Source organism: Streptomyces lanatus, from assembly GCF_014655715.1.
Taxonomy (GTDB): Bacteria; Actinomycetota; Actinomycetes; order Streptomycetales; family Streptomycetaceae; genus Streptomyces; species Streptomyces lanatus.
This window is the reverse complement of sequence record NZ_BNBM01000029.1, coordinates 24,103-81,773: the sequence shown is the minus strand read 5'-3', so window position 1 is coordinate 81,773 and position 57,671 is coordinate 24,103. Positions and strand designations below refer to the sequence as shown.

Sequence of the window (57,671 nt, the reverse complement as noted above, 5' to 3'; positions counted from 1 at the left end):
AGAGCTGCACACCGTGCGGCGGGCCGAGGAACGTGCCGAGGAGACCGCTCAGGACGCTTTGCTGTTGGAGGAGGCCGCCGCTGATTCCGCCATCCGGCGCGACGACTGCGCTATCGCCCTAGCCGTCGACTGGCGCGCCTGGATCACTTCTTCGTCCAGCCGATCCCTCCTGCCGGCCGTCGACTGGTCCCAGACCTGCGCGGCCTTCCTGCTGCTGGATGCCCAGGCCCTCGCCGGAGAGTACGCGCAACCCGGCGCCGACGACTCCGGTCTGGCCGCGCTCGACCTGCTGCCCCAACAAGCCGCCGCCGGGATGCGCGCCGAGCTCGCCAGAAGGCTCGCAGAACTCGAGACAGCCGACCGGCAGGACGCTGCTCTGCGCGCGCAACTGCAGGCAGAAGCCGCCGAGCTGCGGCAGGCACGCGATGTGCCGCCCCCCACCGCCTTGTGGGCCGACAATCCGCCCGACAACGGCGTACCGCTGTGGCAGCTGCTTGAGTTCCGTCCCGGGCTGAGTGAACAGCACCAAGCGGGGCTGGAAGCCGCGCTTCTGGCCTCCGGCCTGCTCACTGCCCATGTCACCAGCGACGGCGTGGTCAGCGAGTCCGGGCAGCTGCTGTTGTCCGCCGATGCGCCCCCCGCCGTGCCTTCGGCCCGCACCGCCTTGACTGTGGTGACCGACGGCCCGGTGGCGGCCTCCCTCGTCACCGCGGTCCTGGACCGGATCGCGCTGGACGTGCCCGGGCATACCACCTGGGTCCACCGTGACGGATCGTTCGGCATCGGTGTGCTGCGCGGGCGTCACAGTCTGCCGGCCGCCCGCTACATCGGTGCTGCGGCACGGGCGGCCGCACGCGCCGAACGCCTGGAGCAGATCTCCCAGGAACTGGCTGGTCTGGAAGCTGCTGCCGAAGGCCGCGAGCAGCAACGTGCTGCCGTGCATGCCCAGCAGGCGGAGCTGGAAGCCCATCTGGCCGCCGCCCCGCGCTCGCACGAGTTGTCCGCCCTTCGGGCGCAAGCCGTGGCCTCCCGGCAGATGGCCGCGGCGAAACACCGCCAGGCCACCGAGCTGACACGCGCCGCCGAGCTGGCGCGCCGGCAGTGGTCGGCCGCCGAACGCAGCCATCAGGAACGGTGCGCAGCATTCAACCTTCCCACCGCGGCGGCGGACCTGGCTGCGGTCAGTGAGGCGGCGGATCAGGCAGTGGCCGCCTGCCAGGAGCTGATCACGGCGAGCAAGGCAGTCCCGCCCCGGCTCGCCGCAATGGCCCGGGCAGGTGTGGCCGTGGAGGAGGCCCGCGGCCGGCGCCAGGCCGCGGAAGACAAGGCCGCCACGCAGTGGGCCGTGTGGTCCGCGCAGGCGGCGGAACTGGCCGCACTGCAGGAAAGCGTGGGCGCCTCCGCCGAAGAGATCCACGCCAAGTTGGCCGAGGTGGAAGCAGCCGCGGTGCAGGCCGAGGAGGAACGCGCCCGCCACAGCCGCACCGTCACGGACCTGGCCGGCCGCGTCGGGACCGCCGAGGCCAACCTGGAGACGGCCCGGCGCACGTCCCACGAGGCGCTCGCTCAGCTCCGCGTCAATGCGGGGCTCCTCGCCGCACGAGCCTCGCACCCTGCCCTGGCCCCGGCCGCCACCGGCCGGCGCGCCCAGCCGATGCAGCCGGCCGCCTCCCCGGCTGAACTTGCCGCAGCCGCCCAGAGCGTCCTGGAAGAGCTGCCCCACTCTGCGTCACGCGCGGACGCCACCGCGTTGCTACGGGCCCTGTCCGTGCTGGAGCGCGAGATGACGGGCAGCTACGACGTGATCATCACGGTCGACGAGGGCCTGCACATCGTGGAACTCGCCGACTCGGACGGACGCCGCTACGTCACCGACGCCGCCCTCGACCTCAAGGAACGCCGGGACCGCGGCCAAGAGGCTCTCACCAGCCGCGAACGCACGGCATTTCAGCACTTCGTCCTGGGCGGCGTCGCCGAAGAACTACGCACCCGCATCGGCCAGGCCCACAGGCTGCTCACCGACATGAACGCTTCACTGCGTTCCATCACCACCAGCCACGGCATCGGTGTGCGGCTGCGGTGGAACCTGGCCGAGGACGCCGGCCACCCCATCGCCCGCATCAAGGAACTCATCGCGCGCGATGCCCGGGTGCTGCGCACACAGGAGCAGGAAGAACTCATCGAATTGCTCAAAGCCCGGGTCGACGAGCGTTTCCGCGCCGACCCACAGGCCGGATACACCGCGCACCTGCGCGACGCCCTGGACTACCGCTCCTGGCACACCCTGGAAGTCTTCATCACCGGACCCGAACCCGGGCGCGATCGGCGCCTGAGCCGACGCGCGCGCCTGTCCCAGGGCGAGACCCGCTTCGTCTCCTACGTCACTCTGTTCGCCGCGGCCGACGCCTACCTTTCAGGCCTCCCCGACCCCGCACGCGCCCTGCGGCTCATCCTCCTCGACGACGCCTTCGCCAAGGTCGACAACCGCACCATCGCCGAACTCATGTCCCTGCTGGTACGCATGGACCTCGACTTCGTCATGACCGGACACGCATTGTGGGGGTTCTTCCCCGAAGTGCCCGCCGTGGACGCATACGAAGTCCGCCGTGCCGAGGGCACCGCCGCCATCACCACCCACGTCCACTGGGACGGTCACACCCGCCATCTGCGTCTGGCAAACCATGACCACACCGCGTGAAACGCTGCCCGAGCCCCTGCGCTCCTACCTCGCCCATCCCAGCCTCCGCCCCGTCTGGGCGGCAGCACGAGCCCGTCTGGAACGCAACCGGCTCACCCCCCAGGGCAGCATGCAGATCAGCCTCGACGAGGAAGCCGCCCACCGCCTTGCCGGCCTGCTGGGCACTCCGCTGGACACCGGCACCCAACGCCTGCCGCTGAAGCGGCTCGACACCGCGCTGCGCACCTCGGCCGCCGAATGCGGGCTGCTCACCGCCGTCGCCGACCTCACCGGAGGCCCCCTGCACGACCGGGCCGCCACGCGGGAACAGCACCAGGAAGCCTGGGCAGGAGTCTGGCAGCGCCTGGATACCGTCCTGGCCCAGGCCGGCCTCGCCCACGCGCCCTGGATCTCCAGCTGGATCGACGGTTTGCGCGCCTCCCGCCTCCTCAGCCGCTCCACTCCCCCAGCTGCTGCCAGCGCTCTGTCCTTGGCTGTCGCCACCCTCCAGCTCCTGCCCCGCCTGACCTCGCCCCAGCACGCCCCTAGCGACGCCCCAGGCAGGGAACTGGCTGAGCTGGCCGCTCTCGCCACCCACGACGCCCACGGCCTCGACGACGGGACACTGCCCGGCACCCTCGTCCTGCGCGCGATCGCCGCCGCCCACGACCTGCCGGCGCCGGTAACCTCCCTGCAGCGACGCCAGTTGTGGGAGCAGGTCGACATCACCACCGATCTGCTGTCCAGCACCGTGCTCACCTGGCATCTGCAGCCCCAGGGCGATAGCTCATGGCCCGACCTGATGCGCCAGCGCACCTCGCTGGGCCTGGCCAGCCACCTGACCCTGCAGGAACTGCGCTCCCCCGCCGTCACGCACTGCCGCCTCGCCCGCCCCGGCCAGATCGTCTACGCCTGCGAGAACCCGCAAGTCCTGCAGGCCGCCGTGCGGCACGGCACCACGTCACCACTGATCTGCACCTCCGGCAACCCGTCCCATGCCGCCTGGGCGCTGTTTGAGCGGTTGCACGCCGACGGCGCCGACATCAGGTACCACGGTGACTTCGACTGGCCCGGTATCGCCATCGCCACTCGCATCTTCGATGCGGGGGCCCGGCCCTGGCGGATGAAGGCCACCGACTACCGCACCGCACTCACCCGCGCTGACAGTGCAGCTTGCCTTCCACTCCAGGGGTCCGCCCTACCCACCCCGTGGGATCCACCGCTCTCATCCACGATGGACGACGCAGGTATCGCACTCCACGAGGAGGGTCAACTCCGCGAACTGCTTGCCGACTTGGCCACTTCTTCCGAACCAGCAGTTAGCAGAGCGGTGTCCCGTCAGGGTGGTCTCGGATCCAGGAGAGGCCTCCCAGATCGAGGCGCTGACGGGTGCGAGTGACAGCCACATAGGCCAGGCGGGCTTCGGCGTCGTCGACGGGGTCGGGAGGTGCTTGGGGGATTGTGCGGGCGTCTGCGTCGCCGTTGTCGTGCCGGGCGAAGTCGTCGGCGATGAGGACGCGGGGCCATTCGCGCCCTTTCGCCTTGTGGGCGGTGGAGACGGTGACCTGGGCGTGCGGCTCGGGGGCGAATTGGGCAACGGCGGCGAGGATGGCATCGGTGCCGTGAGTGTCGACGAGGTTGACCAGGGGCTGCAGGTCGCGGCCGGCCGGATCGTGGGCGGCGTAGTCCTGCAGATCACCCCAGCAGGGGAAGAGAACCAGTTCGGGGTGGTGGGTGCGACGGCCTTCCTTCAGGTCCCGAGCCGCAAGAGCCAGGCCCTGCAGGCTGTCCCCGCCCCCCACAAGGGCCACACGGTATCCGGCGGCCATAAGGGTCATGACCTGCGCCATGGCACCGACGTTGGTACGGCACAGCACGGCGTCCGGCTGGGTGACGGGGCCGAGCTCCGTGGACACGGCAGGAGTGCCGGTCAGACGGATAGGGGCGTCGGCGAGGCGGAGCCAGCGGTTGGCTTCTGCGGCGAGGTCGGGGCCGAAGCGGAAGGACTGCGACAGAGCCAGCTGGGTGCCGTCGAAGCCGGTCATGACGTCTTTGGCGCCGCGCCACTGGTAGATGGCCTGGGCGGAGTCGCCGACCATGACCAGCTGGGTGTGGTCGCGCTGGGCGAGGAAGATCTGTTCGACGACGGGGTTGGTGTCCTGTGCTTCGTCCAGGAGGGAAGTGGGCGTCGATGCGGGGCCGGGTGAGTGCCCAGATTTTCAGGTAGTGGTCGTGGTCGAAGTGGACGGAGCCGTCGTCGGGGTGCTGCAGGTCGGTCCAGGCTTTGCGGGCGAACGGCACGATGTGGGTGGCGAGTTCGGCGTGGAGGTTTGTGTCTTCCAGGCCGCGTAGGTGGGGCACGTGGTGGCGGGGGATGGCGTCGTCGGCGGTGTGGCAGAAGCGGGTGACGGTGCGCAGGGTGGCGTTGGCGAGGGTCTTCTGTGTCACTTCGCGTTCGCCGATGCGGATGTTCTTGGTGAGGCCGAGTGCTTGGCCGGTCTGCCACGCCGGGCGGCGGGGAGCGTTCAGACGGCAGGTGTAGCGGTGGCCGAAGGCGGCGAAGGCCAGGGAGTGAGCGGTCTTGCACAGGACGTTCTTCGGGAAGCGGGCGGTGGCGTCCTGCGCGATGGCCCGGTTGTAGGCGAGGTAGCGGCCGCGCCGTGAGGTGGTGCGGGCGAGCAGAGCAAGGGGTGGTCTTGCCGGTACCGGCGCCGGCCTGCAGGGCGAGGTGGTCGCCGGCGTGGAAGGCGTCGGCGGCTGCGGCCTGTTCGTCTGTGGGGTTCACGGGTTGGGGCTTTCAGGGAGTCGGGTGAGGGCGTGTCCGACGGCGGAGAGCAGGTGGCCGGGAGTGGTGTGGGCGAGGAGCTGGCGTACGGCGTCATCGAGGCGGTCTGCCTCTTGGTCGGCGTGCTCGGCCAGGGCTCGGTGGAGGACTTGGCGTACGTAGCGTTCGGGAGTCAGGCCCGCGCGGCGGGCGTTCTGTTTCAGAGCGGTGTGGATGGCGGGTGGGAAGGCCACGTTGAGTAGGACCTTGCCGTGTGCATCCGGGTAGTGGGTGGTGATCACGTCGATGGGCAGCTGGGCGGTGAGGCGCCGGCGCAGACGGTGGGCGGCCCGTTCGGGGGTTTTGCCGCCCGTGAGGGCCATGAGCCGGGTGGCATCGTGGTTGGCGGCGAGCGGCCAGGCGCGGGCGGCGTGGTGCAGTTCTGCCGGTGTCAGGGGTCGGGTCAGCGTGATTTCCAGAGCGTGGTGCGGCATGGTCACCGGTTTCTGCGCGGGCGGGCCGGGGGGTGGGGCAGGCGGGTGCGGACGTATGTCGCGTGCAGGAGGGGGTCGAAGGGCTGCCAGCCCGCCAGGGCGAGGTCGGCGGCGCCGGGGGCGGTGACGTGTTGGGGGCAGCGCTGGGCGCGCCAGCGCAGTTGCTCGCTGTAGGGGAGATGGCCGAGGTCGTAGACGGCCATGAGGACGTCGGGCAGGGCCAGTTGGCCGTGGCGGGGTGCGGTGGGCAGGAGTCGCCAGGTGCCGGCATGCCCGGTGGGGGCGAGGACGGGGTGGGGGCAGCGGTGGCGGTTGCGGGTCTGGGCCACGCAGCGGATGTGCTCGAGGGTGTGCTCGGCGAGGTAGCGGCACAGCAGGATCTGCACGACCGGGCGGGCAGGGCGCTGGGCAGTCTGTGAGCAGCTCTCGGCGGGCGGGGCGGGCGTGAAGGTTCCGGTGTCGGTCAGGCGGCGGGTGCGCACGGCTAGTTGGCGGCGGAGCGCGTCGAGGTAGGGGCTGGTTCGGCAGAGGGGGGTGCGGCGGGGGCAGAGCACGGCGTGAGGGATGCGGCACCAGGGGCTGCCGTCGCTGTGGGGGTAGGCGATGCCGCCGCCCAGGTGCCAGCGGCAGGGTTCGGGGACGTGGATGGTGGTCAGTTCGGTGGGGTGCAGGGCGATGGGCCGCTGGTCGGCGCGCTGGTAGAGGTCGATGCGGTTGCCGCACTGGCGGCAGCGGCCGCTCTGGCCGGCTCGCAGTAGGCGGGTGGGGCTGGTGCCAGCCACTTGCAGGGGCCGGGGACGTCGGGCGATGCGGGGACTGCCGTCCCAGTGTCGGCCGGCAGGGTCGGGAGTGGAGCACATGGCCTGGACCGTGCCAGGCGACACGCGGCGACCGGAGCATGGCAGCGGGAGCGTCCCCTGACCGGCCCTACAGGACCGAACTGGTGCCCCAGAGAACGACCTGTCGTTCGATACCTGCTCGCCGTTCGGGTGATCTGCAGCAGGCTTCCGGGCGGATGCTTCGGCGGTCAGGCTCCTGGCGAGCCGGGCGGGGTGTGGTCGTCGCAGAGGACGCCGAGAAGGTGCTCGATGGGCACGTCGAAGGCGTGGGTGAGGGCATGCCAGGTGGCGACGGTGCCGGTGGTGCGGCCGTGTTCGAGGTCGATGAGGGTGCGCCTGGCCAGGCCGCTGCGGCCGGCAAGTTCGTCGAAGGTCCAGCCGCGCGCGCCCCGCAGGCGCGCGAGGTTGACGCGCAGTGCGGTGAAGTCGGGGTCGGGCGGCAAGATCGTCACCCCACCATCCGACGGTGCAGACCCCTGCCCTGTCAGTGCAGACCTCTGCACTATTTGTCTGGGTGGCGGGGACGGCAATCAAGGTGCAGAACTCTGCACTACCGTGCGTCTTCCCCGGCCCCCATGGCCGGGAGTTACCGACCACCCTGGGCACGGACAGGCGGGAGGACGATCAGCCCATGAGGCTCGCCGGGACGCACGCAGCAGCGCGGCGCATCTGGACAGTGGAACTGCACCCCCGAGCGGGCGGCCCCGCTCTCATCTGCCCCTCCTGCACCGCTCATACGGACCCGCTTGCGGGATCCTCGGCGCGGTCGGCGGTCCTGGCTCATCTGGCCTGCCATGCCCGCGCCGACGCACTGCCCGCCTATCTGCGCAGCTGCCAGTGCCAGGCGCGGGGCTGCCGGTGGCATCCGCGTCACCGCGGCTGCGGGGCCGGTGCTGCTTGCCCTCACCCGCGACCGCAGCGGCCGCTCCTAGCGGCTGGCCGACACATGCGCGGCCTGCGCCGCGGCGACCAGCAACACGGCCGTCGTCCCCGACACCCTGGCCAACTCCTCCCGATCCTCCACCTCTCGCGCCTCGTCATCCGCGTGCCGGCCCGAGGCAGGGCTGCAGGAGAGGGTTCGGGTACGGGAGATGCTCACTTACCTCGGCACCGCGCTACCGCAGTTCACCTCCCCCGCCGCCCGACTACTGGCTCTGCAGTGCGCGCTGCGCGCCGACACTCGCGGTCATGTCCGGCTGCCGACGGGTTTGTTGCGGGGCATGCGCTTGCGCCAGAGCCGCGAGCTGTGGCTGGAGCTGGCTCATGCCGGCTGGCTCGGGTTGCCAGACTTCCGCACACTGCCGGTGCAGGCGCTGCTGCTCGACACTGCGGTACTGGACCAGGCGCCCGGACGCCGTGTGCGCCGCCGCGGCGCGGACTGGGCGCTGCGGCCCAGACCACTGCTGCTGCCGGTCGCAGCACCCGCCCTGCGGCTGACCGCGCTGGTGCTGGCCGCGCACACCTGTGCCCGCGGCGAGCACAGCACCGACATGGACATCCTCGCTCGCCTGTGCGGGCACTCCCCCCAGCAGACCGGGGAACTGCTCGACCGATTGGTGACCACGCACACGAGCGTCATTGCTGTTCTCCCTGGCTGGGAAAGAAGGGCGCCCCGAAGGCCGGAGGCCCGAGAGCGTGGAAGGGCTCGGCTTTGCGTACACGGTGGGGGAGAGGGCGCGACGAGAGACGGACGCGATGCCGGGAGAATGAAACTCGCTTTACATTACGTCAATGATTTGTGCGCGAGATAAGGTGACAGGGCGTGGCGTAAGGTGAGCTCGTAGGGTGAGCCGGGTCGCCGTGGCCGTGCTCGATCAGTGCAGGTCGGCCAGGTCTTTCTGCAGTGCGTGCGCCGTGGTGGTCAGGGTGGCGACCAAGGACTGGAGGCGGTGCGGGTCGTAGCGGGTGCCCGGCATCGACACCGACAGGCCAGCGAGCGCGGTGCCGTCCTGGTCGCACACCGGTACGCCGACGGCGACGAGGCCGCGCTCGGAGCGCTCCTTGTTGACGGCGAAGCGGTTGCGGCGCAGGCGCTTCAACTCCGTGCGCAGCTTGGGGAGATCGGGACGGTCGGCCGGGCGGTCGCGGTAGCGGTCAGGGCTGTAGACCTCCTCCAGCTCCTCGTCGGTGAGCTCGGCGAGCAGGAGCAGTCCGGCCGTCGTGCGGTGGGCCGGGAAGACCATGCCCTCGCGGGAGCCGACCCGCAGCGCCTGTCGGCACTCGACACTGGCGATGAACCGGGCCGTGTCCCCGGTGCGCACGATCAGGTTCGTGGTCTCGTCCAGGACGTCGACGACGCGGTGGAGGTGGGGCAGGGCCGCCGCGCGCAGCCGTGAGACAAGGGACTGGGAGTGGGCGGCGAGTTCCAGGACCGGCCCCGCGCGGTAGAGGTGGTCCTCGTCCTGCATCGCGAAGTCCCGGTAGACGAGCATCGCCAGCAGGCGGTGCGCGGTCGACCGGGCGACGCCCAGCCGCTCGGCCATCTGCGACACGGTCGCGCCGCCCTCCAGCTGCAGGATGGTCGCCGCCCGCAGCGCGTGGTCCACGCTGGCGATGGGGTACGACGGCGGGGTCTTGAGCGGCTTGTCCATGGCCGGCCTTCCTGCCCATGGGGGGCGTGCGCTCTGCTCAACAGAATCCATGCCGGTTCTGTTCAAGAGAATCCATGCTGCATCTGTTTCAACAGAATCCATGCTGCGTCTGCTCAGCAGAGTTGTGCTCGTTCTGCTCTCCAGAATCTATCTGTTCTCCTGGAAGACACGGCGCAGGCTGAGCTCCGTGACTCCCTCCTCCCTCACCCAAGACACCGCCACGGGTTCCCCGGTCCGGCTCCAGGCCGTCGCCGCGGAGGGGCAACCCGAGGTCACCCCGGCGCTCGAAGCGCTCTACCGGGGCTTCGAGCAGGAACTGCTCGTCCCGCTGTGGACCGAGATCGGCGATCTGATGCCGGCCCACCCGCGCTCGCGCGCCGTGCCGCACCTGTGGCACTGGCAGCGGCTGCGGGAGCTCGCGGCCGAGGCCGGCGACCTGGTGCCCGTCGGCCGCGGCGGCGAGCGCCGGGCCATCGCCCTGGCCAATCCCTCCCTCGGCGGCAGGCCCTTCGCCACGCCCACCCTCTGGGCCGCCATCCAGTACCTGATGCCCGGCGAGGACGCCCCCGAGCACCGCCACACCCAGCACGCCTTCCGCTTCGTCGTCGAGGGCTCGGGCGTGTGGACGGTCGTCGGCGGCGACCCGGTGCCGATGAACCGCGGCGACTTCCTGCCGCAGGCCGGCTGGAACTGGCACGCCCACCACAACGCCACCACTGAGCCGATGGCCTGGATCGACGGCCTGGACATCCCCTTCCAGTACGTCACCGAGGCGCAGTTCTTCGAGTTCGGCCGCGACGAGATCGACAACGCGGAGCGCACCACGCCCGAGCGCTCCCGCTCCGAGCGGCTGTGGGGCCATCCGGGCCTGCGCCCCCTGTCGGCCACGCCCACGACCCCGGGCAGCCCGCTGCTGTTGTACAAGTGGGCCTACACGAACGCGGCCCTGAACGACCAACTCCTGCTGGAGAAGGAGGGTTTCGGCGGCACCGTCGAGCCCGGTCACGCCGCGGTGCGCTACGCCAATCCGCACGACGGCACCGACGTCCTGCCGACCCTCCGCGCCGAGTTCCACCGCATCGCGCGCGGCGCCGAGACCGCGCCCGTGCGTGAGACCGGCTCCTCGGTCTACCAGGTCTTCGACGGCTCCGGCACGGTCACCGTCGGCGACCGCACCTGGTCCGTCGGCCGCGGCGACCTGTTCGTCGTCCCGTCCTGGGAGCCGTTCTCCGCCAGGTCCGAGGCCGGTACGACCGATGCGGACGAGCACGCCCTCGACCTGTTCCGTTTCTCCGACGTGCCCGTCTTCGAGGCGCTCCGGCTCCACCGCACCCAGAAGGACGCCTGACCATGAAGCTCGCCACCCTCCGCACCGCCGACGGGACCCGCGCGGTCCGCCTCGACGGCGAGGTCCTCGTCGACCTCGGCCACGCCGACCTGGGCGAGCTGTTCGCCGAGGCCGACTGGCGGTCCAGGGCAGCCACCGCCTCCGGCGTCACCTACCCGGTCGACGGCGCCGACTTCGCGCCGGTCGTCCCTCACCCCTCGAAGGTGATCTGCGTCGGCCACAACTACACGAACCACATCAAGGAGATGGGCCGGGACCTGCCCGAACACCCCACCCTCTTCCCGAAGTTCGCCGACACCCTGCTCGGCGCGAACGACGACATCGTCAAGCCCGCCGAGACCGAGGCCCTCGACTGGGAGGTCGAACTGGCCGTGGTGATCGGCGGGCAGGTGCGCCGCGCCGACGAGCGACAGGCCGCCGACACCATCGCCGGCTTCACCGTCATGAACGACATCTCCGTGCGCGACTGGCAGTTCCGCACCATCGAGTGGACCCAGGGAAAGATCTGGGAGGCCACCACACCGGTCGGCCCCTACGTCGTCACCCCCGACGAAGTCGGCGGCGTCCGGCCCGCGTTGGAGGTCAGGACCGTCGTCGACGGCGAGGTCATGCAGCAGGACGACACCGGCACGCTGCTGTTCGACCCGGTCATCCTGGTGCGGTACATCTCGACCGTCATCACCCTGCGCCCCGGCGACATCATCGCCACTGGCACCCCGGCCGGCGTCGGCAACGCCCGTAAGCCGCAGGTGTTCCTGCGCCCCGGACAGACCGTCGTCACCGAGGTCTCCGGTCTCGGCACGTGCACCAACAAGGTGGTCGCGGGATGACCGGCGACATGCGGACGTTCGCCGACGCCCGCGAATGGGCCCGTACGGGAACCAAGTTGCTGCTCGACGCCGTCGCGGACCTCGACGAGGCCGGCTTCTCCGGCGCCGCCGTGCTGCCGGAGTGGACCCGCAAGCACCTCGCGGCCCACGTCGCAGCCAACTCCGACGCCCTGAGCAACCTGGTGCACTGGGCGGAGACCGGCGAGGAGACCCCGATGTACGCATCGGCCGAGGAGCGCGCCGCGGGCATCGCCAAGGGCGCGACCCTGAGCGCCGTCGAACTCCGCTCCTGGCTGACCGACTCCGCCCGCCGGCTCGCCGAGGGGTTCGACCGCCTCACCGACGCGCACTGGCAGCACGAGGTCGTCACGGCCCAGGGCCGTACCGTCCCCGCCACCGAGCTGCCGTGGATGCGCGCCCGCGAAGTGTGCGTCCACGCCGTCGACTTCGGCACCGGCGTCACCTTCGCCGACCTCCCGGCCGGCTTCCTGACCGCGCTGGTCGACGAGATCAGCACCAAGCGCGGGATGACCGAGCGGGCCGCTTGGGCCCGGCAAGGCGGGCAGAGCGGCCAGGACGGACTGCCCGACGGCCCGCCGCCCTCTGGCGCGCTGCCCGACGGCCCTCTCTCCGACGGCCCGCTGCCCGAGGTCGCCGCCTGGCTGGCCGGCCGCCCCCACTCGCTCGCCGACGCACCCGCGCTCGGCCCGTGGCTCTGAGGAGTGAAAACCCTCCATGTCTCATCCTGATGTGATCGTCGTCGGTGGCGGCATCGGCGGCCTCGGTGCCGCGTTCTCACTCACCCGCCAGGGCCTCGGCGTCCGCCTGCTGGAGCGCGCCCCCGCCTTCGGAGAGGTCGGCGCCGGCATCCAGCTCGCCCCCAACTGCACCCGCATCCTTGATGATTACGGTCTGCTCAACGAGGCGAAGAGCCTCGGACTCGTCCCGGACGCGATGGTCATGCGCGACGCCGTCGACGGCGGCGAGCTGACCCGGCTCGACCTGCGCAATCTGGAGCGGCGCTACGGCTACCCGTACCTGGTCATCCACCGTAGTGATCTGCACGGCCTGCTCCTGCGCGCCTGCGAGCGCGCCGGTGTCGAGCTGATCACCGACGCGCAGGTGACGTCGTACGAGAACACCGGCCGCGGCGCCCGCGTCATCCTCTCCTCCGGCGCGAGCCACGAGACCGGTGTCGTCATCGCGGCCGACGGTCTGCACTCCCTCGCCCGCAGGCTGCTCGTCGACGACGAGCCCGTCTCCTCCGCCTACGTCGCCTACCGCGGCACCGTGCCGGCCGAGCAGCCGCGCGTGCGGTCCGTCGACCTCAGCGAGGTCGTCGTCCACGTCGGCCCCGGCTGCCACTTCGTCCACTACGGGCTGCGCGGCGGGGAGTTGCTCAACCAGGTCGCGGTCTTCGAGTCGCCCAAGGCGCTCGCCGGGGCGCAGGACTGGGGCACCCCGGACGAGCTCGACGCCGCCTTCGCCGGGACCTGCGGCTTCGTCCAGGAGAGACTGCCCTTCATGTGGCGGGACAAGTGGTGGCGCATGTTCGACCGGGACCCGGTGATGAACTGGATCCACGGCCGCATCGCGCTGCTCGGCGACTCCGCGCACCCGCCGCTGCAGTACATCGCGCAGGGCGCGATCATGGCGATCGAGGACGGCTGGGTGCTCGGCGAGCACGTCGCCCGCCGGCGCGCCGCCGACGGCACGATCGACTGGGACGCCGCCCTCGCCGCATACGAGGCCGTACGGCCGGAGCACTGCCGCCGCGTGGTGACCACGTCCCGGAAGTGGGGCGAGCTGTGGCACCTCGACGGCGTCGCCCGCGAGCAGCGCAACGCCCTGCTGCGCACCCGCGACACGTACGACTACACGTTCGTCGACTGGCTCTACGGCCCGACCGCGCTGACCCCGGACGAGGAGCCTCCCATGTTCGAGCCGATCCCGCTGGAATCCGCACCGGCCTACACCGTGCGTTAAGTGGCCGTACAGCATGTAAGGAAGGAATCCGTCGTGTGTGTTCGCCGTGCGGGAGGGCGTTACCATCGTCCGCCTGGCGAACCTTCGTGAGGCGCAGAAGCAGATGACGCGCGGCCTGCTACTGGATTCGGGCCTCGAGCTGTTCAAGACGAAGGGGTACGCCGCCACCAAGGTCGACGACATCGCGACCTCGGCGGGCACCACCCGCGTCACCTTCTACGCCTACTTCCCCTCCCGCGCCGACCTGATGAAGGCGCTGATCGACGAGCAGCTCAACGAGGCGCTCCAGCGCGTGCGTTCGCCCGAACACGGCTCCACCGCACAGGACTTGGTGGCCATCGTCGCCGAGGGGACGCCGGAGGCGATCATGGCGTGGCTGCGGCGCACCGCCGACAGCTGGCCGACGATCCACCCGATCATCCGCATCGGCCGCGACGCCGCGGTGGTCGAGCCGGAACTGACCGACCTGGTCGAGCGCTGGATGGAGGAGGCCATCAGCGACATCGAGGGCGGCCTCACCGCGGGCGGCCGCCTCGAACCCCACCAGCGCCACTTCCGCGGCGTCCTCGCCATGGCCCAGCTCGACTTCGTCGCCCAGCACTGGGAGGGCTCCGACTGGAATCTCACCCGCGACCAGATGCTCGACGAACTCGGGTCGAGCTGGGCGCAGTTGCTGACCTGAGCGGCGTCACAGACGTCCGGCGACGTCGAAGAGCAAGGCGCGCAGCCATTCGATGAAGTACTGGTCGGTCAGAAGGGGATTCCTGTCGAGCCCGGGAATCGGGAACGGGAATTCCGCGATCCGCAGGTCGGCCAGGGTCTGCATGGCGGCGCCGACCCGTTGGCGCAGGAGCGCGACGCCGCCCGCGCGGGCGACCATGAACGGCACCAGCAGGAAGTCGGAGATCAACTGGCCGACGCGGTAGGGGATCTGCCGCTCCTCCAGCACCGCGTACGGGAAGGCCCGCCGGTCGGTGTCGACGACGACGTGCGGCTGGATGGTCAGCAGGTCGAGCGCGCTCGCGTCCGGCGGCGTGTCCGGCGCGGCCACCACCGCGCAGCGGTCGTCGTACAGCCGCTCGCGCGGATACGGCGAGAAGTGCCCCTCGGAGATCAGTACGACGTCGACGCCCTGGTCGGTGAAGGTCGCCTCGGTCGGCACGGTGATCGTCCGCAGCCGCAGCGTGGCGTTCGGGGCGCGTTCGACGACGAGCCGCACCAGGTGCGGGCCGACAACGAAGGCCGTGCTGTTGGTTATCGCGACCGTGATGACACGGTCGTCCACCGCGGGGTCGAAGGAGGGGAAGTTCACGATGCGCGCCGTCTGCTGCAGAGCGCTGCGCAGCGGCGCGATCAGCTCCAGTACCCGCGGGGTCAGCGTGAGGCCGGGCCCATGACGGACGAGGAGGTCGTCGCCCAGCAGCCGCCGCATCCTGGTCAGGGCGTGGCTCATGGCGGGTTGTGAGAGGCCGACCCGTTCCGCGGCCCGGGTGACCGACCGCTTCTCGAGGAGTGCGAGGAGGGGCACCAGCAGATTGAGGTTGACCGATGCCAGGCGGTCGAGGCCCGAATCCTTGGCGCCCCGCCGTCGTGTTCCACGCCGGTCAACCCTACGCGGCGGCCCGGCTCATCCGGCGCAGCCGCGGAACAGCCCCCTCGGTGGTTGAGCGCCGCCGCCACACCGCTCCCGTCGCGGCCCGGCCAGCGCATCAGCGCCGGCCCGCCGCCGAGTACGCCGGTTCCCCCTCCGGCGGCAGATAACCCACCGCCTTCAAGGTCAGCTCGAACTGCTCGGTCCAGAAGTACGGTTGGAACGCGAGCGGCGGCGCGTCCCGGCCCCGCACGAGTGCACTTGCCGCGGCCTTGGCCTGCTCGATCACCGTGGTCCACAGCGGGATGCGACGCAAGCCGTATGGCGTCGGAAAGGCCGCCAGGTCGCCGACGGCCGCCACGTCGGGGCGGGCGAAGCCGCGCGAGTCCACCGGGACCACCCCCTTCTGCGTGAGCCCGGTGCCCGCGAGCCACTCCGTGTTGGGCACGTCGCCGGCCGCACCCAGGACGAGTTCCGCCTCTAGGACCACCCCGTCGTCCAGGACCATCCGGGCGCTGCCAGGTCTCTCTTCGAGCCGCGCCGACCCGGTGTCGACGACGGTGAGCCCCCGCTCCAGCGCGGCCCTGCCGAAGACGGCGGCCAGATACGGGCCGAGCTGACGAAGCAACGGCACCCCTTGCGAGACGAGGGTGACCCGGCAGCTGGCGGCGAGGCATCCCGAGGCGATCTCCATGTCGAGCGGTCCTCCGCCCACCACCACGACGGAGGGCCCGCCCACCAGCCGGGCGCGCAGGGACAGGGCGTCGTCCAGCCCGCGCAGTGTGATCTCGTCGGGCAGGGCCGACAGCCGCCGTGCCCGGGAGCCGGTGGCCAGGACCACGCGGTCGTACGGCAGGACCGCCCCGTCGTCGAGAGTGACGAGACGGCGGTCCGGGTCGAGGCCGGTCGCTCGTACGCCGAGCAGTTCCGTCGCTCCATGGTCGGCGGGCGGAAGAGCGAGCGAGGCCAGCGGATCGCCGTCGCGCAAGAGGGCCTTCGACAGGGCAGGGCGGCTGTGCGCCGGGTGCGGTTCGTCGCCGACGACAGTCAGCTCGCCGTCGAAGCCGGCCTCACGGAGGGTGCCGGCCACGGTGAGTCCGGCGATCCCGTTGCCGACGACCACAATGCGCTCCGGCGCCGCGCCGCCCCTCACACGAGCCTCAGCGCGGCGACCGGGCACACGCGGACGGCGGCGTTCGCGCGGGCGGCGCCCGCGGTGTCAGTGACGTCGAACTCCTCCTGGTCGAGGACGAGTTCGCCGACGCCGTCGAGGTGCATGAGGGGTGAGGCGGCCTCCTCGCACAGGCCGTGGCCCTCGCACCGGGGACGGTCGAGAACGATCCTCATGCGGGGATCACCTCCAGAACGGGGAGCTGTTCGATGCTCCGGGTGATGTTGCTGGGGACGCGGGACCTCGGGCCCGATCACCAGGCGCCTGACGCGCCGGGAGAGCACCTCGATCACGGCGTGTGCCTCCAGGCGGGCGAGCCCCTGGCCCGCGCAGCCGTGGGGGCCGTAACCGAACGAGAGATGGTCCACGGGATTGCGTTCGACGAGGAAGGCGTCCGGGTTCTCGTGGTGCCGGGGGTCGCGGTTGCTGGCGCCGAACAGGCTCGCGATCTGCGCACCGGCGGGGACGGTGACCCCGTCGACGTCGACGTCCTTGGTGGCGCGCCGGCCCCAGGCGTGGGCGGGAGCCCAGAAGCGCAGCACCTCGTTGAACGCCGCCGGCACCAGCGAGGGGGCCGCGCGGAGCAGGGGCTGCCTGGGCGCCCGGGGCCATGAGGACGGCGAGCAGCCCGCCGACTGCCAGGGTGATTCCCGCACGCCGTATGCGACGTCTTCGCACCCTGGAGGTCCATACCCCCTACTCACCGCTGTGGAGGCACTGCTGCCCGCACTGCTGCGCTGGACCGGGTACGGCTTCCTGTTCGGCTACTTCTACCCCCTGCTGCGGGGAAGCACCGGACTGGCCAAGGCCCTGTGGCTGTCGGCCGCCGCCGCAGGACCGACCTTGCTCGATCTGCTCCTGACTCCGGCTTCGGTCCCTGTCTGGACCCGCATGGTGGTGTCCTTGCTGCAGCTGGCAACCTTCGCTATGACGGTGGGCCTGTGGGCAGACCAAAAGGTTCTCGCCCAGCATTCCTACCACCTCTCACGGCCGGCCGACGTCCACAACCTTGGCTCCCTGACGACCTGGGCCTCAACCGTCACAGCAGCATTCGGCGCCGGGATTGCTGCGCTTCTGCTCGTCGGAGCTCAGCCCTTCGTCACCGGACTGGTGCAGCCTCCGTCCCTGCCACTCCCCCGCCCACAGCGCCGTCAGCCAACTCCACGTCGTAAGCATGCGGATCGGACGGGTTGGGGCTCTTGGACCAACTCTGCCCGTAGACACGCAGTTGACGACCGCCCAAGCGCGTCAACGCAGGACTTCGCTCAGCCCTGTCCCTTCCGCCCAACGCTTGCGTGCCTAACCCCTTTTCGAGTTCTGGCCCTGCTGCGCGGCCTTCGGCAGGAGCAGTTGGGTCTCGGATCTGCGTAGTTGGACCAGTGGGTCCGCTGCGTCTGGGGACCGGTTGGTCAGCAGTGCGAGATCGACCGGAGCCCCGTCCTTGGTGAGCTGCTGCCATGCCGACGCCAGCTTGTGCAGGATCGACGGGCCTCCTCGATCGCTGGGTTTGAGCAGGTAGTCCTCGTTGACCGGTGTGGAGCTGTCCGTTGCGTACTTGACCTGCATGTAGGTGTGGGGCGGTTCCTTGCGGTACAGGACGACGTCGTCCACGTTACCCACGCCGGTCACCTCAACCCCGACCGCCACCACGGGGTTCGGCGCATCCTGGGCTGCGTTCAGCACGGCGGTGACACAGCCCTGCCAGGCGACCAGCCACTGGTAGCGGTCGCCGGGATACGGACACCCGTCGGACATGCTGCTGACCAGGCCCGACAACCTCAAGGCTGAGCAACACGAGCTCTTGGCCATCTGCTCGGTGGTGATGGCAGCGGCGGCCATCACAAGATCGCCCTCGTTCTCACGGTCGTCGCTGTCTGCGACGACGATCATCTGGTCCATGCGCAGTGCCACGAGCACGTCGTCGAGCGGGTCAATCATGATTCGCTCCCTGACCTTCCAGACGGTGATAGCTGCCCTGGAAGAACAGCAGGGGCTTGAGCTCGGATGCCGCCTCCAGGTGCCGAACCCGGGCCACCACAAGGAAATGATCACCGCATTCGGTCTCCTCCGCGATCTCACATTCGAGCGTGGCGAGGGCATCGTCGATCACCGGGTGCCCGAGTATTTGGCCCGGCTTCCAATGAACACCTGCCCATTTGTCGGTACCGCTTTTCGCGAACGCGTTGCTCACCTCGTCCTGGTCGCTGGCAAGCACATTGACGACGAATTTACCGATCTCCCGGATACGCGGGTAGGTCGTGGACGTCTTGCTCGCGGAGAAGGCGATCAGCGCCGGGTCGAGGGACAAGCTGAGGAACGACTGACAGGTGAAGCCGATCGGTTTTCTGCCGTCAAAGGCGGAAATTATCGTCACACCCGAGCAGAAATGCCCGAGCACCTTCCGGAAATGCGCCGGATCGATTTCTGCGGTGGTGTCGGAATGCGTGTCAACCATCGATACTCCTCAAGATTCTCGCATCGAGACGGTTCGCCGCCAGCCACTCGGAGCACAATTCTCTGCCGGGAGGGAGGCACTCAGCTCGACCAGCAGCGCGCGCCACGAGAATTCCACGGCACGCGTTGCCAGTGTCCTCGTGGAACGAGGCAGACAAACTCCTTGACCGCTCCTCGTGAGACGTCCTGGCTGCACCATGGTTTGCCTATCATCTGATGCGCTTTGCGTGGTTTACATCAGGTACGACGCCGGCTTGCGCGAGGAGGCCCTCATATCGGCACAGTTTCACGCGCGGACGCGAGGCCTGCGCGCCTAGCGACCGCTCGTGCGAATCGATTCGCAGCCAGCCTGCTTGATCCACGACCGTGATCCCACGACCGTCGAACAGTTCGTCGACGGCCTCGCGGGGCAGATTCGCGGGCCTGGCGAAAACGCCTTCGACGTAGTCGGCGAGCAAAGCGCCCACCGTTTCGGTCGCGCACTTGCGATTGGTCCCGATCACCCCACTGGGACCACGCTTGACCCACCCCGTGCAGTACTCACCGGCAGCTGGCCGGCCGCTGCGCAGCACGCGTCCCGCGTCGTTCGGGATCCGGCCGGTAGATTCGTCGAACGGCACCCCAGGGAGCGGGACGCCGCGGTAGCCGATCGAACGGATCAACAGGTCGCACGGCACGACCTCGCGCTTGCCCGTCGGCTTCACCCGGGCGGCCTCGCCGTCGTAGACCAGTTCGTTGACGTCGAAGACGACTTCCTCCACCCGGCCCGCGCCGCGAACCTCGACCGGCGAAAGCAGGAAACGGAACTCAATCTCCCGCGGCCGAGCTTCGCCCGGCTCGGCGGCGTGTCTTCGCAGTATCTCGAGGCTGCTGTTCGGATTCTCATCCGTCGGCGAACCGACATCCTGCTGGTGCGCCACCACCCGGACACCCGGAAGGCCGCCGAGTTCTCTGAGTTCCGGTGTGGTGAATGCCGCCTGCTCCGGTCCGCGCCTTCCACAGACGACGACCTGCCGGATCGCACTGTCCCGCAAGGCCGTCAGGGCATGGTCGGCGATGTCCGTGCCACCGAGCGTGGCCAGGTCGCTGGACAGAATGCGCGCGACATCGATCGACACGTTGCCGTTGCCGATCAGCACCGCGCGCTTGCCAGAGAGATCGAACTGCCGGTCCGGGTGGTCCGGGTGTCCGTTGTACCACGCCACGAAATCGACGGCCGCATACGATCCGGGCAGATCTTCTCCGGGAATCCCCAGTCGCCGATCCGCCTGCGCGCCGACTGCGTAGACCACGGCGTCGTAATGCAAAGCCAGATCCGCACGCGTGAGGTCGACACCGAACTCCACATTCCCATAGAAGCGGAAGCGAGGGTCCGCCGCGGTCTTCTCGAACACACGCGACACCGACTTGATGGCCGGATGGTCGGGGGCCACGCCGGAACGGACGAGACCCCACGGTGTGGGCAACCGGTCGTAAATGTCGACCGATACCGAAGCAGTCACCTCCTTGAACAGTTGCTCGGCGACATAAAATCCGCTCGGCCCGGCGCCGATCACGGCAACCCGAAGCCCATCCGAGTCTGTCACGACCATGGCGACTCACCCCTGGTGAAGCCGGCCCGGATGACGTCGTCCACCATCGCCGGATCCATGCCCACAGGCATGGCAAGTGCTGCGGGCACCTGCGCGGGCAGCCCTGCGGGGGGTATTCTGCTCAACCCCCCGTTAGGCCTCCCGGCAGGCCTAGGCACGGCTTCGGAGATCACCGCGTCGGACACGAGGTTTCCTTTCGACGAACCAATTCCCGCCGTCGAGCCGAGCGCTGTCCACGCCTGCCCCGTCCGGCGTATTCATTCCGCCTGGCCAGCGACCGTGCCGGGTCAACTCGCAAAGAACTTGGCATTCACGGCGATGAAGCGCTCCTGCGCGGGTGGGACATCGTAATCGGCGTAGATGGCCTCGACCGGACACGTCGAGACGCACGCCCCGCAGTCGATGCACTGCCCGGGGTCGATGAAATACTGCTGGGCGGCGTCATCGCTGTGGATGCAATCGACCGGGCAGACCTCAACGCAGGACGCCTCCTTGGTCGCGATACACGGTTCGGTGATCACGTAGGTCATTGCAATCCCTTCAATGATTTCGCCGGCCATAACGCGACGAACATTGCTGAAAATGGCATCGAGATTGACCTGATCGGCCAGGATTCGCAGCCAGAAAGCGATCGATTCGCATAGGGGCCGTCCTCACGGAGATTCTTCCGAGTCCGACTTGCCCTTCAGCCCATTGTGCGACTGGAATCCGCCGAGCAGTGTCTCCCCCCAGAGGAATTCCTCGACCGCAGTTTGGTCACGCATCTTGCCCGCGTCGTAGTGCTCTCGATGGACCATTTCCGCGAGCTCGCGGCGCGAGGTCGGCGATGGCATCACAGCGGCCTTGCCAACGCCGAACATGTCGTAGATCCTCAGCCCACGAGGGATCTTCAACCAGGACTTCACCAACGTGCCCATGTAGGGAGAGCTCACGTCGCTGACCCACTGGGAGGCAAGCCCGAGCGAGGCGATCGCCATGTGGGCGAGCACGGTCGCCTGCGCCAGACTCGTCACGAAATGCGACTCCCCTTTTTCTAGGGCCGTCCGCACCGGGTAGGCGTCGATGACGCGGGGGTCCCCGAGGACTAGGACGAACACCGGCGAGTGCCGGAACCCTGTGTAGCCGACGTGCTCACGGTGCCCCCACACAACCTCCTGCATCTCGCGCTTGTCCCTCAGTTGCTCCGCGTACAGCTGGGCGATGCGATTGCGCATCTCGGCGTCGCGTACCACGAGGAACTCCCACGGCTGCGCGTTCGCCGCCGAGGGGGCCCAGCGCGCCACCTCAAGGATCTTCTCGATCGTCTCGTCGGAGACCTCATAGGTCGGGTCGATCGCCCGCACTGATCGACGATGCCGGACGAGAGTGAGAAGCTGGTCGTAGGTCGCGGCGCCGGCTGGCGGGGCTCCCACTGACTTCTCGACGTTGTCGGAGTCTGTCGTGCTTGTCATTGCGTCTCCTTTCTGGGACGGGATAGTTCAGATCCGGGATGTGTGGACCGTCGAGGGCGCGAAGAGCTCGTCGAGAGTGACCAGCCGGGGAGTGAGTCCCTGCTCGAACACATAACGCAGGAATGTCTCCAACACGACGCGGTTGGGCTCCACGCCATAGGGCCAGAAGTCGTCGGCGCCGAGCGCTGCCCGTGCGTTCTCGGCCTGCAGCGCGAGCCACGGGAGCATGTACTTGTGCGCGGCGGTGTCGTACATCTCCTGGTAGGCCACAGCCTTTGCCTCGTCGAACGCTTTCACCAGTGACTGCGCAACCCACGGATGCGTCTCGTGGATATCCTGCCGAACGACTATGAGGTGCATGATCGGATAAATCCCGGTCTTCTGGAAGTACTGCACCTCGGCCACTTCCGGTTCCTCGAAGAGCCGGCGGACCCGCGGCGATCGCTGAATGAACGGCGAGGGCATTTGTGCGGTGTAGAGGGCGTCGATCTCACCGGCCTCCAGCATCGCCGAGAGCGTGCGGTCAGACCCGATGTTCTGCACTCGGAACCGTTCGGGCAGGCCCAATTCGACCTCCTGGCGCCCCGGCTCCTCCAGACCCCCGGTGAAATAACTGACGCTGTCAACCGGAACGCCGTGATGGTCGGCGAGAATTCCCTTCATCCATACCGCCGCGGTCATCTGGTATTCAGGGCACCCGACGCGCTTGCCGACCAAATCCTCGGGCCGGTCGATCCCGCTGTCGACATTCACGTACACACTCGAGTGCCGGAACATCCGCGACGGGAACACCGGGATGCCCACGGATCCGGGGCGCTCGGCCGCCCGGGCCCGGACGTACCACCCGAGCGACATCTCCGATGCGTCAAACTCGCGGTGGTGGAGCATCCGGAAGGCACTTTCCGGCATCCTGAGCGGTAGCACATTGAGTTCGACACCCTCGGGGCGGATGCGTCCGTCCCGCAGGGCGGCCACCCTGTCGTAGTTGCCGCACGCAAGGGTCAATGGCAGCATCGCGTCACACCGCCTTCCAGCACAACGGCGCGACGACGCATATTCATCGAAAGGCACATGGCGTTCTCTTCCTCGGTTCTCGAGCCATAACGCTCGGTGTGGGGATATTCCGGCCGCGGCTGTCAGATGATGACGTGGACTGCCTTTTCCTGCGTGTAGCTCAACAGTTCGCCGATCGACTCTTCACGGCCCAGGCCGGAGGATTTCACCCCGCCGAACGGCGTGCCCAGGAAATGCTGAGCCGTGCCATTCACCCAGACGTAACCGGTCTCCAGCGCGTTGGCGACGCGATGCGCCCGGCGCAGGTCGTTGGTGTACACGCTGCCGGTCAGCCCGTACTGCACGGAGTTGGCAATCGCCACCGGATCGTCATCATTGCCCCACCGGATGACGGAAAGCACGGGACCGAAGATCTCGTCAGTTGCCACGGGCCAGCCGGCGTCGACACGGTCGAGAATCGTCGGCGCCAAATAGAAGCCGTCGTCGCTGACGTTCGCGGGCCGTCCGCCACCGGTAACCAGCTGCGCGCCCATCCGCCGAGCCTCGTCGATGAAGCCGACGACCTTGTCGTACTGTGTGCGGTTGACTACCGGCCCTTGGTGGTGCGCGGGATCCAGGGGTGAGCCGACGGTGTGCTCGGCGAGCTGCTTGACCATGGCGGTGAGTACCGCGTCGGCGATGCTCTCATGGACGATCAACCGCGAGGTAGACCCGCACGACTGCCCGGACCAGGTGAAGTTCATCCCCCGGACTGCCCCGGCCGCGACCTGGGCCGGATCGGTGTCGGGAAAGGCGATCAGCGCGTTCTTCCCGCCGAGCTCGAGCGTGATGTCCTTAACGCCGACCTCGGCGGCATCGCGCAGGATGCCCCGCCCCGTCGTCTCACTCCCGGTGAACCCGATGCGCCGGATGGACGGGTGCCGCACGAGCGCCCTCGGCACCGCGGGTCCGTCGCCCACGACGATCTGTAGCACGCCGGGCGGGAAGGCCTTCTGCGCCAACTCGCCGAAGTACAGCGCGGACAGCGGCGTCGCCTCCGCGGGTTTGAGGACGACGGTGTTACCGGCGACCAGGGGCGCAGCAAGCTTGCTTACCGCGAACAGGATCGGATGGTTGAACGGAATGATCTTGGCGACGACCCCGAACGGCTGCCGCAGCGTGAAATGCACGCCCGTCCTGCTCGCCGGGATGGTCTCGCCCTTCAACTCGAGCGCGAGACCGGCGAAGTAGCGGCAGATCTTGGCCGCCTGGCGGACATCGCCCGCCATCACCGAGATCGGCGCCCCGCCGTCGACGGCATCGAGCAGCGCGAGGTCATCGATGTGCTCTTCGATGAGATCGGCGAGCATTCCCACCAGCCGCCCGCGCTCCTGCACGTCGGTGTCCCGCCACTGCGGGAAAGCGGTCTCGGCCAACTGGACCGTCTGGTCGACCAGACCCTGGTCGGCATTCGGAATGTCCGCGAGATGCGCACCGTCAATCGGCGAGGTGACCGGAAACGTCGCCCCGCCCGCCGCCGGAATCAGCTCACCGCCGACCAGCAGCCGCCAGTCACGTCCCAGCAGCGTGGCCAGCCGGGCACGATTGGCGACCTCGGCCGGGGTCATCTCGAGCTCGGTGCCGGTCATCGGAGACCCGCCTCAGCCAGCAGCGGGTACGCCTCGGACCGGAACCGCTCCATGTCCTCCACGTAGCGGGCCCAAGACAGCAACACCCCGTCAAGCCCGGCCCGGGCCAGGTTCCCGAGCTTGTCCGTGATCATCTCCGGTGTCCCGATGACCGGGATGCCACCCCATCCCGCAATCCAGTGGCGCTTCATCGCGAGCAGCTTCTCCATGGGAAGGGACTGCGAATTGATGCCCAAGCTCCCGAGGACGTTGTCCACCGCCTCCCAGTCGCCGAGATCGTCGACGTAGTGTCGGTAGAAGTCGTTCGCGTCCTCCTCGGTGTCGCCCTGGACAACGTAGGCGTTCGCCCAGACCTGCACTTCGCGCTGGTGTTCGTCGCGGGCGTACTTCTTCACCGCGGCCACCTGGTCCTTGAGCGCCGCGAGGTCATCGTCGCCACCCGTGGTAATGAAGACGACGTCGCAGTACTTCGTTGCGAACTCCCGGCCAGCCTTCGACTGGCCGGCGTTCATCAGCACCGGACGCGGCCGCTGGATCGGCAGCGGGGACAACGAGGCGTCCTTGACCTGGAAGTACTTACCCTCGTAGGTGAAGGGTTCCTCCGAGGCCCACAGCCGGATCATGATCTCGACCCATTCGGCGGCGGTCGCATAGCGGGCGTCGTGTTCGAGCTGCGGAGCGCCGAACATCTCGATCTCGGGCTGGTGCCAGCCGTTGACAATGTTCAGCGCGAACCGTCCACCCGTGATGTGGTCGATGGTCGCCGCCTGCTTGGCCGCGAGCAGCGGATGAATGGTCGGTACATGCGAGGTGGCAAAGACCCCTGAATAGCTGGTCTGAGCCCCGATGCCCGCCGCCCAGGTGTACGCCTCGAAGCCCGAGCCGTTGAAGTTCGTCGGGCCGCCGAAACCGCGCCAGCGCCCGACCGGCACGATCGCCTCGAACGACATCTCCTCGGCCATCCTGGCCAGGCGGGAAGTGCTCTCCCAGGACGCGTCGAGCGCACCGTCAACGTTGCTCATCGCGCATCCGCTGCTGAGGTTGGTGGAGAACGTCCCGAGGCGCAGAACGCGATCGCTGTGGACGGGATGCGCCTTGGTGCGCAAACTGTCCGCCGGTGTAATTCCCGACATATGCAATGACTACCTTTCTCGTCAGTGAGCCGGCGCGGAATTGGCCATAGTCTAGGATTCAAGAACGGTCGCAAAGCGTGAGACCATTTCCTCGCGACAGGGTCCGACAGCTCGGACGACGGGTTCGTTCAAATAGGCGAACAGCACTGCGCCACCCGAGCGCGATGCGCTGATGTGGCGGTATGTCGTCCACTCTGTCCGCGTCGCCGTTGGCAGCGTGCTCGGAGATCGCCGCAAGGCCCGGTCTCCACTCACGGGTAATTGCCGATCGGTGACTTCTGGTCCCACTTCGTGATCCACGCCGGGGTGAGCCGACCGTGGATGAACTACGCCGACGATAGGTCGTCCGGCGCGATCGCCTTGTGCGCGACGTCGAAATAGACCTTCAATATTTCGCCTCCATTGCCGGAATATGTTTGACTACGATCAAAAAGGAAATCAACGAGGGCAGCAAGATGGGCGGCACTGATACCAGCCATCACGAGAACATGATGACGGTCGGTGAAGGCCGCTCGGCCGGGGACAAACCTGACGGGCAGGTACTCAAGACCACGCGTGGTGTTGTTTTGGGGACGCACCGGACCGACAGTCACCTCGATCCAGCGGACCGCTCGGTGAGTGCGGCGAGCACCGCCTCGATCTCCGTCCTTGCGACGGTTGGCCGGCGCACACGTGCGCGCCGTACCCGAACACCGGATGCCCCGCGACATCAGCCCGGTGGATGTCGAAGCGATTGGAATCCGGTCCCCAATGGCGCTCTCATCTCGATTGACGACCCAAACACGATCAGGGCCTGTCGATCGTCGGGGATCAACAAATCGTCGATCCGTACCTCACCCAGGGTCCCCTGGCCGACAGCTGGACCGGTGATTCATGGCGAAGTACTTCCAGAACAGAGTTCGGAATCAGCGACGGTTCCTTACGCAGGATCTTGCACTGAGCGGAATGCATGCCAGCAGCCCAGATCGCGCTTCCGAGTATGCTGATCATCGCGTCCAGGCTGGCACTAACGTAGACGGCCATCTGTGGAATGAACGACGATGGGCCGATCTCGCCGTGCTGGCCGACGTCGTAGATCTCCCGTTCCAGCAGGTCATCCACGAGTGCTTGCAGATCCCGTAGCCCACATTTCATCCGGTCGACCTGGATCCGCGTCCAGCGCCCCGGCATTGGGACGAAGCAGGAAGGACGGCGCGAGCACTAGCCATTCGGCCGCGGATCCGGACCGGATCCGCGGCCGAGGATGAGACTGAACACCTGACCGGACAACAATATGATAGATAGCGGTACCAATTATCACGAAAGCGGCATAACCTCCGCGGCTGCCTCGAGGATGACAGACCGGAGCCACGCTGCGCCCGCATCATCGTCGGTCCGGCTATGCCACTGCATGTTCTCCCGGATCGGCGCTATGTGTATCGGGACAGGCAGCACGCGGAGCTTCAGCGCGCTCCGGACCGCCTCGGCGACCGGGCCCGGTACGACGCCGAGACAGGTCGTCCCCGGCAGCACCCAGGGCACATGCGTGAACGAGGGCACGTACATCGCGACCGGCCGATCGATCGCGTGCCGTCGCACGTACGACTCCTCCATCGTCGTGATGCGCCCGTCGTCGTAGCGAACGACCACATGCCGCAGGGACGTGTAGTCCTCCAGCGTCAACTCGTCGCCGACCAGCGGATTATCCACCACGGTGATCGCTACCCAGTCCGCGGTCAGCAACGGTACCGTCGGATGATTTGACATCAGGTGCTCGTCGATGGTCAGCAGCAGGTCGATGCCGCCTTCCTCGAGTTCGGCCGCGTAACTGGCCTGATACGGGACAACCCGCAGGCTGATCCCCGGATACCCGGCCACGGCCCTGAGTACGGCCGGCATCAGCACCATGGCCGCGAAGTCACTCATCATCACCGAGAATCGTCTCTCCGCAGTCGCCGGGTCGAAGCCACCCGGTGCCAGCTGGTTGATCTGCGCGAGTAGTTGACGAACCTGGAGCAGCAGATCCTCACCCCGCGCGGTGCGGCGCATTGCCCGGCCATCGCGCACCAGCAGCGGGTCGTTGAAGTGTTGCCGCAGCCGGGAAAGAGCGTTACTCATCGCAGGTTGTGTCAGGAACAACCGGCGCGCCGCCCGTGTCACGCTGCACTCGGTGAGCAGCACTTCCAGCGGGATCAGCAGGTTCAGATCCCAGTTCCTGGTCCTCGCCATCGGCTACACCTACCAACTACTTCCCGCGATCCGAAGCCCGCAGGGTCCCATAACCGTAGCTGTCCGACCCATGTGATGTCATCAGAGCCAGCCCACGGCGTGACGGCCCGCGATGTCGGGAGAAGCCATCGTCCCTGACGTTCTCCTGCCGGCCGTCTCGCGCCAACGTCGGGCCGAGGACCCAGGCGCCCTGGTCAACCCTCTCTTCGAAGAGATCAAGGCCCTGGGGTTCACGGGCTGCCTGAACCTCTTGCACAAGTACATCAACCAGGACCGTGCGGACGCCGAGCGCAGTCATATCTCCCCGCGCCGGCTCGCCCGGATGCTGCTGACCAGGCCCGACGACCTCAAGGCCGAGCAACACGAGCTCCTGGCCAAACTCGCCGCCGCCCGCCCCGAGATAACCCAACTGGCCGCACACATCAGGGACTTCGCTCCGCTCCTTACACCGCACATCGGCAACACCGACGCACTCACACGCTGGATCGCCCACGTCCGAGCAGCCGACCTGCCCCATCTGCATGCCTTCACCCGGGACCTGGATCGGGACACAACGCCGTGATCGCCGGGCTCACCCTTCCGTACCGCAACGGCCCCACCGAGGGCGTCAACACCAACACCAAGCGCATCGCGCGCCAGATGCACGGACGAGCAGGCTTCACCCTGCTCCGCCGTCGCATCCTCCTCGGATAACGGCACGCTCCGTCACCACCGAAAGTAGGACAGGGCCACTCGTTTGACAGTCCCCCTCGTAGCGGACCGCGAGCTTGTCGACGCGCTCCGCGGGATCCAGCTGCAAGGCGTTCGCCAGAGCATCGAGCACCGACTCCGACGGTGTGATGGGGCGACCCTGCTCCAGGCGCGTGTAGTAGTCCACACTGACGCCAGCTCCTCCCGGCGCAGTCCGGGTACTCGGCGCGTCGAGGCATCGTGAATGCCCACACCTATAGGGTCGGTCGCCGCGCGCTTGGCCCGCAGGAAGGCGCCGAGCCCTTCGTTCCGCTCCATACCCCCATGGTCGCGCCCGATGGTGGGCACTCCCAGGCCCTAGGTGGCCCTTTGAATCCCAGGTATCGACAAGGCCGGGTCCGCTGCCCCCGATGGGTTGCGCAGGCGGTTCTTGAGGGCGAGACACCATCTGTGTCCCAGCCAACCGTCCCTGTATCGCCTTTGCAGCTCTGATCAGGAGTATTCACCATGTCTTCTACTTGGCTCATCACCGGGGCGACGTCCGGCTTCGGCCGCCTCGTGACCGAACGTGCACTGGCCACCGACGCCCACGTCATCGCCGTCGGTCGACGCCGTGACCGGCTGGACGATCTGGTCCGGCAGGCCCCGAAGCAGATCACCGCGGTCGCGCTGGACCTGACAGCCCCGGATGCGCCGTCCTCGCGGACACCGTGCGCGTGGCGGGCCGTTTGGACGTGCTGGTCAACAACGCCGGATACGGTCTGTTCGGGTCCGTCCTACGGCGAAGTACCCGCGGAACGACGCGCGGCGGCACTCACCTCGGATGGCCACCTGCCGGAACTCCTCCCGGTCATTGAGACCACGGCGGAATGAGGGAGTGCGTCACGGCACAGGTGCGGCGCTCGATGTGGTCAGACGTCGAGTTTGATCTCCGCCCAGATCGTCTTGCCTTCACGCGTGTAGCGCGTGCCCCATCGGTCCATGCACTGGGCCACCAAGAACAGTCCACGGCCGCCCTCGTCATCGTTGGCGGCGCGCCGAAGGTAGGGGGAGGTGTGTGCTCCGTCGGTGACTTCACAGATGAGGGTCCTGTTCTGGTCGCGGAGCATTCTGAGGGTGATGGGGTCGCTTCCGTAGCGAATTGCGTTCGTCACCAGTTCGCTCACTACGAGTTCGGTGACGAAGGCCATCTCTTCCAGCCCCCACTGCTCCAACTGCGCTCGCGCATGTTCCCGTGTCCCTGCGACAGCTGAGGGATCTTGGGCGACTCGCCAACTCGCCGTGTTCTCGGCGGGGAGTGACTTGACGCGCACCAGAAGCAGCGTCGCATCGTCTTCGGCCGACCTGGCTGAGACCGGCGCGGTGATCACGTCGCACAGGGCGTCGAGATTCTGTGCGGAATCGACGAGGGCACGGCGCAGACTCGCCATGCCGGTATCCATCGTCCTGCCCGAGGACTCGATCAGTCCATCGGTGTAGAAGGCCAGCAGGCTCCCTTCCGCCAGGCGGATTTCGGCGCAGCCGAAGGGCAGGCCGCCGATTCCGAGGGGTGGTCCCGGGGACAGGTCAAGAAGTTCCGGTGGGTGCCCTGGCACAGTGACGACGGGGGCCGGGTGGCCCGCGCTCGCCAAAGTGCAGACGGCGGTGACGGGGTCATAGATCGCATAGAGGCAAGTCGTACCGAGCGCCTGGTCTTCCGGCGTGTCACTATTCGTTCGATGGATGCCCACCCTGGCCTGCCCGACCAAGTCATCGAGACGAGCCAGGAGTTCATCGGGTGTCAGGTCCAGTGCAGCAAGCGCACGGACGGTGGTGCGCAGTCGCCCCATCGTGGCAGCGGCGTTTAGCCCGTGGCCCACCACGTCCCCCACGACGAGCCCCACGCGCGCGCCGGACAGCGGGATGACGTCATACCAGTCCCCTCCGACGCCGAGTGGATCGGCGGTGGGCACGTATCTGTGGGCGACCTCGACGCCGGTGGGCTGCGGCACGACCTGGGGCAGAAGGCTGCGCTGCAGGGTGAGAGCCGTCGTGTGCTCGCGTGCATAGCGGCTGGCGTTGTCGATGCAGACGGCGGTGCGGGAGACCAATTCCTCTGCCAGCGTGACGTCTTGGGCGGCAAAGGGGTAGCGCGGCGGCGTGCGGCTGAGGGTCACCGTCCCGAGCACAGTGTCACGGGCAGCAAGAGGCAGCACGATGCGACGCGGGCCTCCGGCCTCGGCTGAGAAAAGCAGCCCGAGTCTCGGCACGGCATCCGGCATCGGCTGTGCGCTGCGCTCGGTGACCCGCCGCAAGGACGTTCCGCTCTTGTCGTGGCCGGATGAGAGGCGATCGCTGGTCAGGACGTGTTCCACGAGGTCGACTTCGACGTGGTCCGCGAAATCGGGCACGACCACTGCGGCCAGGTCCTGCGCCGTGCGTGCGACATCGAGGCTGGTACCGATCCGGCTGGCACGGCCAAGAAGCGCCACACGGACCCCCGCCTCGTACCGGTTCGTAATGTCGAAGGAGGACTCGCCCACCCCGAGGGGGCTTCCGTCGGCGTCCGACAGCCGGAAATAGGAACAGGACCAGATCCGTTGGTGGCTCAAGTCGGCCGGTGTGGGGCTGCTGTAAAGCACATCGAAGACGGGTTCACCGGTCTCCAGCACCTTGGCGATGACGTCCTCAAGGGTGCCAGCGGACTCTGGCGCCAGGATCATGCCCTGCGGCAGGAGTTCGGTGCTGTAGCGGCCGATGCAGTCACTGCGCGTCAGACCCAATTGCTCCTCGAGCACGTCGTTAATCCACCGAAGACGCAGGTCAGGTCCGTAGACAGTCAGCGCAACAGGTGACTGAGTGGAAAGCCCGTGGAGCATGGACTGGTCGGTCATCCACCTCCGCGCCCGATCGACTGTGGCTGCCACAACGACACTCGCCGCCCCGGTGCTCCGGTGGTCCAAGGGACTCACTTGCAGCACGACGGTCACGGACGTCCCGTCCGCACGACGGATCTTGCGAGTCTCAGAATGTACGTGCCGCGACGGGTCCGTCGTGTGGAGCCAGGGGGATGGTCGGCTATCGGCGTCATGGAGCACCTCGTCGACCGGCCGCCCGAGGACGTCTTCGGCTAGAGAGCCGAAGAGATTTTCGGCCGCACTGCTCCATCCGATCACCATCCCCTGTGAATCGATCACAGCGGTTGCCGCTGTCGTTGCATCGAAGGGGGATACCTGACCGGTCTCCATCGGCGGCTGCATGGTCGTCATAGGGGCTGTACGCGGCGGATCTGCTGCCAAAATCATAGCGCCGCAGGTCCTGAGGCATATTCGAGTTCGTCGCTTGCCGGGCAGTCTGCGGCCCGGGGGTGAGTCCCTCACAAGATCCTGCAGCCTGAGCATCGGAAGTGCATCCCGGCTAGATCCGCCCGACCGTAGGGCGGGCGCTTGAGACGGGCCCATCCCGTCGGACAGGCCGCGCGGGATGGCCCGCTACTTCTGCCATCTCCAGCTCACTTGCCGACTGACGCTTTTCGGTGGTGACTACCGCCCAGCGGCTTCAGCCGGGAGCGCTGTGGCGACCGGTGCACACCGGTCGTCCTCCGCAGGCGGTATCGGTAGGGCTGTCGCAGTACAGGTTCTGGCTGAACCACTCCCCTACAGGGCCAGGGTGCTCCCGTTCGGCCTTCCCGGCGTAAACGTGGCCCAGAGCTCAGCCCACCCGTTGAGGACCCCGGTGCTCTGGTAGCGCCGCGACCGTTCCCGATCGATCTTGAGATCGGGCATCCGGCGCAGGGTCTGCTCGGTAACGATCTCGAACATCGCCATGGCCATGTGGGAGCCCATGCACCGGTGCATGCCCACACCGAACGCCACATGCTTGTTCGGCGAGCGCTCCAGATCGAGCTCGTCCGGGTTCGGGAACACCTCTGGGTCACGGTTCGCCGCACCCATCGCCATCCAGATCCGCTCGTCTTCCTCGATCGTGACGTCGCCCAGAGCGCACTGCCGCGTCGCGGTGCGAGCCAGGCCCTGCACCGGCGAGAAGTACCGGAGGAACTCCTGACCGGCCGTCTTGAGCCGCGAGTAGTCCTCCTTGATCCAGTCTCGTGTCTCGGGGTGCTCGTCGAAGTACGTGAAGACGTTGGCCAACAGGGCCGTGGTCGTGGAGATACCACCGCTCATCAGGAGGAACGAGTTGCCAACAACCTCCTCCATGTCGAGGAGCTCTCCATCGACGCGGAGATTCGCCACTAGCGAGATCAGGTCGTCGGTCGGGTTCTTACGGCGCTCGGCGGCGGCGGCGCGGAAGGCACCAGTGCTCCAGCGGAAGAGCTGGTCCGCCTTCGCACGGTCCTCCGGCGTGCCGTCCGGCGGAATACTGAAGGCCATTTGCATGGCTAGTGCGTGGGTGGTGGCCTCCTTCAGCGGCAGGCCCAGGAACCGGTTGGTCAGCAGCGCCGGCACCGCAGCGAAAATGCCCATGACGAGTTCGGCTTCGCCGGACTCGATGACCTGGTCGATGGCCCAGCCGGCGTAGTCCTCGATCTCCGGGCGGATACGCTCAATCGCTGGCTGGCTGAAGTACTTCGTCAGCGGCTTGCGGTACGCGATGAACGCCGGCGGGTCCTCCTCCATCATCCCCTCCTTGTGGGGGGTGGGCGGATGGAGAACACCCTGGCGAGGGCCGCGGCCCTGCCAGTTCTCCGACGAGTACGTCTCATCGTTCTTGAAGACCGTCGTCACGTCGTCGTGGCGGGTGGCGACCCAGTAGCCGCCGTGCTGCTCCGACCAGGCGACCGGGCACTTCTGGCGCAGCCCATGCATGATCTCGACACCGCGTTCGACGTACTCCCGGGAGTGGTGGTCGAAGTCGACCGTTGGCCTCTCAGCCTTCTCGGCGGGTGTAAGTCCCCCAGTCATCGCGGCTCCTTCGGCGTCGGTTACAACCTCATTCTGATCAAGCTCACGCAACTTTTGGCCAACTGATCAGATTTAGAGATGCTTGCACCACCGGTTGCCCGCGTCAAGGAGATGAACTCATTCCTTTGGAAAATCGCGGGTCAGAGGGTCGAAGGAAGCGTTCTGAACGTAGCCTTGACAAGCCTTGAGCGAGACGCTGATGATGCTTAAAATCGGCCATGCGGCCAGTTTCTCAACGGAGGGTCGTCGGTGAGAAAGAGGGCACATCGGGATGGCTGAGCAAGTTGCCGAACGAGCAAGCTCCGAGCAAGCCTCCGGCAACCTCCGAGGCAACCTGGGGGTGGCCTCGATCGTCTTCACGGTGCTGGCCTTCAACGCTCCACTCGGCACTGCCGCGGGCTTTGTGCCGGTCCTGATCGGCTACGGCAACCAGGACGGCGCGCCGTCCACATTCATCGTGGTCGCATATGTAGCCGCAGCTTGGTTCTCGGCTCTGTGCCTGGTCGGGATCATCGCCCCCACGGCCGCCGGCCTCGACCCGCTGCGGGTCTACTCATCCTGTGCTGCGATCGGAAGCGTCTGTCTCGTAGTGCTGATGTTCGCCACGAGCCTTGCGATCCTTGCGTTCTTCCAGCGTGACTCGACGCGCACGGCCACACACTTCGAGTCACGGATCGCACCAATGCTGGCCTTTGTCGGCATCGGCGGGGTCCTCTATCTGGCCATCATGCACATGCCCGACATCATCGGCGGGAGCCGCACGGCGGCAGACCTCGCGCTTGCATTCATAGTGCTGCTGGCCGTGGCCGGGGCAGGCCTCGCCTCCTACCTGAGAGCCCAGCGTCCGGAGATCTTCGCGCGCATCGGGCGACAGGACCTCTAGTCGGATCTCGCGCCCAGGCTCCCGGTGCACACCGATGTCAACCAACAACGAACGGAGAACAACTTCCCATGGCAGAGCAGAGCACATCCTCGCGCGTGGTGCTGGTGACTGGTGCCGGGTCGGGGATCGGTGAAGCCACGGCGCGCCGGTTCGCCGAAGCCGGCGACCGCGTTCTCGTCACCGACGTGGATCTGGACGCGGCGCAGCGTGTGGCCTCCGAGATCGGCGATGGCGCCCACGCCATCCAACTGGATGTGAGCGACCCGGAGCAGTGGGACCGCGCTGTCACCGAAGCCGAGAAGGCGGCTGGCGGGCCGATCGAGGTCCTCGTCAACAACGCCGGGCTCATCTGGAACAACCGCATCGAGGACACGGACGTCGCCCAGTGGCGACGCGTCGTCGACATCACCATGATCGGAACGATGCTCGGCATCCGCGCAGTGGTGCCGCAGATGCGGCGTGCCGGCAAGGGCGTCATCGTAAACACCGGCTCCACGGCGGGGCTGGCAGGCTTCGTCGGTCTGTCGGCCTACTCGTCGTCTAAGTGGGGGCTGCGGGGTCTCACCAAATGTGCGGCGCTGGAGCTGGCTGACGACAAGATCCGGGTCAACATGGTCGTCCCGGGCGTGATCGAGACCCCTGCCTCGCGTGCTGCCGGGTTCCCCACCACGCTCCCCGGCCAGCCGATCCCTCAGGTGGCCCAGCCGGCGGTGATCGCCGACGCCAGCTACTACCTCGCGTCGCCAGACGCGTACTACGTCACCGGCTCCGAGCTCGTCGTGGACGGCGGCCGGACGATCGGCGCGGCTCGCTGAGCACCCCTCGAGGCGCGCGATCCCCTTCATGGGTTCCCGATACGCGAAGACCAGCCGCTCCAGGAGGGTGGGGTGGCTGATGAGTTACCTTGACGGCTCGTGAGGGGCAGCCCGGTTGTGTGGAACGCTCCGCCCTCTGATCGAGAAATGCGATCACGCTGATCAAGGATCTGTCGGCGGAGTGTTCTGTACGTACTGACTACGGTGCGACGAGGTGACAGTTTCGGGCGCTGCGCGGAAGCCAGGACCGAGCCGCCGCGATAATGCGTCGGCCTGGACGACGGGTTCTACGCTCTGGTGAGCTCCACCTGGATCTCGACCTCGACGGGGGCGTCCAGCGGCAGTACTGCCACGCCGACCGCACTGCGCGCGTGCACGCCCTTGTCGCCTAGGACCTGGCCGAGCAGCTCGCTCGCGCCGTTGACCACGCCGGGCTGGCCGGTGAAGTCGGCGGCCGAGGCGACGAAGCCCACGACCTTCACGACGCGTGCCACGCGGTCCAGGTCGCCGGCGACGGACTTGACTGCGGCCAGCGCGTTCAGGGCGCAGATGCGGGCCAGTTCCTTGGCCTCCTCGGCCGTGACCTCGGCGCCCACCTTGCCAGTGACGGGCAGCTTGCCCTCGACCATGGGGAGCTGCCCGGAGGTGTAGACGCACACGCCGGACTGCACGGCCGGCTGGTACGCGGCCAGCGGCGGGACGACCTCCGGCAGGGTCAGGCCGAGTTCGGCCAGCTTCGCCGCTACGACACTCATGCCTTCTCCCGCTTCAGGTACGCGACGAGCTGCTCGGGGTTGTTCGGCCCGGGCACGACCTGGACGAGCTCCCAGCCGTCCTCGCCCCAGGTGTCCAGAATCTGCTTCGTGGCATGGACGAGCAGCGGCACGGTTGCGTATTCCCACTTGGTCATGCGGCCGACTCTACTCGCTGGCCGCCCACCGCCCGTGGTCGAGTTGTCCACAGACTGTCGTGTGGTTGGTGTACGGGCTGGCAGGCACCCCATGAGAGCCAAACTGCAGCGGTCGGCGGGCGGCAACGGCCGTTCACTCCTCGAACAACTCGCTCCACAGCCAGCAGTAGGGCTGGGTGAGCTTCCGATTGCAGAGAGCGCGCAAGGCAGCTGCGTGTCCCGGCGACGACCCGTCGCAGCTATGCGGACTGCAGACGTAGATGCCTCTGGTGACATGGCTTATGCGGCTGGCCTCGAGCACACTCCGCCTTTGTTGAGGGCACACCGCGTACTAAAAGTCCCTGGCGGAAAGCCCATGTGCCGCCTTCTGCCTCTTGGTGACTCGGTCCGGCCGCGTATGCCAGCGGAATGCGGTCGTGGCCCGGCTGCGAAGGTGAGAGCCTGCGTGGGCCCGTAGACAGCCTCAAGTTCGGACAGATCTGGGCAGTCGGTCTTCCATGCTTTCTCAGCCGACGTGGAGGATCCGAAAGCGATCAGGTTCCGCCGGGTCCCGATCAACGACTTGTATTGGTGTCCAAGTCCATTGCCAAACGCTGATGCCCGGCGTGCGGGAGAACCGGATCGGCCCGCGAGTGCCCTCGACCGCCACGCGCGGCCATGACTCGGCGAGGGCCGCCCGGTCCGTGCCGTGGGAACGCAGCACGTCGGCGAGGACGGTGACGGTGTCCCAGCCCTCGAAGGCGACGAAGGAGGGCGCTTCGCCCAGCCGCTCGCGGAGCTCCTTCCCGACGCGTTCGCCAAGCGGACCGAGGCGCTCGGGCAGGTATCGCAGGAACGGGATCCCGGCGCCGTCCTCGCCCAGCACCGCGGCCCATTCGGCGAACTCCGGTTGTCCGGCCGGAGCGCCGATCAGAATCCCCGCGAGCCGCCGGTCGCCCCGGACGGCTCTGACGATCGGCACCGCCGGCTCCGGATGGCCGACCAGCAGGAGGAGCGCTGTCGCGCCGTGGTCGACAAGCGCGTCGCACAGGGCCTCGGGGGTGAGCGTGTTCGTGTCGAGTTCGACGACGGTGCCGCCGCGCGGCGCGAGGTGGTCCCGGAGGATCCGGGTCCCGGACGCCCAGTAGACGCTCGGCTGGGTCGCCACGGCGATCCGACGACGGCCCGCGCCGAGGAGGAAGTCCGCATAGATCCACCAACCGTGAGACTGGGCCGGGGGCAGGCGCGCGACCCACTCCGTCGGCTCATCGGTGAGCGCGTCGAGCACCGCGGACGAGCAGAGGAACGGCACGCCGAGGGCGGCGGCCCGGGCGGCGGCGGCGCGGGCGACGACGCTGTGGTACTCGCCCGCCACGGCGGCTACGCCCAGGCCGGCCAGTTCGTCCACGGCCGCCGCGGCCCGCTCCGGATCGGCCGCGGTGTCCCGGACCACCAGCTCCAGTGGTCTGCCGTTGATCCCGCCAGCATCGTTGACCTCGCGAACGGCCAGGTCAAGTCCTGCGAGCAGGTGTCGGCCCGCCTCGACCCAGCCGGGCCGCGTCAGCGGTACGAGAGCGCCCAGGCCGACGGACGACCCGTCTGTGTGCTCCGCTCCGGACGGCGATGGTGGCATGTTCATCGGCTGGCGTCTCCCTTGGAACGGTGTGGTCGTAGTCCGCCCGGATCGTGCGCCGGCCGGGGCTGGCGGTTCGCGCTCGTCACGTCTCACTGCGGCGGGCGCGCCCGGGTGATCACGCCGGCCATTGGATCCACCATCATCACCAATAGGCAACCGATTATTTGTTCGCCTCGCTGCCAAGCTTCATCGTCATCGGCGCCAAAGAACGAGGGCCTGCACCCCAGAAGGTCACGTCTGAAACAGGCTCTAAACTTGATTCTGTCGGGGATCTTGGAGTTGCCGAGGACGACGAGATGCGCGCATCCACCGTCCGCGGGGCCTGGGCCGGGCATCCGACGTCTCCGAACGCCTCGTCACTGCTGGGCGTAGAAGAGGCGCTTGTTGACGAACTCATCAAGCCCCAGCGGTCCGAGCTCACGGCCAAAGCCCGAGCGCTTCACTCCACCGAACGGGAGCGAAGCACCCTGTCCGATCGGGATGTTGACGTTCGTCATTCCGACCTCGAGAGAGCTCGCCACGGCGCTCGCCCGCTCCGCATCCTGACTGAATACGGCCGCACCGAGGCCGTATTGGCTGTCGTTCGCCAACGCAATCGCCTCCTCATCGGTCTCCACTCGGTACACCACTGCTGCCGGGCCGAACAGTTCCTCGCTGTAGGCGCGCATCCCGACCTTGACGTCGGTGAGCACAGCCGGGCGGAAGTATGCCCCGGAATCCTCGGTCACTGTGCCCCCGGTATGCAGGACTGCGCCCTGTGCGACAGCATCTGCGACCTGGGCAGCAAGCTCTTCCGCCGCAGTTCGGGAGGCCAACGGTGGGAACTCCCGCTCACCGAGGTTCGCCGGGTCACCAGGCTCGAGACCAGTGGCAAGTGTGACCAGCTCCGCCACGAACTCGTCGTAGATGTCGCTCATGACAATCATGCGCTTGTTGGAGTTGCATGCCTGGCCGTTGTTGGACATGCGGGTGTCCCACGCCAGACGCGCGGACGCCGCCACGTCGGCGGAGTCCAGCACGATGTACGGGTCCGATCCTCCGAGTTCGAGGACCACCTTTTTGAGGTTGCGCCCTGCGTGCTCGGCGATCGCGGTACCAGCGCGCTCTGAACCGGTCAGGGAGACGCCTTGCACCCGCGGGTCGGCAACGATGCGCGCAATTTGGTCATGGGTCGCGAAGACCGATTCGTAGACGCCCGCTGGCACGCCCGCCTCGCTCATGATGTCGGCGATCGCCAAGGCGGACGAGGGACAGTTTTCCGCTGGCTTAAGGATGACCGAGTTGCCGAGTACGAGGTTCGGAGCGACGAAGCGGGCCGCCTGGTAGTAGGGGTAATTCCACGGCATCACGCCGAGGATCGGGCCAAGGGGAAGCCTCTGGATGCGCGCATTAGCTCCCGCCGGGACCGCGACCGGTGTGTCGGCGATGAGACGCGGTCCCTCAGTGGCGTAGTACGCAAAGATCTCCTTGCAGAACTTCGCCTCCCCCACCGCCGACGATGCCTCCTTCCCCATCTCGGCGGTGATCAGGGCTCCGAGCTTCCCTGCCCTCTCGTCGAAGAGCCTGGCGACCTCGGCGACAATGCGGGCGCGGTCGGTGACAGAGCGCCGGGCCCATCGTTGCTGTGCCTCGGCGGACCGCTCCAGGAGAGCGGTGATCGCGGCATCGGACGCTGACTCGTAGTCCGCGAGGACCTGTCCGTTTGCCGGGTTCGTGACCCGGTATGAGCGAGCTTCGTGGGGTGCCGACATCTCGGTGACCTCGTTCCTTAACTTCAGTTCAGCGATTCGGGAAGCGCGTCGTCCCGGTCGAAAGCGCTCCGGAGCTGGTGGGGTTCACCGCCCCGCCAGGAGGTTGGCGGCGCGGCCGAGCATGGATGTGCCTCGGCCGGAGCGGTCCTCGCGTGCGTCGGCTCCTCGGTAGGCGCTGTAGACCGCTTGGACGCCGAGCCAGCGGAACGGCTCCGGTTCCCAGCGCTGGGACGTGTGGTCGACCCAGGGCAGCGACAGCAGGTCCGAGTCGAGACCGAGGATCAGGTCGCGGACGGTCCGGCCGGCCAGGTTGGTGGTGGTCATGCCGTGGCCGGCGTAGCCGCCGACGATCAGCGCGCCGGTTCGGGTATCGCGGGTGAGGGTTGAGCACCAGTCTCGCGAGACGCCGAGGACGCCCGACCAGGCGTCGGCGATGTCCACCCGCTTCAGTGCGGGGAAGCACTCCACCATCAGGTTCCGTAGCGCTTCGACGGTCACCTGCGGGATCGTGCCGCCTGCCGGGATCCGTGAGCCGTACCGGTACGGCTTGCCGCGGCCTCCGAAGGCAACACGGCCATCGCTGGTGCGCTGTGCGTAGAAGTACACGTGCGCCATGTCGCCCAGGAGTTCGTTGCCTGCCCAGCCGATCGTCTCCCACACCGAGTCCGGAATACGCTCGGTCATGATCATCGATGAGTTCATCGGCAGCAGATCCCGGTGATGCCCGCGTATCTCCGCGGTGAAGCCTTCCACCGCGAGCACGATGTGCTGGGCCCGGACGGACGCGGACGGCGTGTGGACCGTGTGCGGTTCGATGCGGACCGCCGGAGACTGCTCCCAGATCCACACGCCCCTGTCCTCGACTGCCGCGGCGAGGCCTGCCGTCAGCTTCGCCGGGTGCACCCGCGCGCAATGCGGGGAGTACGCGGCGCCAACGGCGTCGGCGATCCGGATGCGGTCCGCGCAGGCGGCCGCGTCGAGGAGGACCTGGTCCCGCTCGCCCCATGCCTCGTCCTCGACGACCTTCGCCTGCAGGCGCTCCCACTGGGCCGGGGTCCGCGCGACCGTCAGCACACCGGGCTTGTCTAGATCGGCGTCGATCCCCTCAACGTTGAGGATCTTGATGATTTCGTCGACCGAGGCGTCCATCTCGTGCTGGAGGTCGACGACGGACTGCCGTCCGTTCTTCTTCGCGTACCTCTCCCTCGATCCGGCCAGGAAGTTGGACAGCCATCCCCCGCTGCGCCCGGATGCGCCGAAGCCGGCGTACTCCCGCTCGAGGATCCCGATGCGCAGGCCGGGTTCGGCCTTGGCGAGGTAGTACGCCGTCCAGAGCCCGGTCAGACCGGCGCCGACGATGCACACGTCGACCTCGCTATCGGAGGCGAGGGGGGCGCGCAGGGCCCTGGGCCCGAGGTCGTGGTCCCAGAACGAGACGGGGTCAGTCGCAGTCATCGCACAGCCTCCTCGGTCTTCTGCACGAAGAGGGACCGCACCTCGTCGTGGTCAACGCCCGCGACGAGCAGGCCCTTCGGTCCGTGCACGTCCCGGCCGGCGACGAGCGCGTTCAGGATCGCCTCCTCGGTCGCCTGCACGACGGCCGTGTAGAAGGGGTCCATGCACCCCCACGGCACGGTCTGAACCGTGTCCAGGGTGGCTGTCTCCCCAGGCCTGCCGCTGGCGGGCGGCTGGCTTCCGAACGCTCCGGTGTTCGCCGTGGAGAACGCCAGGAAGATGTCGCCGGAGAAGTGCGATCCGGCCGTTCCAGTCCGGCCGACGCCGAGCGAGACCCGACGGGCAAGCGCAGCGCACTGCCCCGGGAGGAGGGGTGCGTCGGTTCCCACCACGACGATCAGCGAGCCCGCGCCCGCGGGAGCGGTGCTGATCGCGTTCCCGTCCACGGGCGGCGTGGCGAGCGGTCGGCCCATGACGCGTAGCTCGTGCGCGTCACCGAAGTTGGCCTGCAGGAACACGCCGACTGCGTAGCTCTCGCCTTCGTAGTCGACAAGGCGGGAGGCAGTGCCGTTGCCTCCCTTACGGCCGTAGCAGATCATGCCCGTTCCACCGCCGACAGGCCCCTCCGCCAGGGTGTCGGCACTCGCCGCGTCGAGCGCGGCGATGATGTCGTCCGACAGCAGGTGGCGCACGGTGGCGTCGTTGAGTCGGCCGTCCCACGTCTCGCCGACGACCGGTAGCAGCCAGCGTTCGCCGAGCCCGGGCCGCTCCCGGAGCATCCAGTCGATCACCCCCCGGTGGGCGTCGCCCACGGCATGGGTACTCGTCAGCACGATCGGGGTCGCGAACGATCCGGCCTCACGGATCCAGTGGCTTCCGGTGAGCTCGCCGTTGCCGTTGAAGGAGTGCACGCCCGCCGCGACCGCCTCACCGACGCCCGCGCGGCCGCGGGGGTGGATGGCCGTGGCTCCGGTCCGGGCCCGGGCCTTCTCGCTGATGAGCGTGGTGTGCCCGATCTCGACTCCGGCAACGTCGACCAGGGCGTTGCGCTCGCCGGGCATGCCGTCAAACGGGATGCCCAGATCGCGGGCCCGCAGCGAGCCCGCCGACGCGCCGTTCGTCTCAGTGGACATGCGCGGTTCCCGTCGCCATCGCCGACTGTTCCTGAAGGAGCGGTCGCACCAGGGTGTGGAAGTTCGTCGGGCGCACCATCACGCGGCCCTTTGGCGCAGCGTTGGCGCAGTCCAGGTTCAGCGCACCGGCCTGGGCCGCCTCGGCCATTTGCACGCACACCTCGGCCGGGGTGCCACTGATGGTGAATCGCCTGCGCAGATAGTCCGCGACACCGAGACGCTCGGCCTCGGCGGCGTACTGGGCCTTCTCCTCGGGCGAGGGGTCACCGTGGCTGCGCAGGTGGTAGCCGGAGCCGAGCTTGATGATCCCTTCCCTCAGCTCCTCGGGGAACATTCCCTTGCCGCCGGTCCGCGACCAGTGGTGCACCAGGCTGGTCAGGTGCCAGAGCGCGTCGTTCTTGGCCTGCTCCCCGTCCTCCGAGATGTACCAGGGGGCCATCCACCAGGTCTCGATCTGGCTCTCGTCCCGGCCGGCCTCCTCGCAGCCAGCGGCGATGAGGTCGCGGGCGCTGTGGATGGCCTCCGGGGAGACGCCGCTGCCGACGATGACGCCGTCGCCGATGCGGCCCGCCAGGCGCGTGGCCTTGGGCCCGTGCGCAGAGACGAAGATCTTGACGTCCCGTTCCCCGGGCCAGTCGATGGCGAGCGACTGGCCGCGCCACTCGGCGCGGCCAGTGGTCAGCAGGCCGCGGACCGCGACGACGAACTCCTCAAGGTCGGCGAGCTTGGATCCGACCCCGGCGAGGTTGTAGACGCCGCTGTCGCCGGAGCCCACGCCGAGAATGACCCGGCCGGGGGCGATGTCGTCCAGCGTGGCCGCGGCGGCGGCGGTCACGACGGGGTGGCGGGTGATCCCGTTCGTGACCCAGGGCCCGAGCCGGAGCTTCTCCGTCTTCGCTGCGACCGCGCCAAGGGTCATCCACACCTCGCGGTGGCCCAGCGGGGAGTCCCACAGACCGATCCGGTCGAAGCCGAGGGCCTCAGCCTGGACACCGGCGGAGACGACCTCGTCGACGCCCTGCGGGTTGACACCGAAACCGAACTTCATCAGTAGGCCCCCGTCCGCGCCGGGGTGCCGGCGATGGCGCGGCGGCCGTGACCCGACTCGGTGACGATCTTGCCGTCGCGGTAGACGACCGTGCCGCGCACCATCGTGAGGATCGGCCAACCGGTGAAGGTTTCGCCCTCGTAGAGGGAGAAGTCGCTGTTCGACTGCCAGGTCGAGCTGTCGATGGAACGGACTAGCTCGGGGTCCCAGATGACCAGGTCGGCGTCGGACCCGACAGCGATCGTGCCCTTCTGCGGGAAGAGGCCGAAGATGCGGGCGGCGTTGGTGGAGGTCACCTCGACGAACCGCTGGATCGACCAGCCGCGCCGGCGGATGGCGTGGTCCCAGAACTGCGGCAGCAGCGTGTCCAGATCGGCGTGGCCGGCGAGGAAGGAGTTGCCGACGTTGAGGGACGGGTCGAGCTTCTCCGACAGCTTCCACGGCGCGTGGTCGCTGCAGTACGTGTCGATCATGCCGGATTCGAGCCCGGACCACATCGACGTCACGTCCTTGTCGTGGCGCACCGGCGGTCGGCCGACCCACTTCGCGCCGTCCTCGTCGGAGTACACGTCGTCCGTCTGGTAGAGGTACAGCGGCCGGGTCTCGGCGTACACCGGCCAGCCGCGTAGCCGGGACCGCTGGATCGCCTCGATTCCCTCCTTGGACGACACGTGGACGATGTAGATCGGGCAGTCCGCGGCGCGGGCGAGGCCGAGGGCCCGGACCACGGCCGTCTCCTCGGCGAAGTCGGGCCGGCTGTCGCCGTAGTACTTCGCGCTGGAGCAGCCGTCGGCGTGGAGCTTGCCGGAGAGGTGCAGGCAGATCGCCGAATCCTCGCAGTGGATGAGGGGCAGGACACCGGAGCGTCCGGCCTGCCGGAGGACCTCCAGGTATTCCTCGGCGTACTTTTCGAAGTACGGCCGGCTGAGGAAGAGCTTGATCGTGTTGAAGCCCTCGAGATGCATCTTGCCGATCTCGGCGATGGCTTCGGGGGTCGGGTCGGCGACCACGACGTGGAGCAGATAGTCCACGACGCTGTCGTCGGATGCCTCGGCGTCGTGACGCCTGAGGGCGTCGAGCAGAGGCTCGTTCGTCTCGGCGTACGACATGTTGCCGATGGTGGTGATGCCGCCGGCGGCCGCCGCCCGGGAGCCGGCAACGAAGTCGTCGGCCCACTTCATCCGCTGCCCGGTCGGGAGCGGCGAATCCGAAAGGTGGACGTGCATGTCGATACCGCCGGGAAGAACGACCTTCCCGCTGGCGTCGATGATCTCGGGTGCGGTGAGGTCCGGTCCCATGGCGACCACACGGCCGTCGGTGATGCCGATGTCGGTCACGGCGTCCATTGCGGGCGTCACCACCCGTCCGCCCTTGACTACGGTCTCGATGTTCACTGCGTTCCTTCTTCCGTCAGGGGTGGTGGGATATCGGTTACGACACCAGCGGCGGGTCAGCGTGCGAACTACGCGTGGCCCGGCGTGGTGCGAGGCGGGCGCTGGTCGGCCGCAGTGCGGAGGGCGCGGGCGAGGAGGTTCGACCCGGCGCGAAGCTTCCACCGGGTTCCCGGCAGGGGGTCGGCGTGAGGCGTCCAGGAGGTGCTGGCCTGGTCGATGAGCGAGTCCGTCGGCACGTGCCCGATCAGGCGGCGCTCGGTGTCGGTGGCTCGGTACGGTTTCGGCGCGAGGCCGCCGAGGACGGCCCGGCAGGTCGTGATGGCGCCGTCGTCGTCCACTTCGAGGGAGGCGCAGGCTGCCACCATGGCGAACCCGCCGTCGTACAGGCCGAGTTTCTCGAACACCGTTGTGCGCCGACGTGCTTGGGCCGGTACCACGATCTCCGCGATGAGCTCGTCGTTTCGCAGCGTCGTCTCGCCCGGCCCCCGGTACAGGTCCCGGATGGGGAGCCGTCGCATCGTGGTGGGGCCCTGCACGACAGCGACGGCGTCGAGGGCGGTGAAGACGGTGGCCAGGTCTGACGGGGTGGTCGCCTGGCAGCGGTGGCCGCCAAGTGCAGCGTGGTAGAACCGGTGATCACCCAGTACTGCGTAGCAGGGACAGGAGGCGCCGCCCCGCTTGTAGCAGGGGTAGCCGTTGCGGAAGTAGCTGCATCGCTTTTCCTGGCACAGGTTGCCCGCCACGGTGGCGACGGACCTGATCTGCGGGGTTGCGATCGTGTCGATGGCGGACGCGATGGCCGTGTCGCCGTGGGCCGCGGCGAAGCGGCCGAGGTCCTCGAGCGTGACCGCTCCCCCGATGCGCAGGTCACCGTCACACGTGCCCTCGAGCACGGTCAGTTCATCGATTCCGGTGAGATCGACGAGGTTCTCTTCGGTCCTGAGTCCCTGCTGCCGCGCAACGATCAGATCCGATCCGCCTCCCAGCGGCCGGCTCCTGGGGGTCTGGGCAAGACGCCTGGCCGCCTCCTGACCCGTGCCCGCGGGGATCAGCTTGAGACGATCGGCGGGCCGACGCCGGCGAGCCAGCCTGGTGCCGTAGTGATGCAATACGGCGTGGAGCCCGCGCGGGTAGGCCCAGCGCATCAGGTGGATCCACCACCGGTGCGGGTCGATGCGCCGCCAGGTGCTGCGCGACCCGTTGAGGCGAATCTGGTGTGGGTCGGCGGCCTCCAGCGCGGCCAGGACCTTGTCGGGTGTGATCGGCAGGTCGGTGATGCGCACCCCGACGGCGTGGTGGACCGCGTTTACGACCGCAGCCGCCACGGGTGCGAGCGCTACCTCGGCAAGGCCCTTCGCCCCCTGGGGGCCGGGGCCGGTGTCCGACTCCAGGAAGATCGGAACGACTTCCGGGGCGTCGGCGGCGCGCGGCATGGCGTATTCGGTGTAACTGCCGTTGGCCAATTGGTCCTCGACGTAGACGAGTTCCTCCCCCAAGGCCGCGCCGAGCGCCATCACGACGCCGCCGACGACTTGGCCGCGGGCTCCGGTCGGGTTGATGATCGTGCCGGAGTCGTGGACGGCGTGGACGCGGTGGACGCGGATGCGGCCGGTGCTGCGATCGACGTCCAGTTCGACCGCGTGCGCGGCGAACCCGTAGCTCGGGGAGAGGTTGCCGAAGCCGGACGAGCCGGTGAGGAGGGGCAGTTCGAGGTCGTGCCGGTAATGGATGCGCAGGATGCCGTCGTTTGCCTCCGGTGCGGAGGCGACCAGGTCGCCCAGGGACATGGTGTCGTGCCCGGCGGTGACGAGCCCGTCGGCGAGTGTCACCTGGTCCGCGAGGACCGCGAATTTCGCGGCTGCCAGTTCACGGACCCGGGTCGAGGCAAGTCGCCCGGCTCCGAGCGCGGCGCTGCCGGTCATGAACGTGCCCTTCGAGGCGCCTGCGCCGGGGTCGTAGGGCGTTTCGGCCGTGTCCTGATAGACGATGGCGACGGCATCCGGGTCGACGCCGAGTTCCTCGGCCACCAAGATCGCGGCGACCATGGGCTGCCCGGTGCCCGGGTCGCCGGCACCGGTCCGTACGACGATCGAGCCGTCGGCGCCCAGGTCGATCGTGGCGGAGGCGGTCGTCGCGTGCGGGTTGGTCAGCACGCCGGAGACGTGGGTGCCGGCGGCGATCCCGATGCCGCGCCCTGAGCCTGCCAGGGCGCGGCGCTGGTCCCAGTCGACAGCCGCGCGGGCTGTCTGCAGGCACTCGGTCAGGCGGGAGCCTTCGATCTGCCAGCCCGCGGTGGTGGTCTCCCCCGGTTGGTGAGCGTTGCGGATCCGCAGGTCGACGGGGTCGATCGAGAGGCGCTCGGCCAGTTCGTCCATCTGGACCTCAAGCGCGAATGCCGCCTGTGGTCCGCCGGCTCCGCGGAACGATCCCCCGGGGCGTCGGTGGGTATAGAACGCAGTGCCCTGGATGCGGGCGGCGTCCACCCTGTACTGCGAGGCGAGCAGTTGGCTGCTGTAGCCCATCTCGCTGACGCTGGCCTGGGCGAAGCCGCCGCTTTCCACGAGGATTTCGGCCGTCCTGGTCAGGAGCCGGCCGTCGGCTGCGGCCCCGGTCGACAGTCTGACGACGAAGTCGTGGCGCCGCTTGGTGTGCGCGAACTCCTCGTCGCGCGTGAGCATGAGCCGGACGGCTCGCTGCGTCTTGATGGCCAGGGCTGCGGTGACGACCTCGATGTCACCCGGTCGTACGCGTGATCCGAAGTCACCGCCGGCCGCGATGCGGTGGACTCGCACCTGGTCGGCGTCCAGGCCCAGCATCAGGGCCACATCGCGTTGGACGCTGCGCGTGCCCTGGGTGGGTGCCCACAGGTCGAGGACGTTGTTCTCGGCATTCCAAGACGCGAGCGCTGTGTGCGGTTCCATGCACGCATGCGCCTGGCTGCCGAAGCGGTACTCGCCGGTCACACGGATGGCCGGCTCCGTTTCGAAACAACGCTCGTCGCCGAACAGCCGGTCGAGGGAGCCCGCGATGCACTCGTCTCCCCCGCTGGGGCCCGACTTCAGCTGGCTCTCGAAGGACGGGAAGGGTGGAAGTGGCGCGTAGGAGACCCGGATGCGTTCGATGGCGGCACGCGCCTGCTCCTGGGTGTCGGCTGCGATTGCGGCAATCTCGTGGCCGACGTACCTGACCTCACCGCGTGCGAGCGCGGGCCGGTCGGAGGTGCCGTTGTCGGTGTAGTGCCGGTCGGGCAGGTCCGCGGCCGAAATCACGGCACGGACGCCGGGGCAGGCCTCGGCCGCCGATGTGTCGATCTTGAGGATCCGTGCCCGCCGGTGCGGGCTGCGCAGCAGCGCCGCGGACAGCACACCGAACGTGGGTAGGTCGCCCACGTATGACGTGCGACCGCTCGTACGCTCGTCCCATTCAGCGTGCCTGACGCGGGGCTTGGTCATGATGCTGCCGCCGTTGCGTCGGCCGCCGTGCGGACGGCCTCGACGATCGCCTGATAGCCGGTGCACCGGCAGATGTTCCCCGCCAGCTGATGGCGCAGGTCCCTGTCGTCTGCCGGGACCGCCCCGGACCGGATCAGACCGGCGGCCCGAACGACCTGCCCTGGTGTGCAGTAGCCGCACTGGAACGCACCGGTGTCAGCGAAGGCCGCGCGCAGCGCTTTGGCCGGCTCCGCCAGACCTTCGATGGTCTCGACATGTCCACGCACCCGTGACGCGAGCGCGATGCAGGCGAGGGCGGCACGACCGTCGACCAGGACGGTGCAGGCCCCGCACTCTCCGCGGCCGCAGCCGAGCTTGGTCCCCTGCAGACCCAGCTCGTCCCGGAGCACATCGAGCAGTGTGGCGTCAGCCGCGGCTGATACCTGATGCTCCTCTCCGTTGACCGTGAGCGTGGTTGTCGGGGACTGGGTGCGGGCTGGTTCTCCCCGCTGCCGCCTGTGCCTGCCCATGAACATGTACCTTTCCGATCAAGATCGCTCAGGGAAGCGACACGCCCTCTGCTGCCGTCCGGCTGATGCTCTTGCGGATGCCGTCGTGCCCGGTGGCGCTGCCGCCGAGGGCGTTCTTGTATGCGGCCCACAGGACGTTGTTGAACTGGATGAGGAGCAGTTCGGTCTCCCGCACGTAGCCGTGCCCGGAGAAGCCGCTGTCGCGGACGCTGCGCTGGTGGACCTCCATCAGGACGAAGTCCTCGTCGAAGGTCTCCTCCCACACGTCGACCTTCGTCTTGACGTCCTGGTCGGGGCTGCCGTTCTGGCGGTAGAAGTAGCACTCGTACTTGATCGCGTCCGGCCCGGTCGGGATCGCCTGGCAGAGCACGCCGAAGTGGTTGTGCTGGATGATGAGGAAGCCCGGGAACGCCTGGAGCGACCCGTAGAAGTAGGACTGGTCCCGAGCCTCGGGATCGGGCACGAAGTGGGTGGAGAACAGCTCGCCCTCGGTCGTGTACTCCCACTTGCCGGCCGACCCGTCGAAGCCCTTGTACAGGCTCTTCTCGTGCACCGTCGGGCAGTGGTAGCACTCCAGGAAGTTGTCCATGAACAGCTTCCAGTTGGTGCCGATGTTGTAGGTACGCGAGTCGAACATCTCGTAGTCGGAGAAGGTGGGGTCGAGTCCCTGATCCGCGGCGAACGAGGTCAGGTTCGGGAGCGCCTCGAGCAGGCTCGGTGCGTCGACGTCGGCGTTGACGAAGATCGCCTCTCCCCATAGTTCGAGCGCGACCCGCCGCAGCTCACAGCTGGTTGGGTCGAACCCAGGGTCGACATCCGTTCCGGGTGCCTTAACCAGGCTCCCCTCCAGGTCGAACTCCCAGCCGTGGTAGAAGCACGTCCAGCCGTTCTCTGCGCCCTTGCCCGATTCGGTCGCGAGCGGATAGGCACGGTGCGGGCATGCGTTCACGTAGGCCTTGACCTCGCCGTCCCGTCCCCGGGCCACGATCACCGGCACTCGGCCCGCATTCGCCACGATGAAGTCGCCGGGGTTGGGGATGGCAGAGAGCGTGCCGGCCAACAGCCACCGGTGGTTCCAGATCTCGTTGAGCTCGAACTCGTGGATCGCCGGGTCGTAGTACCAGTGCGCCGGGAGCGTTGCGTTCCTTTCCCGGCCGGCGTCGATGGTGGCGATGTCGATTCCCAGAGCTTCCGCGCTCGCGGTCATCGTGCTTCTCCTCGTCTCATCAGCAAGTCAGGTGGCGGTCAGCCGGACGCGTTCGCAAGCTGCACGACTTCGGGCAAGGTGGTGCTGTCGCAGTTCGAGGACGGCTCCCCGGACTGCATGCGCTGCTCGACCATGGCCTCGAGCTCTGGGGAATCGAGCTCCTCCGGGCGCATACCGAGCTGGGCCCGCGAGACCTTCAGCGTCACGGCCGGATCCTCGGTGGCCAGCGCCTCGAGCGCGGTCGCCCGGGCGACGGACGCGTCATCCCACTTCTCGAAGTTGATGAGGGTGGCCCCGTCGTACAGGGAATCCGGCTTGCCCGAGCTGTCGCAGGCATACATCGCGAACTGTCCGAGCGCGGTCTGGAAGGGGACGGCGACGTCGTCGAGGTCTTCGACCGATGCGAGGGTGTCGCGCAGGATCACGGCGGCCTTGGCAGACTGGGTCATGCCCTGGCCGTAGACCGGGTTGTACGAGCCGACGGCGTCGCCGGTGACCAGGAATCGGCGCGGCCGGCTCGCCAGCTTGTGCCAGAGCCGCAGCTGGTTGCCCGGCATCCGGTAGGTCCCGATCGGGCCGACCGGCTCGCACTGGCGTGCGATCTCGCCGAGGATCGAGACCGGCGCCTGGTCCAGGTACTCCAGGAACGCGCCCTCATCACGCGGCGGGTACTCGCGGGCGACGCCAGCCGCTGCCAGCATCGCAAGTCCGTTGTCGACCACGAAGACGAGGCCGCCGCGGTGATGTCCCGGGAAGGGGAGTGCGTTCACGCCGAAGAGCTGTGGCGGCATGACTCCCTCGGGGATCCGCACGAGGCGCGCCGCGTAGCCCATCTGACACCGAACGTGCACCTCCTCGGGCCGCTCGAAGCCCAGTTGTTCAAACCACTTGGGTGCCTGCGACGCCCGCCCGGTGGCGTCAATGACCAGGTCCGCCTCGATCGACTCCTGCCCCTCCACCTCAACGCCGGTGACGAGCGAAGCGTCGGCCGAGGTGGTCAGCCCGGTCACGGATCCGACCCGGATATGGCAGTTCGTACGCTGCAGGACGTTGCGTCGGACGACCGACTCGAACAGCGGCCGCCTGAAACCGACGGTCTCGATGCCACTCTCCAGCCGCTGACGCCACCCCGCGCCGGACCAGGTGGCCACATCGCGGACCTGGTCGAAGCGGCTGCAGCCCTCCGCGGTGAGCTGGTCCGCAAGGTCCGGGATGAACTGACGCAGCGCGTCCATGCCGGCGGACAGCAGGGCGTGCAGCTGGTTGCCCTGGGGAACACCGCGCCGGGGCTCCGCGCCGAACTCAAGCTCGTCGCGCTCAATGATGATCACCTGATCGAAAGTCTCGGCTGCCGCGAGCGCGGCGCCAAGGCCGGCCACACTTCCACCGATGATCACCACTCGATTTCGGGCCATGTTCGGTGCTCCTGCCTGATTCGTGAGATCCCGCGAATCTGCGTCGCGTGGTGCGGATTCTCGCCCCAAGGTGTTCGTTGCTGCCCGGCCCGGTCGAACCGGGCCTTGCCGATTTCTGTCAGTACCCCGGTGTTCCAGATCCCGGAAGATTGTTGGTCAGTTGACCGAGTTTTGGAGTATGTGCGGCTCCCGAGACGGTCGTCAAGCAGTCCGGGACGCCGGATGCGCCTGCGGCTCTACGACCGCCCGGCCATGGCCGCCAGGTCGACAGCCGGGTGGGTCAGCTCCTCGATGGTCAGTGTCGCGCCACGGTCGAGCAGCCTGCGCATCGCGAGGTGATCCTTCGGGCTGTTGACGGACTCACCGCCGATGAAGCGGTCCTGGGCGAAGCACAGGACGTTGAAGGAGCCCTGGTCCGGTTCGCCGAGGACATACTCCGCGTCGCGTGCACCCACCAGCCCGACGATCTGCAGCTTCGCACTGTGCTGATTGCTCCAGAACCACGGGACTTCGCGCGCCGCGGGCGGGTGCCCGCAGATGGTCCGCGCGACCGCCTTGGCCTGTTCGACGGCGCTCTGTACAGACTCAAGCCGAGTCCGCTGTCCGTCGGCGCGAGGCGTGCTGGCGCAGTCCCCGATCGCGTAGATCGCCGAGTCGTCCGTCCGGAAGAACTCGTCGACGACGATCCCGTTATCGACCGGCACGCCGGCCAGTTCGGCCACGTCGGTGACGGCCTCGGCGCCGATTCCGACCACGACGAGGTCGGCCTCAATCTCGTTGCCCGAGCCTGTAATCAGAACGGTCTTGCTGCCGCGGTCCGTGATTCGCGTGACCGATGTCGACAGCAGCAGTTCGACCCCCTGAGATCGGTGCAGGTCAGCGAGGTGGGCGGCGGTGATTTCCGTGACCGAGCGTGCCATCAGCCGTGGGAGCGACTCGATCACGGTCACCTGCGCCCCGAGCGTCCGCGCCGACGCTGCGATCTCGAGGCCTACGAACCCGCCGCCGACGACGGCGACCTTGGAGGCACGGCGCAGACGGCCATGGAGACCGACGGCATCGTCATGTGTACGCAGTTGATGGACCGAGGGCAGGTCCCCTCCCGGCACCGGCAGCCGGCGGTTACGGGAGCCGGTCGCGATCACAAGATGGTCGTAGGAGAGGGACGCGCCCGAGGCGAGGAACAGGGTGCGTGCACCGCGGTCGACTCCGGTGACCTGTCCGTCTTGGCCCAGGCGGAGATCGATCGAGTTCTTTGCAAAGAAGCTCTGGGGACGCAGCAGGCTGCGCTGAGCCGGGTTGTCGCCCTTGAGGTAGTCCTTCGACAGTGGCGGACGCTGGTACGGGAGACCGTGGTGCTCGTCCAGGAGGACAACCGTTCCATCGAAGCCCTCGGCCCGGATCGACCCCGCTGCCTGGACGCCAGCATGACCGGCCCCGACGATGACGACGCGCGGGGTGCTCACTGTTCCGCCGGGAATCGCACGGTGATGCCGTCCAGCTCGTCGGTGAGGACGATCTGGCAGGACAGCCGGCTTGCCTCGGTGCGCGGCGCGCTCGTCTCATCGAGGAGCATTTCCTCTTCGGGCTCCCGCTCACCCAGCAGCCGCAGCCACTCACTGTCGACGTACACGTGACAGGTAGCGCACATCAGATTGCCAGCGCAGTCCGCCCGGATGCCGTCGAGTCCGGCCTCCATCGAGGCATCCATGATGGACGTGCCGGAGTCCACGTACATCGTGGTGCTGACTTGATCGGAATCAACGAAGGTGACTCGGGGCATTCCTGCTCATCTCCCTACTCGGTACTGCCTTGAGGAAAGTGGACCACTTGGCCAACTTTCTGTCTAGTGTTCGACCAGTTTTCATCCCGACTCAATCGCGGCTGATGCTCTGCGATCCGCCTTAAATTGCCTGATGAGCGGATAGAATCGCCCCAGGTTGACCCTTCTGGAGCCTGCTTTCAGGGGTCCTAAGATGTTGACTCGGCGGCCTACTTTGGCGCACAAGCATGGACCCGCTGAGTGACGGAACGTCACGATCGACGAGTGAAGCAACAATGTGTCAGCAGCGATCGTTCAGGCGATCCAGCATGTCGGCGACGCCGTGCTCGACGATCTCCTCGAGCACGTCGTCGCCGAGAGAGATGAACTGCAGCGCTGCGCCGTCGACCGTGGCGATGATCTGTCGCGCGATCCCTTCGTGGTCCGCTGCCGACTCCTCCGCGCTCGCGCATGCCTCGCGCAGAAGCTGGACCGAGCCGTCCACGCACCGGCGGTAGGCCCGGGAAGCCAGATGGCGCGCATGCGGGTGACGCAGCGCCCAGAAGTTCATCTCGGTGAAGACGAGTTGGATGTCGGGCTGTTGCCGCACCAGGCGCGCGTATCCGCGTGCCATCTCGAGGGCGGCGGTAACCAGTCCCATATCAGGGCGTATCCGTCGGCGGATGGCCGACATCGCCTCGGACACGGTCGTGTCGAACACGGCCTCGAGCAGTTCGGCTTTGTTGGCGAAGCAGTAGTGCAGGCTCGCTGTTGAGGCGTCCGCCTCCTCGGCAATGCGTCGTGTAGTGGCGCGGGCCACGCCCTCACGGGCGACCACCCGTATCCCGGCATTGATGAACTCGCGGCGGCGCTCAACCAGTGACAGATACGCCATCTCGCGCCTTCTTTGCCGTTAATAAGCCCGTTCCTCAGGCCTCGGGCGCGAGCAGACCGCCCGACAGGAAGCGGTCGAGCACGTTGCGGGTGATGCGGGAGACGTTGTTGTCGTAGCCCTTGTACGAGAGGCAGGAGACCCAGATCGTTGAGCTCACACTGAAGACGGCCCCGTCGTTGGGATATTCGAGCATCGTCATGTCGCCACGTGGATGCTTCACATTGGGATCCACGGCGTTGATGCGCTCTTCGTAGACCACATCCCAGTGCGCCGGATCGAAACCGCTCGCTGTGGCGAGCACGATCGTGTGCTCGGGCGTTCCCAGCTTGGGGTCGGTGGCGTCGGTTTCATGCCCCGCGGCGCCCCACACGTTGGTGAGGGAGTCGAAATCGCCGATGACCTCGTCGTCTCCCAGGCCGTCGAAGACGAAGGAGACCCGCGGGTCATGGCTGCCGGGCTGGCGCTCGTAGGGCCGCCCTGGAGCGCCGCCCCCGCCGTAGTAGCCTACGCCCAGCCAGGATTGCGGGGACCGACCCCGGTAGCGCCAGAGCCCGCCCAGCTCGCCGGTGCTCGAGAGGTAGGCCTCCCCCGGCTCGGGGTCCCAGGTCCGGTCCGCCGGGCCGCGGCGCCTGATCTCGACCGAGGCGCCGCTGGCTTCGTCCAGTTCGGTGACCCAGTACATCCCGTTGCCGCCGAGGTACATGAGCCGACCGCCGCCGTCCAGGTAGTCCTGCAGCGCGTCGATCATCTTGCCTGACACGTACTCGGGATGCTGTCCGGTGAGCACCACGCTGTATGGGGCGATCCGCTCCACGCCCTCGTCGTTGAGCTCGATGTCGGTCAGCATGTCGTACTCGTATCCGTGCTCATCGAGCCAGTCGACGATGCGGAGGTCCGCCGCGAGCCCGGCCGGCCCGCCTTCCCCGTTGTTCATGTACGGGTAGCGATACGTGGGCCGGACGCTCACCAAGGGCCGGCGCCATGACGCGTAGCAGACACCCGAGCCGTCGACGTGCGTGTCGTAGAGACTGCGCATGCCAGTCTCAATCATGTACTCGTCCTGCTCCTGATGAGGATAGTTCTTGATCGCTCCGGCGAACATCCCCCCGGGAGCGGCCAGGCGCTCGTTGGCGTAGGCGAGGTAGCTGAAGGTGGGCATCAACAGGGCGATCCTCGCGCTCTGCCGTCCCGCCGGCGGCAGCACGATGAACGGCAGGTAGTCCTCCGCGCCGTCCGTGGTGATGTGCAGCGCGTAGGCCCCGGACCGGAGATCCTCAGGCACCGTCCAGGTGATGGTGGGCTCCCAGCCCGCGTCACTGAGGTCGTCCTCGTGGAAGTGAATCGCCCCGTACTCCTCCGGCGCGTGCGGCCATCCCTCGTGACGACTGGTCCAGTTGTGGCCGGTCGCCCCGCGCATCGGCTGGTTCTCGACCGTGCCGTCGTTCTTCGCGGGCGAGATGTCGTGTGCAAGCCAGGTGTCGATGCCTTGGGAGAAGTCCCAGGCGCCCGCCGCGTCGCTCACCAGCTGTGCGCGCTCCCCGTCCTCGAGCCTCGCGAGCTCGTTGTCGTCCAGGCTCCGGGTGAAAAGTGTCGGCGCATCGATCTTCCCGTTGTAGCCGCGCCCGATGACTGTGCCGTCCTCGGAGCCGACCGTCTCCGCACCGATGACCACGTCGGTTTCGACCGTTGCCCCCGCAGGGGCGATCGTGCCCCACGCCTCGTCTGCGAGCCCGATCGTCACACCGGAGGACGGCCGCAGCACCAGCCGGACCCCGGAGCTGCCGTCGTATGTGGCCGCCACGAAGTACCAGGTGCGTGGACGCACTGGGCTACTTAGGGAGAAGGTGGAGTCCCCTACCTGGAGCGTGAGGAGTCCGTCCTGGAGGCGGAGCGCGAAGCCCTCTCCTTGCGGCGTTCGTCGGGAGATCAGTGTCTGGGTGCCTCGATCGGGCAGCGTTGGCCAGATCCACATCTGGACGCTGAAGCCCTGCCGCGGACGCAGCGCGTCCACTCTCGGGACCCGGACGTAGGAGCCTGTCCGGATCTCCTGGGCGGTGCCGTCGTAGTCACCGTCGATGTCACTCGGCACAGGCAGGACCTTCAGCCCCGGCCCGGCCGGATTGGTGTCACCGTGGCGCAGGCGCACCAGCCGCGCCGAGAACCGAGGCTCGGTGCAGCTGATCATGAATGAGAGCTCCGACCCCGGCACGGCGCTCAACCGGTCGGAGTAGCCGACGATCTTCATCTGGGTTCAGCCTCCTTCTGGCAGTGACCGTGCGGGACTTCACTCCGTGGCCGGGAGGGTCCCGGAGACGTACTGGCTGGAGCTCAGGCCGCCGTCGACGACCAGGTTGGCGCCCGTGATCGCGCTGGCGTCGTCCGAGGCCAGGAAGGCGACCGCCGCGGCGATCTCCTCGGGTTCGACGAGGCGTCCGAGAGGAACGCGTTCGAAGTTGTTGAGCATGTACTCGACCTGCGCGGGCGGGAACGTCTTGTGGATCATCTCGGTGTTCACCCAGCCCGGCGAGACGCAGTTCACCCGGATGCCGCGGGGCGCGAGCTCAAACGACATTGTGCGGGCCAGGCTCAGCAGCCCCGCCTTGGTTGCCGGGTAGGCGTGGTAGGGGCCCGGTGCACCGAGGGCGTCGATCGAAGAAATATGGACGATCGAGCCACCTGCTCCGGCCGCCATGACTGCCGCGACCTGCTGCGACAGCAGGATCGTGCCGGCAAGGTTGACCTGGAGGGTGATCTGCATCTGCTGAAGGCTCGGGGTCAGGAAGGAGCCCGGCTCGTCGAACACGGCAGCATTGTTGACCAGGATATCGATCGTGCCGTGACGTTCGGTGGCATCCGCGACGAGGGCGGCCACCTGGGCCTCGTCGGAGATGTCCGCGAGTCCGGCCGCGATGTCGCCGCCATCCTTCCTGATCGCCGCCACGGTCTCCCCGAGCGAGATACGCGAACGGTCGACGGCGATCACGGTTGCGCCGTCGTCCGCAAGACGTCGCGCGATCGACGCGCCGATTCCCTGCCCCGCGCCCGTGACGATGGCGCACTTGCCCCTCAGGCGCGAGCCCGCGTCAGCACCCATATAGATCGAGTCCCTTTCCGTTTCGACGCCGTGCCGCAGACGGCTGCCGCGTACGCCTCACGATGATCGAAGCAGTAGCCGCACGGTCCGCTTTCTCATCCAGAACTTGGCCATTTGATCCACTCCGGCATCATCGAGCTCTGTTCTCTGATGTGTCAAGGTCAAGGCCGGAGGAGTGGATTCTCCGTGCCGTCCGGCACTTCCATGTAGATTAAAAAGTTGGCCATGCGCCCGTTCGGTGCTGCGGCCGGTAAGTGCCCGTCAGCCCGACGAGATGGCGATCAGAGCAACGCCGACCGCCAGCCCGGCGACCGCCCACATTTGCGACTTCTTCAACTTCTCGCCAAACAGCCAAGCGGCAATCAGGATGGCCACCACGGCATACTGCGACACCAGTACGGCGGTGACGGCCACGTCCTGGCGGCTGCCCAGGACCAGCAGGGCCATGGCGAGCACGTCCGCGACCCCGGCCACCACCGCGAGGACGAGCGTGGAGCGATCGATGCGCAGGCGGCCGGTGGCGGCCAGCGGACCGGCGAGAGCGATCACCGGGACGGCGCGCCCCGGCAGGACGGCCCAGGCCAGTGAGACCTCCCCGCCCAGGTGGCCCTGGCCGAAGAACATTGCGCCGCAGACGATGCACCCGGCCGCCGCCATCAGCGCCGCTCGGCGATCTCGGGTCCGGCGGCCGTCGTGCGCAGGCGAGGCCAGCGCGACCAGCGTCACGACCGATGCCGACACCAGGAGCATCCCGAACAGCTTGGCCGGGCTGGGGACTTCACCGGCCGCCCAGGCGATAGCTGCCGTCACGGTTCCCTCGGCCGAGACGATCGGCACGACCATGGAGACGGCGCCATCGCGAAGCGCGGCATAGACGATGAGGAGGCCTGCAAGCATGGCCAGCCCGACCAGGAGCATCATCAGCAGCGTCCCGCCCCGTGGTGCCGGTCCTCCGCCGATGAGGAGGACCG

48 protein-coding genes and 4 pseudogenes (1 of these 52 running past the window's edge) are annotated in these 57,671 nt (G+C 68.0%); 12 read left to right on the top strand and 40 right to left on the bottom strand.

From position 1 onward, the window contains the following. Together IE325_RS44245 and IE325_RS44240 are read left to right on the top strand one after the other, a co-directional pair. On the top strand, positions 1-2,698 hold the 3' portion of the coding sequence (locus IE325_RS44245) for a TIGR02680 family protein (protein ID WP_190075869.1). It extends 1,529 nt beyond the left edge of the window; 2,698 of the gene's 4,227 nt are visible here — the last part of the coding sequence; its start codon lies beyond the left edge, outside the window; the stop codon is at positions 2,696-2,698. Beyond that, positions 2,682-4,076: a TIGR02679 family protein gene (locus IE325_RS44240; RefSeq protein WP_190075868.1), complete on the top strand. Its 1,395-nt coding sequence runs from the start codon at positions 2,682-2,684 to the stop codon at positions 4,074-4,076. Before IE325_RS44245 ends, IE325_RS44240 begins: the two co-directional genes overlap by 17 nt. On the opposite strand, the pseudogene IE325_RS44235 reads toward IE325_RS44240, so the two are convergent. The 5 genes and pseudogenes from IE325_RS44235 to IE325_RS46550 form a co-directional block, all read right to left on the bottom strand. Then, positions 3,997-5,462 (bottom strand): annotated as a pseudogene (locus IE325_RS44235) (UvrD-helicase domain-containing protein). The gene IE325_RS44240 and the pseudogene IE325_RS44235 overlap by 80 nt on opposite strands. Continuing rightward, the gene (locus IE325_RS44230; RefSeq protein WP_190075867.1) at positions 5,459-5,935 is read right to left on the bottom strand and encodes a hypothetical protein; all 477 of its coding nucleotides are present in this window, start codon (positions 5,933-5,935) and stop codon (positions 5,459-5,461) included. Before IE325_RS44230 ends, IE325_RS44235 begins: the two are co-directional and overlap by 4 nt. Positions 5,936-5,937: 2 nt before the next feature. Beyond that, complete coding sequence (locus tag IE325_RS44225; protein ID WP_308437722.1) at positions 5,938-6,717, bottom strand: DUF6083 domain-containing protein; 780 nt, start codon at positions 6,715-6,717, stop codon at positions 5,938-5,940. A gap of 245 nt (positions 6,718-6,962) precedes the next feature. Continuing rightward, a complete protein-coding gene (locus IE325_RS44220; protein WP_190075866.1) occupies positions 6,963-7,226 on the bottom strand; it encodes a helix-turn-helix domain-containing protein in 264 nt (87 codons plus the stop codon). A gap of 476 nt (positions 7,227-7,702) precedes the next feature. Then, a complete protein-coding gene (locus tag IE325_RS46550) occupies positions 7,703-7,873 on the bottom strand; it encodes a hypothetical protein (RefSeq protein ID WP_229912524.1) in 171 nt (56 codons plus the stop codon). On the opposite strand from IE325_RS46550, the gene IE325_RS46545 reads away from it, so the two are divergent. Continuing rightward, complete coding sequence (locus tag IE325_RS46545; protein WP_229912522.1) at positions 7,866-8,525, top strand: hypothetical protein; 660 nt, start codon at positions 7,866-7,868, stop codon at positions 8,523-8,525. The genes IE325_RS46550 and IE325_RS46545 overlap by 8 nt on opposite strands. Before the next feature lie 63 nt (positions 8,526-8,588). On the opposite strand, the gene IE325_RS44210 is transcribed toward IE325_RS46545, so the two are convergent. After that, positions 8,589-9,365, bottom strand: a complete 777-nt coding sequence (locus tag IE325_RS44210) for an IclR family transcriptional regulator (protein ID WP_190075865.1) — start codon at positions 9,363-9,365, stop codon at positions 8,589-8,591. Between the two features lie 187 nt (positions 9,366-9,552). Here IE325_RS44210 and IE325_RS44205 point away from each other — a divergent pair, with 187 nt between their 5' ends. From IE325_RS44205 to IE325_RS44185, 5 genes are all read left to right on the top strand, one after another. Then, a complete protein-coding gene (locus tag IE325_RS44205; protein ID WP_190075864.1) occupies positions 9,553-10,713 on the top strand; it encodes a cupin domain-containing protein in 1,161 nt (386 codons plus the stop codon). A gap of 2 nt (positions 10,714-10,715) precedes the next feature. Further along, complete coding sequence (locus IE325_RS44200; RefSeq protein ID WP_190075863.1) at positions 10,716-11,543, top strand: fumarylacetoacetate hydrolase family protein; 828 nt, start codon at positions 10,716-10,718, stop codon at positions 11,541-11,543. Continuing rightward, complete coding sequence (locus IE325_RS44195) at positions 11,540-12,262, top strand: maleylpyruvate isomerase family mycothiol-dependent enzyme (protein WP_190075862.1); 723 nt, start codon at positions 11,540-11,542, stop codon at positions 12,260-12,262. Before IE325_RS44200 ends, IE325_RS44195 begins: the two co-directional genes overlap by 4 nt. A 31-nt stretch (positions 12,263-12,293) precedes the next feature. Continuing rightward, positions 12,294-13,529, top strand: coding sequence for an FAD-dependent monooxygenase (locus IE325_RS44190; protein WP_190075876.1), 1,236 nt, complete (start codon positions 12,294-12,296; stop codon positions 13,527-13,529). Positions 13,530-13,602: 73 nt separating this feature from the next. Next, the gene (locus IE325_RS44185) at positions 13,603-14,211 is read left to right on the top strand and encodes a TetR/AcrR family transcriptional regulator (protein ID WP_190075874.1); all 609 of its coding nucleotides are present in this window, start codon (positions 13,603-13,605) and stop codon (positions 14,209-14,211) included. Positions 14,212-14,217: 6 nt separating this feature from the next. On the opposite strand, the gene IE325_RS44180 is transcribed toward IE325_RS44185, so the two are convergent. The 14 genes from IE325_RS44180 to IE325_RS44110 all read right to left on the bottom strand — a co-directional run bounded on the left by IE325_RS44180 (position 14,218) and on the right by IE325_RS44110 (position 27,771). Then, positions 14,218-15,057: a LysR family transcriptional regulator gene (locus IE325_RS44180; RefSeq protein WP_229912519.1), complete on the bottom strand. Its 840-nt coding sequence runs from the start codon at positions 15,055-15,057 to the stop codon at positions 14,218-14,220. A gap of 181 nt (positions 15,058-15,238) precedes the next feature. Continuing rightward, entirely contained in the window at positions 15,239-16,273 is a 1,035-nt protein-coding gene (locus IE325_RS44175; RefSeq protein WP_229912518.1) for an NAD(P)/FAD-dependent oxidoreductase, read from the bottom strand. After that, on the bottom strand, positions 16,270-16,947 hold the full coding sequence (locus IE325_RS46540; protein ID WP_229912517.1) for a cytochrome P450: 678 nt from the start codon (positions 16,945-16,947) through the stop codon (positions 16,270-16,272). The genes IE325_RS44175 and IE325_RS46540 overlap by 4 nt, the downstream gene beginning before the upstream one ends. Before the next feature lie 643 nt (positions 16,948-17,590). After that, a complete protein-coding gene (locus IE325_RS44160) occupies positions 17,591-18,229 on the bottom strand; it encodes a 3,4-dihydroxy-2-butanone-4-phosphate synthase (protein WP_190075860.1) in 639 nt (212 codons plus the stop codon). Continuing rightward, entirely contained in the window at positions 18,222-18,746 is a 525-nt protein-coding gene (locus tag IE325_RS44155; protein ID WP_190075859.1) for a flavin reductase family protein, read from the bottom strand. The genes IE325_RS44160 and IE325_RS44155 overlap by 8 nt, the downstream gene beginning before the upstream one ends. A gap of 208 nt (positions 18,747-18,954) precedes the next feature. Beyond that, a complete protein-coding gene (locus tag IE325_RS44150) occupies positions 18,955-20,337 on the bottom strand; it encodes an FAD-dependent oxidoreductase (RefSeq protein ID WP_190075858.1) in 1,383 nt (460 codons plus the stop codon). A 287-nt stretch (positions 20,338-20,624) separates the two neighbouring features. Further along, positions 20,625-20,897, bottom strand: a complete 273-nt coding sequence (locus IE325_RS44145) for a ferredoxin family protein (RefSeq protein ID WP_229912516.1) — start codon at positions 20,895-20,897, stop codon at positions 20,625-20,627. 93 nt (positions 20,898-20,990) lie between these two features. Then, entirely contained in the window at positions 20,991-21,788 is a 798-nt protein-coding gene (locus IE325_RS44140) for a nitroreductase family protein (RefSeq protein ID WP_190075857.1), read from the bottom strand. 27 nt (positions 21,789-21,815) lie between these two features. Continuing rightward, the gene (locus tag IE325_RS44135; RefSeq protein ID WP_190075856.1) at positions 21,816-22,802 is read right to left on the bottom strand and encodes an ABC transporter substrate-binding protein; all 987 of its coding nucleotides are present in this window, start codon (positions 22,800-22,802) and stop codon (positions 21,816-21,818) included. Between the two features lie 122 nt (positions 22,803-22,924). Beyond that, positions 22,925-24,430 carry an aldehyde dehydrogenase family protein gene (locus IE325_RS44130; RefSeq protein WP_229912515.1) on the bottom strand — a complete coding sequence of 502 codons (1,506 nt, stop codon included), beginning with the start codon at positions 24,428-24,430 and terminating at the stop codon, positions 22,925-22,927. Beyond that, entirely contained in the window at positions 24,427-25,563 is a 1,137-nt protein-coding gene (locus tag IE325_RS44125; RefSeq protein ID WP_190075855.1) for an LLM class flavin-dependent oxidoreductase, read from the bottom strand. Before IE325_RS44125 ends, IE325_RS44130 begins: the two co-directional genes overlap by 4 nt. A gap of 326 nt (positions 25,564-25,889) precedes the next feature. Then, positions 25,890-26,156, bottom strand: coding sequence for a hypothetical protein (locus IE325_RS44120; RefSeq protein WP_190075854.1), 267 nt, complete (start codon positions 26,154-26,156; stop codon positions 25,890-25,892). Between the two features lie 217 nt (positions 26,157-26,373). Next, a complete protein-coding gene (locus tag IE325_RS44115) occupies positions 26,374-26,664 on the bottom strand; it encodes a cytochrome P450 family protein (RefSeq protein WP_190075853.1) in 291 nt (96 codons plus the stop codon). Positions 26,665-26,859: 195 nt separating this feature from the next. Continuing rightward, a complete protein-coding gene (locus tag IE325_RS44110; RefSeq protein ID WP_190075852.1) occupies positions 26,860-27,771 on the bottom strand; it encodes a LysR family transcriptional regulator in 912 nt (303 codons plus the stop codon). A 160-nt stretch (positions 27,772-27,931) separates the two neighbouring features. On the opposite strand from IE325_RS44110, the pseudogene IE325_RS44105 reads away from it, so the two are divergent. After that, a pseudogene (locus IE325_RS44105) lies at positions 27,932-28,464 on the top strand (transposase); the annotation flags it as partial. A gap of 82 nt (positions 28,465-28,546) precedes the next feature. On the opposite strand, the pseudogene IE325_RS44100 reads toward IE325_RS44105, so the two are convergent. Further along, positions 28,547-28,779, bottom strand: a pseudogene (locus IE325_RS44100) (helix-turn-helix domain-containing protein); the annotation flags it as partial. A 189-nt stretch (positions 28,780-28,968) separates the two neighbouring features. On the opposite strand from IE325_RS44100, the pseudogene IE325_RS47200 reads away from it, so the two are divergent. Then, a pseudogene (locus tag IE325_RS47200) lies at positions 28,969-29,091 on the top strand (short-chain dehydrogenase/reductase); the annotation flags it as partial. Between the two features lie 281 nt (positions 29,092-29,372). On the opposite strand, the gene IE325_RS44090 reads toward IE325_RS47200, so the two are convergent. Together IE325_RS44090 and IE325_RS44085 are read right to left on the bottom strand one after the other, a co-directional pair. After that, positions 29,373-31,688 carry a SpoIIE family protein phosphatase gene (locus IE325_RS44090; protein WP_229912530.1) on the bottom strand — a complete coding sequence of 772 codons (2,316 nt, stop codon included), beginning with the start codon at positions 31,686-31,688 and terminating at the stop codon, positions 29,373-29,375. 408 nt (positions 31,689-32,096) lie between these two features. After that, positions 32,097-33,362, bottom strand: coding sequence for a cytochrome P450 (locus tag IE325_RS44085; RefSeq protein ID WP_190075850.1), 1,266 nt, complete (start codon positions 33,360-33,362; stop codon positions 32,097-32,099). Positions 33,363-33,633: 271 nt separating this feature from the next. On the opposite strand from IE325_RS44085, the gene IE325_RS44080 reads away from it, so the two are divergent. Continuing rightward, on the top strand, positions 33,634-34,245 hold the full coding sequence (locus tag IE325_RS44080; protein WP_190075849.1) for a hypothetical protein: 612 nt from the start codon (positions 33,634-33,636) through the stop codon (positions 34,243-34,245). A 68-nt stretch (positions 34,246-34,313) separates the two neighbouring features. Continuing rightward, positions 34,314-35,060, top strand: a complete 747-nt coding sequence (locus IE325_RS44075) for an SDR family NAD(P)-dependent oxidoreductase (RefSeq protein WP_190075848.1) — start codon at positions 34,314-34,316, stop codon at positions 35,058-35,060. Between the two features lie 287 nt (positions 35,061-35,347). On the opposite strand, the gene IE325_RS44070 is transcribed toward IE325_RS44075, so the two are convergent. The 17 genes from IE325_RS44070 to IE325_RS43990 form a co-directional block, all read right to left on the bottom strand. Then, the gene (locus IE325_RS44070; RefSeq protein ID WP_190075847.1) at positions 35,348-35,815 is read right to left on the bottom strand and encodes a RidA family protein; all 468 of its coding nucleotides are present in this window, start codon (positions 35,813-35,815) and stop codon (positions 35,348-35,350) included. Next, the gene (gene sp36 / locus IE325_RS44065; protein ID WP_003967454.1) at positions 35,812-35,970 is read right to left on the bottom strand and encodes a Sp36 family protein; all 159 of its coding nucleotides are present in this window, start codon (positions 35,968-35,970) and stop codon (positions 35,812-35,814) included. The genes IE325_RS44070 and sp36 overlap by 4 nt, the downstream gene beginning before the upstream one ends. Positions 35,971-36,475: 505 nt before the next feature. Further along, the gene (locus IE325_RS44060; protein WP_190075846.1) at positions 36,476-37,588 is read right to left on the bottom strand and encodes an ABC transporter substrate-binding protein; all 1,113 of its coding nucleotides are present in this window, start codon (positions 37,586-37,588) and stop codon (positions 36,476-36,478) included. Between the two features lie 353 nt (positions 37,589-37,941). Further along, a complete protein-coding gene (locus tag IE325_RS44055; RefSeq protein WP_190075845.1) occupies positions 37,942-39,336 on the bottom strand; it encodes an aldehyde dehydrogenase family protein in 1,395 nt (464 codons plus the stop codon). 84 nt (positions 39,337-39,420) lie between these two features. Further along, positions 39,421-40,791, bottom strand: a complete 1,371-nt coding sequence (locus IE325_RS44050; RefSeq protein WP_190075844.1) for an NAD(P)/FAD-dependent oxidoreductase — start codon at positions 40,789-40,791, stop codon at positions 39,421-39,423. Continuing rightward, positions 40,788-41,924 (bottom strand): DmpA family aminopeptidase, encoded by a 1,137-nt coding sequence (locus IE325_RS44045; protein ID WP_190075843.1) that lies wholly within the window; start codon positions 41,922-41,924, stop codon positions 40,788-40,790. Before IE325_RS44045 ends, IE325_RS44050 begins: the two co-directional genes overlap by 4 nt. Further along, the gene (locus IE325_RS44040; protein ID WP_190075842.1) at positions 41,914-42,972 is read right to left on the bottom strand and encodes an LLM class flavin-dependent oxidoreductase; all 1,059 of its coding nucleotides are present in this window, start codon (positions 42,970-42,972) and stop codon (positions 41,914-41,916) included. Before IE325_RS44040 ends, IE325_RS44045 begins: the two co-directional genes overlap by 11 nt. After that, positions 42,972-44,366, bottom strand: coding sequence for an amidohydrolase family protein (locus IE325_RS44035; protein WP_190075841.1), 1,395 nt, complete (start codon positions 44,364-44,366; stop codon positions 42,972-42,974). The genes IE325_RS44040 and IE325_RS44035 overlap by 1 nt, the downstream gene beginning before the upstream one ends. Positions 44,367-44,434: 68 nt before the next feature. Then, positions 44,435-47,818 (bottom strand): molybdopterin cofactor-binding domain-containing protein, encoded by a 3,384-nt coding sequence (locus tag IE325_RS44030; RefSeq protein ID WP_268256404.1) that lies wholly within the window; start codon positions 47,816-47,818, stop codon positions 44,435-44,437. After that, positions 47,815-48,327, bottom strand: coding sequence for a (2Fe-2S)-binding protein (locus tag IE325_RS44025; RefSeq protein WP_268256403.1), 513 nt, complete (start codon positions 48,325-48,327; stop codon positions 47,815-47,817). The genes IE325_RS44030 and IE325_RS44025 overlap by 4 nt, the downstream gene beginning before the upstream one ends. A gap of 28 nt (positions 48,328-48,355) precedes the next feature. Further along, positions 48,356-49,534 carry an aromatic ring-hydroxylating oxygenase subunit alpha gene (locus tag IE325_RS44020; RefSeq protein WP_190075838.1) on the bottom strand — a complete coding sequence of 393 codons (1,179 nt, stop codon included), beginning with the start codon at positions 49,532-49,534 and terminating at the stop codon, positions 48,356-48,358. A 38-nt stretch (positions 49,535-49,572) separates the two neighbouring features. Further along, positions 49,573-50,949, bottom strand: a complete 1,377-nt coding sequence (locus tag IE325_RS44015) for an FAD-dependent oxidoreductase (protein ID WP_190075837.1) — start codon at positions 50,947-50,949, stop codon at positions 49,573-49,575. A gap of 236 nt (positions 50,950-51,185) precedes the next feature. After that, positions 51,186-52,415 carry an NAD(P)/FAD-dependent oxidoreductase gene (locus IE325_RS44010; RefSeq protein WP_190075836.1) on the bottom strand — a complete coding sequence of 410 codons (1,230 nt, stop codon included), beginning with the start codon at positions 52,413-52,415 and terminating at the stop codon, positions 51,186-51,188. Continuing rightward, positions 52,412-52,732, bottom strand: coding sequence for a 2Fe-2S iron-sulfur cluster-binding protein (locus IE325_RS44005; protein WP_190075835.1), 321 nt, complete (start codon positions 52,730-52,732; stop codon positions 52,412-52,414). Before IE325_RS44005 ends, IE325_RS44010 begins: the two co-directional genes overlap by 4 nt. Positions 52,733-53,012: 280 nt before the next feature. After that, positions 53,013-53,606 (bottom strand): TetR/AcrR family transcriptional regulator, encoded by a 594-nt coding sequence (locus tag IE325_RS44000; protein WP_190075834.1) that lies wholly within the window; start codon positions 53,604-53,606, stop codon positions 53,013-53,015. Positions 53,607-53,640: 34 nt separating this feature from the next. Further along, on the bottom strand, positions 53,641-55,851 hold the full coding sequence (locus IE325_RS43995; RefSeq protein WP_190075833.1) for a N,N-dimethylformamidase beta subunit family domain-containing protein: 2,211 nt from the start codon (positions 55,849-55,851) through the stop codon (positions 53,641-53,643). A gap of 39 nt (positions 55,852-55,890) precedes the next feature. Next, positions 55,891-56,700 (bottom strand): SDR family NAD(P)-dependent oxidoreductase, encoded by an 810-nt coding sequence (locus tag IE325_RS43990; protein WP_190075832.1) that lies wholly within the window; start codon positions 56,698-56,700, stop codon positions 55,891-55,893. Between the last annotated feature and the right edge of the window lie 971 nt (positions 56,701-57,671).

Coding starts and splice junctions, on each gene's coding strand:
- IE325_RS44155 (WP_190075859.1), bottom strand. CDS start 18,746: ATGGTTGACACGCATTCCGACACCACCGCAGAAATCGATCCGGCGCAT.
- IE325_RS44030 (WP_268256404.1), bottom strand. CDS start 47,818: ATGACCAAGCCCCGCGTCAGGCACGCTGAATGGGACGAGCGTACGAGC.
- sp36 (WP_003967454.1), bottom strand. CDS start 35,970: ATGACCAAGTGGGAATACGCAACCGTGCCGCTGCTCGTCCATGCCACG.
- IE325_RS44005 (WP_190075835.1), bottom strand. CDS start 52,732: ATGCCCCGAGTCACCTTCGTTGATTCCGATCAAGTCAGCACCACGATG.
- IE325_RS44230 (WP_190075867.1), bottom strand. CDS start 5,935: ATGCCGCACCACGCTCTGGAAATCACGCTGACCCGACCCCTGACACCG.
- IE325_RS44015 (WP_190075837.1), bottom strand. CDS start 50,949: ATGGCCCGAAATCGAGTGGTGATCATCGGTGGAAGTGTGGCCGGCCTT.
- IE325_RS44195 (WP_190075862.1), top strand. CDS start 11,540: ATGACCGGCGACATGCGGACGTTCGCCGACGCCCGCGAATGGGCCCGT.
- IE325_RS44040 (WP_190075842.1), bottom strand. CDS start 42,972: ATGAAGTTCGGTTTCGGTGTCAACCCGCAGGGCGTCGACGAGGTCGTC.
- IE325_RS43995 (WP_190075833.1), bottom strand. CDS start 55,851: ATGAAGATCGTCGGCTACTCCGACCGGTTGAGCGCCGTGCCGGGGTCG.
- IE325_RS44055 (WP_190075845.1), bottom strand. CDS start 39,336: ATGTCGGCACCCCACGAAGCTCGCTCATACCGGGTCACGAACCCGGCA.
- IE325_RS44090 (WP_229912530.1), bottom strand. CDS start 31,688: ATGGAGACCGGTCAGGTATCCCCCTTCGATGCAACGACAGCGGCAACC.
- IE325_RS44060 (WP_190075846.1), bottom strand. CDS start 37,588: ATGAACATGCCACCATCGCCGTCCGGAGCGGAGCACACAGACGGGTCG.
- IE325_RS44135 (WP_190075856.1), bottom strand. CDS start 22,802: ATGCTGCCATTGACCCTTGCGTGCGGCAACTACGACAGGGTGGCCGCC.
- IE325_RS44025 (WP_268256403.1), bottom strand. CDS start 48,327: ATGGGCAGGCACAGGCGGCAGCGGGGAGAACCAGCCCGCACCCAGTCC.
- IE325_RS44050 (WP_190075844.1), bottom strand. CDS start 40,791: ATGACTGCGACTGACCCCGTCTCGTTCTGGGACCACGACCTCGGGCCC.
- IE325_RS44045 (WP_190075843.1), bottom strand. CDS start 41,924: ATGTCCACTGAGACGAACGGCGCGTCGGCGGGCTCGCTGCGGGCCCGC.
- IE325_RS44200 (WP_190075863.1), top strand. CDS start 10,716: ATGAAGCTCGCCACCCTCCGCACCGCCGACGGGACCCGCGCGGTCCGC.
- IE325_RS44080 (WP_190075849.1), top strand. CDS start 33,634: ATGGCTGAGCAAGTTGCCGAACGAGCAAGCTCCGAGCAAGCCTCCGGC.
- IE325_RS44070 (WP_190075847.1), bottom strand. CDS start 35,815: ATGAGTGTCGTAGCGGCGAAGCTGGCCGAACTCGGCCTGACCCTGCCG.
- IE325_RS44075 (WP_190075848.1), top strand. CDS start 34,314: ATGGCAGAGCAGAGCACATCCTCGCGCGTGGTGCTGGTGACTGGTGCC.
- IE325_RS44000 (WP_190075834.1), bottom strand. CDS start 53,606: ATGGCGTATCTGTCACTGGTTGAGCGCCGCCGCGAGTTCATCAATGCC.
- IE325_RS44110 (WP_190075852.1), bottom strand. CDS start 27,771: ATGGCGAGGACCAGGAACTGGGATCTGAACCTGCTGATCCCGCTGGAA.
- IE325_RS44140 (WP_190075857.1), bottom strand. CDS start 21,788: ATGACAAGCACGACAGACTCCGACAACGTCGAGAAGTCAGTGGGAGCC.
- IE325_RS44085 (WP_190075850.1), bottom strand. CDS start 33,362: ATGACTGGGGGACTTACACCCGCCGAGAAGGCTGAGAGGCCAACGGTC.
- IE325_RS44160 (WP_190075860.1), bottom strand. CDS start 18,229: ATGATTGACCCGCTCGACGACGTGCTCGTGGCACTGCGCATGGACCAG.
- IE325_RS44145 (WP_229912516.1), bottom strand. CDS start 20,897: ATGGCCGGCGAAATCATTGAAGGGATTGCAATGACCTACGTGATCACC.
- IE325_RS44150 (WP_190075858.1), bottom strand. CDS start 20,337: ATGGTCGTGACAGACTCGGATGGGCTTCGGGTTGCCGTGATCGGCGCC.
- IE325_RS44240 (WP_190075868.1), top strand. CDS start 2,682: ATGACCACACCGCGTGAAACGCTGCCCGAGCCCCTGCGCTCCTACCTC.
- IE325_RS44130 (WP_229912515.1), bottom strand. CDS start 24,430: ATGACCGGCACCGAGCTCGAGATGACCCCGGCCGAGGTCGCCAATCGT.
- IE325_RS46545 (WP_229912522.1), top strand. CDS start 7,866: ATGCTCACTTACCTCGGCACCGCGCTACCGCAGTTCACCTCCCCCGCC.
- IE325_RS43990 (WP_190075832.1), bottom strand. CDS start 56,700: ATGGGTGCTGACGCGGGCTCGCGCCTGAGGGGCAAGTGCGCCATCGTC.
- IE325_RS44125 (WP_190075855.1), bottom strand. CDS start 25,563: ATGTCGGGAATTACACCGGCGGACAGTTTGCGCACCAAGGCGCATCCC.
- IE325_RS44020 (WP_190075838.1), bottom strand. CDS start 49,534: ATGACCGCGAGCGCGGAAGCTCTGGGAATCGACATCGCCACCATCGAC.
- IE325_RS44210 (WP_190075865.1), bottom strand. CDS start 9,365: ATGGACAAGCCGCTCAAGACCCCGCCGTCGTACCCCATCGCCAGCGTG.